General features: G+C 41.1%; 30 protein-coding genes. 19 read left to right on the forward strand and 11 right to left on the reverse strand.

Annotation, left to right across the window (positions count from 1 at the left end; genetic code table 11):
- The 8 genes from tnpA to BO222_RS04700 form a co-directional block, all read right to left on the reverse strand.
- On the reverse strand, nt 1-288 hold a 288-nt coding region (gene tnpA, locus BO222_RS04665), incomplete at its 3' end, for an IS66 family insertion sequence element accessory protein TnpA (protein WP_198931968.1).
- A gap of 83 nt (nt 289-371) precedes the next feature.
- Entirely contained in the window at nt 372-1,142 is a 771-nt protein-coding gene (locus tag BO222_RS04670) for a CpXC domain-containing protein (RefSeq protein ID WP_075818823.1), read from the reverse strand.
- A 460-nt stretch (nt 1,143-1,602) separates the two neighbouring features.
- Nucleotides 1,603-2,643, reverse strand: a complete 1,041-nt coding sequence (locus BO222_RS04675; protein WP_075818825.1) for a ribonucleotide-diphosphate reductase subunit beta — start codon at nt 2,641-2,643, stop codon at nt 1,603-1,605.
- A gap of 13 nt (nt 2,644-2,656) precedes the next feature.
- Nucleotides 2,657-5,179: a ribonucleoside-diphosphate reductase subunit alpha gene (locus tag BO222_RS04680; RefSeq protein ID WP_408606350.1), complete on the reverse strand. Its 2,523-nt coding sequence runs from the start codon at nt 5,177-5,179 to the stop codon at nt 2,657-2,659.
- Nucleotides 5,180-5,729: 550 nt separating this feature from the next.
- Nucleotides 5,730-7,178 carry a glutamate synthase subunit beta gene (locus BO222_RS04685; RefSeq protein WP_075818827.1) on the reverse strand — a complete coding sequence of 483 codons (1,449 nt, stop codon included), beginning with the start codon at nt 7,176-7,178 and terminating at the stop codon, nt 5,730-5,732.
- Nucleotides 7,179-7,197: 19 nt separating this feature from the next.
- Nucleotides 7,198-11,688 carry a glutamate synthase large subunit gene (gltB, locus tag BO222_RS04690; protein WP_075818829.1) on the reverse strand — a complete coding sequence of 1,497 codons (4,491 nt, stop codon included), beginning with the start codon at nt 11,686-11,688 and terminating at the stop codon, nt 7,198-7,200.
- 189 nt (nt 11,689-11,877) lie between these two features.
- On the reverse strand, nt 11,878-13,467 hold the full coding sequence (gene asnB / locus BO222_RS04695) for an asparagine synthase B (RefSeq protein WP_075818831.1): 1,590 nt from the start codon (nt 13,465-13,467) through the stop codon (nt 11,878-11,880).
- A 139-nt stretch (nt 13,468-13,606) separates the two neighbouring features.
- Nucleotides 13,607-15,703 (reverse strand): glutamine synthetase III family protein, encoded by a 2,097-nt coding sequence (locus tag BO222_RS04700; RefSeq protein ID WP_075818833.1) that lies wholly within the window; start codon nt 15,701-15,703, stop codon nt 13,607-13,609.
- Between the two features lie 437 nt (nt 15,704-16,140).
- Here BO222_RS04700 and BO222_RS04705 point away from each other — a divergent pair, with 437 nt between their 5' ends.
- From BO222_RS04705 to BO222_RS04725, 5 genes are all read left to right on the forward strand, one after another.
- A complete protein-coding gene (locus BO222_RS04705) occupies nt 16,141-17,328 on the forward strand; it encodes a glutamine synthetase family protein (protein ID WP_083647674.1) in 1,188 nt (395 codons plus the stop codon).
- 6 nt (nt 17,329-17,334) lie between these two features.
- Nucleotides 17,335-17,904: an ANTAR domain-containing protein gene (locus tag BO222_RS04710; protein WP_075818835.1), complete on the forward strand. Its 570-nt coding sequence runs from the start codon at nt 17,335-17,337 to the stop codon at nt 17,902-17,904.
- Nucleotides 17,905-18,142: 238 nt separating this feature from the next.
- Nucleotides 18,143-18,634, forward strand: a complete 492-nt coding sequence (ybaK, locus tag BO222_RS04715; RefSeq protein ID WP_075818837.1) for a Cys-tRNA(Pro) deacylase — start codon at nt 18,143-18,145, stop codon at nt 18,632-18,634.
- 187 nt (nt 18,635-18,821) lie between these two features.
- A complete protein-coding gene (locus tag BO222_RS04720; protein WP_075818839.1) occupies nt 18,822-20,132 on the forward strand; it encodes an alpha-amylase family glycosyl hydrolase in 1,311 nt (436 codons plus the stop codon).
- A 568-nt stretch (nt 20,133-20,700) separates the two neighbouring features.
- Nucleotides 20,701-22,461 carry a Na/Pi cotransporter family protein gene (locus tag BO222_RS04725; RefSeq protein WP_075818841.1) on the forward strand — a complete coding sequence of 587 codons (1,761 nt, stop codon included), beginning with the start codon at nt 20,701-20,703 and terminating at the stop codon, nt 22,459-22,461.
- 220 nt (nt 22,462-22,681) lie between these two features.
- Here BO222_RS04725 and BO222_RS04730 read toward each other — a convergent pair whose 3' ends face one another.
- Nucleotides 22,682-23,113, reverse strand: a complete 432-nt coding sequence (locus tag BO222_RS04730) for a hypothetical protein (protein ID WP_083647675.1) — start codon at nt 23,111-23,113, stop codon at nt 22,682-22,684.
- Nucleotides 23,114-23,533: 420 nt separating this feature from the next.
- Complete coding sequence (locus BO222_RS04735) at nt 23,534-25,186, reverse strand: CTP synthase (RefSeq protein ID WP_075818842.1); 1,653 nt, start codon at nt 25,184-25,186, stop codon at nt 23,534-23,536.
- Nucleotides 25,187-25,354: 168 nt separating this feature from the next.
- Here BO222_RS04735 and BO222_RS04740 point away from each other — a divergent pair, with 168 nt between their 5' ends.
- The 14 genes from BO222_RS04740 (at nt 25,355) to msrA (ending at nt 41,214) form a co-directional block, all read left to right on the forward strand.
- Nucleotides 25,355-26,563, forward strand: coding sequence for an AI-2E family transporter (locus BO222_RS04740; RefSeq protein ID WP_075818844.1), 1,209 nt, complete (start codon nt 25,355-25,357; stop codon nt 26,561-26,563).
- 365 nt (nt 26,564-26,928) lie between these two features.
- On the forward strand, nt 26,929-27,909 hold the full coding sequence (locus tag BO222_RS04745; RefSeq protein WP_158024556.1) for a helix-turn-helix transcriptional regulator: 981 nt from the start codon (nt 26,929-26,931) through the stop codon (nt 27,907-27,909).
- A 226-nt stretch (nt 27,910-28,135) separates the two neighbouring features.
- Nucleotides 28,136-29,893: a DUF2779 domain-containing protein gene (locus BO222_RS04750; RefSeq protein WP_075818848.1), complete on the forward strand. Its 1,758-nt coding sequence runs from the start codon at nt 28,136-28,138 to the stop codon at nt 29,891-29,893.
- An 80-nt stretch (nt 29,894-29,973) separates the two neighbouring features.
- Nucleotides 29,974-30,948: a zinc dependent phospholipase C family protein gene (locus BO222_RS04755; RefSeq protein WP_075818850.1), complete on the forward strand. Its 975-nt coding sequence runs from the start codon at nt 29,974-29,976 to the stop codon at nt 30,946-30,948.
- A gap of 427 nt (nt 30,949-31,375) precedes the next feature.
- A complete protein-coding gene (locus BO222_RS04760; protein ID WP_075818852.1) occupies nt 31,376-32,218 on the forward strand; it encodes a sulfide/dihydroorotate dehydrogenase-like FAD/NAD-binding protein in 843 nt (280 codons plus the stop codon).
- On the forward strand, nt 32,218-33,603 hold the full coding sequence (gene gltA / locus BO222_RS04765; RefSeq protein WP_075818854.1) for an NADPH-dependent glutamate synthase: 1,386 nt from the start codon (nt 32,218-32,220) through the stop codon (nt 33,601-33,603). Before BO222_RS04760 ends, gltA begins: the two co-directional genes overlap by 1 nt.
- 673 nt (nt 33,604-34,276) lie before the next feature.
- Nucleotides 34,277-34,840, forward strand: a complete 564-nt coding sequence (efp, locus tag BO222_RS04770) for an elongation factor P (RefSeq protein ID WP_075818855.1) — start codon at nt 34,277-34,279, stop codon at nt 34,838-34,840.
- A 169-nt stretch (nt 34,841-35,009) separates the two neighbouring features.
- Nucleotides 35,010-35,999 carry a hypothetical protein gene (locus BO222_RS04775; protein ID WP_075818857.1) on the forward strand — a complete coding sequence of 330 codons (990 nt, stop codon included), beginning with the start codon at nt 35,010-35,012 and terminating at the stop codon, nt 35,997-35,999.
- A gap of 398 nt (nt 36,000-36,397) precedes the next feature.
- Complete coding sequence (gene cmk / locus BO222_RS04780; RefSeq protein ID WP_075818859.1) at nt 36,398-37,075, forward strand: (d)CMP kinase; 678 nt, start codon at nt 36,398-36,400, stop codon at nt 37,073-37,075.
- A complete protein-coding gene (gene der / locus BO222_RS04785; RefSeq protein WP_075818861.1) occupies nt 37,072-38,376 on the forward strand; it encodes a ribosome biogenesis GTPase Der in 1,305 nt (434 codons plus the stop codon). The genes cmk and der overlap by 4 nt, the downstream gene beginning before the upstream one ends.
- 3 nt (nt 38,377-38,379) lie before the next feature.
- Nucleotides 38,380-39,375: an NAD(P)H-dependent glycerol-3-phosphate dehydrogenase gene (locus BO222_RS04790; protein ID WP_075818863.1), complete on the forward strand. Its 996-nt coding sequence runs from the start codon at nt 38,380-38,382 to the stop codon at nt 39,373-39,375.
- 3 nt (nt 39,376-39,378) lie between these two features.
- On the forward strand, nt 39,379-39,705 hold the full coding sequence (locus BO222_RS04795) for an HU family DNA-binding protein (RefSeq protein WP_075818865.1): 327 nt from the start codon (nt 39,379-39,381) through the stop codon (nt 39,703-39,705).
- Nucleotides 39,692-40,405, forward strand: coding sequence for a hypothetical protein (locus BO222_RS04800; RefSeq protein ID WP_143356940.1), 714 nt, complete (start codon nt 39,692-39,694; stop codon nt 40,403-40,405). The genes BO222_RS04795 and BO222_RS04800 overlap by 14 nt, the downstream gene beginning before the upstream one ends.
- 254 nt (nt 40,406-40,659) lie before the next feature.
- Complete coding sequence (gene msrA / locus BO222_RS04805; RefSeq protein WP_075818869.1) at nt 40,660-41,214, forward strand: peptide-methionine (S)-S-oxide reductase MsrA; 555 nt, start codon at nt 40,660-40,662, stop codon at nt 41,212-41,214.
- A 502-nt stretch (nt 41,215-41,716) separates the two neighbouring features.
- Here the strand turns inward: msrA and BO222_RS04810 are convergent.
- Nucleotides 41,717-41,971 (reverse strand): transposase (locus BO222_RS04810; protein WP_075817320.1); only part of this gene is annotated, 255 nt, incomplete at its 5' end.

A 41,971-nucleotide genomic window follows, 5' to 3' on the forward strand; every position in this document is an offset into this window, starting at 1 on the left:
ACGGATCGTTCGGTCGCTGTCAGTGATTTCAATCACCGGCTTTGGACTCTCGTCTGATCCTTCCAAATCCAGGAAGACCGTCCTGTCAATTTCTACGAATTCAAGAGCCGCTGAAGCAGGCGATACGGCGGCAGCTTTTCTGCGCCAGTACTGGAAGGTGGATAAAGCCAGGCCGTTTTGGACGCAGAAGCCAGCCTGAGTCAGACCTGACACCTGATATTGATCAACCAGGTTCATCCACTGTTCCTGATTCAGTTCACGGGATTTGGAAAACAGATAATTATGCATAAAATCCTCCAGTTCTAGTCGAATACAGAATATCGACTGGAACCGGAGGATCTAAGCCCATGCAAATTTCAAAAGGTTACCAATTAAGCTCCATATGGATAGCCGTCTGGTGAAATACAGAGTTCATCGAGATTATCCGTCTCGAGATCAGACGATTTCGAAGGATCCATCAACAGAAACTGTACTTTAGGAAAAGTCTCAACGGCCCATTGAGAATCGACATGTAAAAGGTGTTCCGAACAGAGTGCTGGATCCATCTGTTCTAAAGTTTTTACTGCATTTTTGAGCAGATCATAATCCTCGGTTGAAAAACCAAATATGCCTTTTGCTTCATTAATATCAAGCAAAAAAACCGGTCGATCCTTTTGAAGCTGAAAACGGATGGATGAAACGTTCTGATTGCGTTCGATCGAAAAGAACTGAACAATATAAATCTTCATCAGTTCAATCAGACGATCATCCAGGGAACAATCAAGAATTCTGGATTTTTCATAAAAATCTTCTCGGCGTTTCAGGATTCGATAAAATGTTTTTTTAAAACGAATTTTACGTTCAGATATTTTCTTTTGCAGGGTCTTGTTCAATGAAGAACGTTTCTGATCATCAGGTTCAAAGTAGAGAATCGTATGATTGAGTTTATCTTCATAGGTTAGAGATTGTGAAAGGGGAATCTGTGATCCGCAATGCGGGCAGCGCGAATGAAGAAGATGACCGCAAATGGCTTCATATTTCAGATCTGGCTGCTTATCACAATCGATATAAGTAAGAATCGGCTGATTCAGTACATTCAGGCAGAAGGGGCATTTCTCCTGATACTGATCAATGGCTTGTTTTGTATTGGATCGAATAATCATAATTGTGCCTCCTGTCCTAAGCTTTCATAATGAAAAAAATAAAATTTTGCTGGATGATCAATTGTCAATCCTATTTTAACATTCAAGAAAGCGTTAACATCAAAAACATATGAATTTAACTGATTATTTTACTCTGGTTTCTGTTTTTAAATTCATGAGTGAATATGATCCTGAATTTGCATTGGACATGTTTGAATTCATACCTTCTTTTGGAACTGATGTTTCTTAAAATAGCATTACCAAAAGAAAAAAGGATTGCATCCGCTGACAAATACCACGGTTTCCATATCATGGACTCAGGTGTCATTTACTCAGTCTGGATGCAATCCTTTTTGATCAGTATGCAGGACAGGATTGATTATTTATTTTATTTTTTTAGATGCAAATGCCGGTAGCATGAACATCAAGTTCTTAGATAACAGCAGCAGGAGCAGCACTGGTCTTGCATGCTCAGATTCATTTATAGATCATCAACAATCGCGCCAGCTTTGGAGTAAGCTGTAGACTTGGCTTCGAAGAAATCTGTTTTGATGTCATTAGCACGGCTGTAATTATCCACCCATTTCATGGATTCTGGAATTTCATCGTGGCCTTCGAAGACTGGCTCGAAATTTAATCCTTTGCATCGAAGATTCGCCAGATATTTAATGTAATCCTCAACCATTTCAGGATTCAGACCCGCAATACGGTCCCCAAGAACGTAGGCGGCCCAGTCCATCTCTTCTTCAGCACCGTGTTTGATCATTTCTCTGTATTCTCTGACATCTTCAGCAGTGAAAAGTTCAGGCTGTTCCTTCTGAAGTTCAAGGAGAATGTTTCTGAATAACCACAAATGCGTATTTTCATCGCGGTTAATATAACGAATTTCCTGAACACTTCCTGGAATCTTACCCATTCGTCCCATGTTATAGAAAAACATGAATCCGGAATAGAAGTATATTCCTTCAAGAATATAGTTGGCAATCAAAGTCTTGACCAGATGTTTTGGATCCTTATGAGCTAGAAAATCATTATAGAGATTGCCGATAAACTCGTTTCGGCGCAGCAGATGCTCGTCATTTTTCCATTGATACAGGATCTCGTTTCGTTTTTGAGGCGGACAGATCGTATCTAACATGTAGGAGTAGGACTGTGAATGAACAGCTTCCTGAAATGCCTGAATGGTCAGACAAAGATTGACTTCGTTGGCAGTGATATAAGCTCCAATATTTGGAAGGTTTGCGGTCTGAAGAGAATCGAGAAAGACAAGAAAAGACAGGATCTTGTCAAAAGCGGTTCTTTCGATATCAGAAAAATTGCGGTAATCCTTAATATCTTGAGCCAGATTAATTTCTTCAGGAATCCAGAAGTTGTTCATTGCCTGACGATACCAGCGGCTCGTCCAGTCATATTTCACATTATTGAAGTCATTCAGATTGGTGGTATTGCCGTTGATCATCGATCGTTTGGACAGATCGATATCTCCATTGGCATTAAATAAGGCTTTTTGTTTCAGTTCCATGATTAGCTTCTTTCTAGGCACTGCACGATTCGCATTCTTCTACTTCGAGAGATTGAGAACGTACGTAATAAATCGTTTTGACGCCTTTTTCCCATGCCCGGATATACAAATCCAGGATCTTTCGGAATGTAAATTCTGGGGTGATATACAGGTTAACTGATTGAGCCTGATCAATGTGCCGCTGTCTGATTCCGGCGGCATCCACAACCCAGTTCTGATTAATAAAATGAGCGTTTTTGTAATACCAGAAGGTTTCATCGGATAAGTCAGGGGCCACTCGTGTGAGCATCGAACCTTTCTTTTCCTCAAGGTAGAATTTTTTGAGGATTGGATCGACAGCTGCTGTTGTTCCAGCCAGGATGGAAGTACTCGAAGTTGGTGCGATAGCCATCAGATATCCATTTCTTAAACCATTTTCATGAATTTCACTGGCCAGCTTCTTCCATTTCTCAGAGGTATAATCTCGTTTAACAAAATACTCCCCGGTATCATAATCGCTGCCTTTAAAATGAGCATAGGAGCCTTTTTCCCTGGCAAGTTCACAGCTGGCCTGTAAGGCATGATAATTGATACGCTCATAGAGGTCATCCATATAAGTCAGGTGTCTTTCATTTTCAAAAGGAATATGCTGCTTGGCCAAAAGATGCTGATAGCCGCTGGTGCCTAATCCAACTGGACGCATGGATTGCGAAGTGAGTTTGGCTGTCGGCAGCGGATAGTAGTTCAGATCAATGACATTATCAAGAGCCCTCATGACCGTCGTAATGACTTGCTTGAGTTTGTCATCATCATTGACATCGATATGACCCAGTGAAAGGCTGGCCAAATTGCAGACCACAAAATCACCCGGATGGGTTATAGTTGAGATGATCGTTTCGCCATCACATTGAATAATTGTTGGTTCATCCTGATGCATCGCTGACATGTTCTGCGCAATCTCAGTACACAAGTTGGACGCGTAAATCATACCCTGATGAGAATTTGGATTGGCTTCATTGACGACATCCCGATTGAAGATAAATGGAGTTCCTGTTTCAACCATGGATTTAATCATCATTCGAATCATATCCTTAACCGAAAGGGTTCGCTTTTCGATTTTTGGATCACTGACACAGTCAAAATATTTTCTTTCCCATTCATCCCCATAGCTGTCTTCCAGGCACCAGCCCTTGACTCTTAGAATCTGATGCGGATCCATTAAATGCCATTCGGAATCCAAATCGGTTTTGGCCAGACGCCAGAAAAGATCAGGTACACAAAGAGCAGGGAAGATATCATGGGCTTTCATTCTTTCATCCCCGTTATTGGTTCTCAGCTGCATGAATTCAGGAATATCACGATGCCAGATATCCAGATAAACTGCAGCGGCTCCAGAACGAACTCCCAACTGGTCAACGGCAATGGCAGTATCGTTGATCAGACGGATCCAGCGGATAACCCCACCGGCAGCCCCTTCAAAGCCGCGGATATCACTGCCACTGGCTCTGACCTTGCCTAAATAAAGACCCATACCTCCACCGTGTTTGGAAACGCGGGCAAAGTTATCAAGAGATTTGTAAATTCCGCTTAATGAATCTTCTACGGTATCAATGAAACAGCTCGACATCTGATGAAACGGTTTTCTGGCATTGGCCATGGTTGGGGTGGCCATGGTTACCTGAAGGGTACTGAGCATGTCATAAAAGCGAATCGCCCATTCCACATAATTTTGCTCAGGCATGGCTAAATGCATGGCAATTCCCATAAACATTTCCTGAACACTTTCAAGTGGTTTTCCGTCATGAGAGACAATCAGGTATCGGTTTTTCAGCAAGTCTAGACCAGGATGCTTAAACAGTCTGGTTCTTTCAGGTTTCATGGCTGCATTCAGGATTTCAAGATCTTCTTTTGTATATTTTTTAAGAAGATCAGGAAGGAGCAGATTCTGGCTGGTTAAGTATTCTAATTTTTCAGGCCAGGAATGAATATTTAAATCCACCATGTTTGCTGAAATTTCTTTTTCGAGCTCGTAGTTAAGTATACGGGCAGCGATTTCTTCCCATTTCGGAGCTTTACGGCTGACCAGTTCGCTGGCTGCTCTTTCAAGCATGGAAAGACGGATTTTCTGGGACTGATCCTCCCGGATCAGTTCAGCGGCTTTAATCTGCAGTCTTTCAAGAGAGTATTCAGGTTCAGAAAAATCCTTCTGAATTTCCCGAAGAACGGGTTGTATCTGTGGATCGATGACCAGATCGACGATTTTATTGAGGGTTTCACGTAAACGATAATGCGATTGGCGATAAAGGATATAGGCTTTAGCCGTTTTAAAATATCCATTTTCCATTAACACCTGTTCTGCAACATCCTGTATCTGTTCGACATCACATTCTTCATTGAGCCGGTTAACGATATCCTGAGTGATTTCCAAAAGCTTTGGATCTGATATCAATTCATCGGTTGAAGCAAATGCCTTATAAAGCGCTGCATTGATCTTAGTGGGATCGAATGCTTCAAAAGCTCCGCTTCGTTTACGGATATTCAAAATTCTTGTATTCATAAAAGCTTCCTTTTCTATCAAAAAGTTTTCGATAAATAGTTTGAAAAACGAAGTACGTTAAATGTAGAAACCGAATTCTCAACAGCCATTTATACTTCGTGTTTATTTTAGAGTATGAAGAGATGAAAGGCAGGAATAGAGATTTGACCTGTGATCAATCCTTGCCAGTTCTGTCAGAATTCAGTATTTGTTCTCCAGAAAGAGTCTTTACCAGGAGGACAATCTGACAGCCACGATATCATATTATTTAAGATTTTCAGTACCGTGTGATCATTATGGTAAATTCGTTCTCACTGTATCTTTTCAATCTTTTTCCATCTTTTCTTGAAAGTCAGCCAAAATGAAAGAAAAGGTTCAGATAAAATGAGATTTCTCTCATCCATCTGAACCTTTTAAGTCTAATTTAATAATGCACTAATAAATGGTGAACTAATGAACCAATAATAGTCCACTCCATTATATCTGTTATTCTGCGCCTTTAATACCAGTTATGATCTGGTTTATTTTCTACAGATTTGAACCGATATATCAGTTTATCCATCAAAACTATCTATTCGATGTTCGAATATCCCATCAGATACCGATCCACTTCCTTGGCACATTGCTTTCCCTGTTCTAAGGCCCATACCACTAACGACTGGCCTCGTTTGCAGTCACCGCAGGCAAAGATTTTTGGATTCTGTGTCTGATAGCTTGCTTCTTTCGTAATGATTGTATTTCTAGGTGTCGTTTCAAGATGAAAGGACTCCTTTAAGGAATCTTCAATTCCGATAAAACCGGCTGCAATCAGCAATAAGTCACACTTCAGGATCTTTTCGGTTCCTTCGATCGGTTTAAAATCAGGACCTAAGGAAACAATTTCAATCTCATGCAGGCGGCCGTTCTTTTCGATCAGACGTTTAACCGTTGTGGAAAAAATTCTTGGATCCTTTCCAAATACAGCAGCGGCTTCCTGTTGTCCATAATCGAATTTGGCGACTTTTGGCCATTCAGGCCAAGGGTTATCCGCCGTTCTTTCAATTGGAGGCATTGGAGTCATTTCTAACTGAATGACTGACTTGCAATGCTGCCGAAGGGCTGTCCCAACGCAGTCATTTCCAGTATCTCCGCCTCCGACGATAACCACATTTTTATTCTTAGCAGATATCAGAGGCTTCTTATTGCTGACTACTGATCGGGTTGCATCCGTAAGGTAATCTACCGCAAACATGACACCCGACAGGTCCATGCCTTCAAGATTCAGAGATCTGGGTTTTCTGCTGCCTGCCGCCAATACGACCACGTCAAAATCCTGGAACAATTCTTCCTTGCTGATGTCCTTGCCAGCCTCCACATGACAGGCAAATTGAATTCCTTCATCTTTCATCAATGAAATTCGACGATCAACCACTTTTTTATCGAGTTTCATATTTGGAATTCCGTACATCAGAAGTCCTCCAGGTCGATCTGCTTTTTCAAAGACCGTAACCTGATGACCTCTTTGGTTGAGATATTGTGCGACGGATAAACCCGCCGGTCCGCTTCCAATGATCGCAGCTTTTTTACCTGAACGGATTGCAGGAGGCTGCGGTTTCATCCAGCCTCTCGCAAATCCAGTTTCGATAATATAGTTTTCATTGTCATGAATCGTGGTTGCGTTTGAATCGATGCCATTAATACAGGCCTTTTCACAAAGAGCAGGGCAAACTCTGCTTGTAAATTCAGGGAAAGGATTGGTCTTAAGCAGACGTTTTAAAGCATATTCATCGTTACCGGCAACCAGTTCTTCATTCCATTCTGGAATCAGATTATGAAGCGGACAGCCGGTGACCATTCCTTTGAGCTCTAAAGCCGACTGGCAGAATGGAACGCCGCAGTGCATACAGCGGGCAGCCTGTTCCATTCGTTTTTCGTAAGGCAGGGGGACATGAAACTCGTCAAAACTTTCAAGTCTTTTTTCAGGAGAAACGCATGGATTCTCCTGGCGTTCATAAATCAGGAATCCGTTATTTTTAGCCATTTTCCATTTCTCCTTTTCTCTATTCCGGATGGGCCATTCTGAAAGCTTTCAGACTGGCTTCAGCAGGGGTAAATCCTTTGTCTTCAAGATCCTTCATATCCTGACGTATTTTCTTGAAGTCATTTGGAATAATCTTTTTGAAATGGATCAGGTAATCATCAAAATGATCGAGAATTTCTCTGGCAAGTTCAGAATGAGTTTCCCTGTAATGTTCTTCGAGAATTTCATGGAGTTTTTCAATATCCTGTTTGGCTTCTAAAGCTTCCATGGATACAAGTTCCTGGTTGATCGAACGATAAAGAGAATGCTCTACATCTAAAACATAGGCAATTCCACCGCTCATACCAGCCGCGAAGTTTTTCCCGGTTTTACCCAGTATAACGGCATACCCGCCAGTCATATATTCAAGACCATGATCGCCGCAGCCTTCAACCACTGCAGTCGCTCCGGAATTGCGGACACAGAAACGTTCTCCGGCTTTTCCATTGATAAAGGCTTTTCCATCGGTAGCACCATATAAAGCTACGTTTCCAATCACGACGTTATCAGCAGCTTTAAATGGAGACCGTGGATCTGGAGCAATTACCAGTTTTCCTCCCGAAAGTCCTTTTCCAAAGTAATCATTGGCATCACCGGTGCATTTGAGCGTCAATCCTTTTGGCAAAAAGGCCCCAAAAGACTGACCAGCCCCACCAATACAGTTCACGACATATGTATCTTCTTTAAGGCTGTTCTTAAAGCGACGAGTAATTTCACTGCCCAGAATGGTTCCTAAAGTACGATCAGTTGAAGAGATCTTAATGGTTGTTTCATATGGTTTTTTACTGTTGAGATAAGGCATGAATTCGGGCAGCAGCTTAGCCACATCCTGGGTTTCTTCAAGTTTGAAATCGTAAGATTCGGCATCATCATGGCAGATGGGCTGGATGTTCTTTAGCAGTTCTTCAAGATGCAAAGAGCCTGCTCTGGAATTTACTTCAACGTTTTCACGAATTTTTAACCGATCGGCGTGTCCAATCATTTCATCGAGCGTTCTATACCCTAAACGAGCCATGATTTCACGCAGTTCTTCAGCGATAAAGAGCATGAAGTTCATTACATTTTCTGCTTTACCCTTAAAGCGCCCGCGAAGTTCTTCGTTTTGAGTAGCAACACCGAATGGGCAGGTATCCAGGTTGCAGACTCTCATCATCCGGCAGCCCATTGTTACTAATGGAGCGGTCGCAAATCCAAATTCTTCAGCTCCTAACAAGGCAGCAATCGCTACATCTCGCCCGCTCATCAACTTACCGTCCGTTTCGACAATGACACGTTTTCGAAGTCCATTCTCGCTTAGTGCCTTGTGAGTCTGAATCAGACCAAGTTCCCATGGAAGACCGGCATTATGAATGGAAGACTGACCGGCAGCTCCGGTTCCTCCATCGTATCCTGAAATCAGAATGACCTTGGCTCCTGCCTTGGCTACGCCGCAGGCAACAGTTCCAACACCGTTTTCTGAGCAGAGTTTTACTGAAATTCTGGCATCACGGTTTGCGTTCTTGCAATCGTAAATCAGCTGGGCTAAATCTTCAATCGAATAGATATCGTGATGAGGAGGTGGAGAAATCAGAGTCACTCCTGGAGTTGAACATCTGGTTTTGGCAATCCAGGGATAAACCTTGTTGCCCGGAAGATGTCCGCCTTCACCCGGCTTGGCTCCCTGAGCCATTTTGATCTGAATCTCATCGGCGCTCACCAGATATTCGCTGGTTACACCAAAACGGCCGGATGCTACCTGTTTGATTGCTGAATTCCTGATGGTTCCAAAACGTTCAGGTCTTTCTCCGCCTTCACCGGAATTGGATTTACCGCCCAGACGGTTCATCGCTTCTGCCATGGTTTCATGCGCTTCCTGAGAGATGGAACCATAGGACATGGCGCCCGTTTTAAAGCGTTTGACAATTTCGGAAGCTGGTTCCACTTCTTCTAATGGAATCGAATTCTGACTTTCATCAAAATCAAACAATGCTCTTAAGGTATGAGGTCTGTTTTCATCATTGACTCTTTGGGTATATTCCTTAAAGAGTTCATAGTTTCCTTCGGCAGTCGCTTTTTGCAGAAGAACAATTGTTTTTGGATCATACAGATGGTCTTCCTTGCCTGCGCCGCTTCTGAGTTTGTGATAACCAATCGAATCAAGGGTTGTATTGACTGGAAGTCCAAGTGGATCAAAAGCCCGGTCATGATGGTAAATCAAATCTTCTTCAATGTCTTTTAAACCAATGCCTCCGATCTGAGACTGAGTATTGGTGAAGTAAGCATCAATGACATCGCGGTCGATTCCAATGGCTTCAAAGATCTGAGCTCCCTGATAGGACTGTAATGTAGAGATCCCCATCTTGGCAGCAATCTTTACGATTCCAGAAAGAATGGCTTCATTATAATCACGGATGGCAATGGATGGTTCCTTATCAAGCATGTCCTTGTCAATCAGTTCTTCAATACATTCATGAGCCAGGTAAGGATAAATGGCAGTGGCTCCAAATCCTAACAGGGCTGCAAATTCATGAACGGTTTTAGGTTCACCACTTTCAAGGATGATTGACATGGAAGTCTTTTTCTTGGTCTTTACCAGATGCTGTTCTAATGCCGAAACCGCAAGCAGGCTTGGAATAGCCATGTGCGATTCATCGACACCTACATCGGAGAGGATCAGGATGTTCTTTCCATTGCGGTAAGCTCTGTCCGCTTCTAAAAAGAGCTGATCCAGAGCATCTTTTAATGGCATACCCCGGTAGAACAGCAGAGAAATAACCTGAGAATGGAATCCATCGCGGTCCAGGTTCTTGATCTTATCGAGATCTCTGGCTTCAAGAATCGGATTATTGACTTCTAAAACGGTGCAGTTTCCAGCCTTTTCTTCCAGCAGATTTCCAGAACTTCCAATATAAACCGTCGTATCAGTGACAACCTTTTCACGTAAGGAGTCGATTGGAGGGTTCGTTACCTGAGCAAACAGCTGCTTAAAGTAATGAAACAGGGAAGGGTGAAGTTTCGACAAAGCGGCTAATGGAATATCCGTGCCCATCGAAGCGGTTGGTTCCTTACCAGTTTTTGCCATAGCCAGCAACTGGTCATTAACGTCTTCAAAGGTATATCCAAATACGCGATAAAGGCGGTCCCGATCTTCCTGAGAATGCATTCTGACTTTTTTATCCGGTGCGGGAAGGTTCTTTAAGTCGAGAAGCTTTAAAGACAGCCATTCTCCATATGGTTTAGATTTTGCAAAGTTTTCCTTTAATTCTTCATCAGGAATCAGTCTTCCTTCAATCGTATCAATCAAAAGCATTTTTCCTGGTTCAAGTCTGGATTTTATGACGATATCGGATGGATCAAGATCCAGAACTCCAACTTCAGAGGACAGAATGAATTGTCCGTCTTTTGTAATGTAATAACGGCTTGGACGCAAACCATTTCGGTCTAATACCGCTCCGCATTTTTCACCATCGGAAAAAAGAATGGCTGCCGGACCATCCCAGGGTTCCATCATCGTTGCATAGTAATGATAGAAGTCCTGACGGGATTGATCCATTGGAACATGTTTCCATGGTTCAGGAATGGTGATCATCACCGCTTTGGCTAGGTCCATTCCATTCATCATCAAAAATTCCAGAGAGTTATCGAGCATGGCTGAATCAGAACCAGCGTTATTAATTACAGGAAGAATTTTCTGATATTCATCTTCGATGAAATCTGAAGTCATGCTTTCTTCACGGGCCAGCATTCGGTTGGCATTTCCGCGGATTGTATTGATTTCTCCATTATGAGCAATCAGGCGGTTTGGATGAGCCCGCTGCCAGCTAGGAGTTGTATTGGTTGAAAAACGGGAATGGACAATCGCAATCGCAGATTTATAATCCGTATCCTGAAGATCTGCATAGAATTTACGCAGCTGATCTACCAGGAACATTCCCTTATAGACAATCGTTCGGCTTGAAAGAGAAGCCACATAGGTATCCGGACAGCTTTTTTCAAATTCCCGGCGGATCACATAGAGAATTCGATCAAAATCAATTCCGTTTTTTACTCCCTTAGGTTTCTGAACAAAGCCCTGCCAAATGGAAGGCATACAGTCCTGAGCCACTTTTCCCAGAATGGATGGGGAAGTTGGAACTTTTCTCCAGCCTAAAAAGGAGCATCCTTCTTTTTCAGTTATCGTTTCAAACAATTTCTTTGCCTGATTTCTTTCAAGCTCATTTTCAGGAAAAAAGAACATACCCACACCGTAGGTTCCTTTTTCCTGAATGGATATGCCGGCTTCTTTTGCCGCTTTCTGGAAGAAATCATCAGAAACGGCTAAAAGAATTCCAACGCCATCACCGACCTGGCCAGTCGCGTCTTTTCCGGCACGGTGTTCGAGTTTTTCCACAATATGCAAAGCTTTGTCTACCACGTCAAAGCTGGGGGTTCCATCGATTTGTACAACCGCTCCGATCCCGCAGGCATCGTGTTCATTCATGTAATCAAACATTTCAGAAAAACTCCTTTCAAATCGTATCCAAAGAGATCCGCAAGAGATCCTGGATTGTCTTTATCAGTACACTGAATAATGAATAGAAAAATTACTTAAGAAAAAACATTCATATATAAGATTCGTTATGACCAGAAAATTCTGATCATAACGAAGTTTTTTAATTTTTATCGGTTCTACCGGATTCGATCAGATTCCGCTTTCTCCATAGTTGGAGAGATAACGAGCAGATGGATCATTGACATCACAGCCCTGCCACTCCTTGTTTGGCATCCAGAAATCGACAACCATTCTGGACTGTCCAGGATAATACTTTTCAAAGAGATCACGATAGAGCAAGCTTTCCTTAGTAAAAGGAGCGGCATGATCATATAAGGCTTTTCTGGCTTCGAATTCTTCATCCGAATATGTCCGCTCAGCCAGAGCTTTTAAATCATCAGCCATCGAATGCCCGACGGCATCTGAGAACGCTGCTTTTTCGCGCATCAGAATTTCATAAGGCAGAATCTGATCTTTTTCAAAAGCATGACGCAGCAGATATTTGCCTTTGTTATAGGTGTTGAGCTTAAGTTCTGGATCGATGCTCATGACATATTTCACAAAAGCGATATCACCAAAGGGAACTCTTGCTTCCATTGAATGAGTCGAAATGCAGCGGTCGGCTCTCAGTACGTCATACATATAAAGCTCTTTAATTCGCTTGGCACTTTCCCTTTGGAATTCCTGTGCACTTGGCGCATAATCCGTATATTTATAACCAAAGAGCTCATCTGAAATTTCACCAGTCAGTAGAACTCGGACATCTGAGATTTCACGGATTTTTTTGCAGATTAGATACATACCCATGCTTGCCCGAATTGTGGTGATGTCATAGGTAGCCAGTTCAGCAATCACTTCTTCAAGGGTGTCAAGAACTTCCTTTTCAGTCATGATCAATTCATGATGATTGCTGCCAATAAAATTGGCCACCTGTTTTGCGTACTTCAGATCGATGGCATCTTCTTCCATACCGATGGCAAAAGTTTCAATCGGCTGATCGGATCGACTGGCGGCAATTGCACAGACCAGAGAACTGTCCAGGCCGCCAGAAAGCAGAAAGCCGACTGGAGCATCCGAATCAAGCCGCTTATCAATCGCATCGATCAGCAGATCATGAATTTTACTGCAGACTCCTTCTACATCCTTCTGCGCAGCCGGTTCATCTACAACGGAAAGGTCAAGATAGCAGATAAACTGTCCATCCTGGTAATAATGACCAGGTGGGAAAGGCATGATTGAATCACAGAGTTTCACCAGGTTCTTAGCTTCTGAAGCAAAGCAGATACTTCCATCTTCTTTCAAATAACCATAAAACAAAGGTCGAATTCCCATTGGGTCTCTGGCTGCGACAAATGATTTCTTGGAATCGTCATACAGGATCAGGGCATATTCAGCATCAAGTTTTTCAAACATGTCTGTTCCATATTCTTCATACATTGGAAGAAGAATTTCACAGTCACTGTCTGACATGAAAACATAGCCTTTTTCTTCAAGATCTGCTTTCAGCTTTCGAAATCCATAGATCTCGCCATTACAGACCAGAGCATTCTCATTTAAGGTAAATGGCTGCATTCCAGCTTCATTAAGACCCATGATCGCCAGACGCTGAAATCCTAAGACTCCAGCCTGAGTCTCAAGAAATCTTTCCTGGTCTGGTCCACGGCTTTTTGTACAGGACATGGCTTCCTTGGCCATATCCAATGTTGCTGATCGACTCTGAATTCCTAATACTGTACACATAAAGATTCCTCCGGTTTGTAGTTAAATTAACATCCATTTTGTCAATTTGGGGAATAAAAATGGAATGTTACCGTAAAATTGGGTATAAGAAAGCGGCAGCGTACACTGCCGCAGATCTTTCAACTACAGTGCTGATGAATTACTGAATACCAAAGAGCAGTTTCCCGTAAGTTGGGAATGGCCATTCTTTTGCATCGGTAATGTCTTCTAAGAAGTCACATGGTTCTCTTAAGGCTTCCATATCAGCCAGAATGTGGTCACGAACGAAGAAGGCTTTTTCTTCAAAATCACTCATGGAGTTCAGTACAGCCACATCGGTTTCGAGCTTTTCAAGAGTATAGTAAGCTTTTTTCGTCAGCTCGCTGGCATCTTCCAAAGTTCTGGTTTCATAAACGGCTGGCAGGTCTGGCATCGCTTCTTTTTTCGAAAGGATGATGTCGGCCAGTTTGCCTTCAAAACCGGCAACTGCAGGCAGAATTTCCTTTTTAGCCATATTGACCATAGTTTTTGCTTCAATATTGATCAGGTTGACGTATTCTTCCATCAGAATTTCGTAACGGGAGAGAACTTCTTCACGGCTGAATACTCCTAGACGTTCAAACAAGGCAATATTTTCTTCATTCTTAAAATATGGCAATGCATCTGGAGTGGTTTTCAGATTGAGCAGGCCTCTATTCTGAGCTTCTTTTACCCATTCATCGGAATATCCGTTTCCGTTGAAGATGATTCTGGAATGATCCTGGAAGATGCTCTGAATCAATACGTGTAAGGCAGAATCAAAATCAGGAGCGGCTTCAAGGGCATCTGCAATCTCTCTTAAGGAATCCGCAATAACTGAGTTCAGGATCACGTTGATTCCAGCAATAGACTGCGCTGAGCCTGGCATACGGAATTCAAATTTGTTTCCAGTAAAGGCAAATGGGGAAGTCCGGTTGCGGTCTGTCGTATCGATTGGAAGATTTGGCAGTACATCGGTTCCGATGTTCATGAAGATTTTTTCATGGTTGCCGTAATCTTTATCATCACGAATCGCTTCGATGACTTCTTCAAGCTCATCACCCATGAAGATGGAAATGATTGCAGGAGGTGCTTCGTTAGCGCCTAAACGATGATCGTTTCCAGCAGTTGCCACAGATAGTCTTAACAGATCCTGATGTTCATCAACTGCCTTAACAATTGCAGCCAGGAACAAAAGGAACTGAATATTTTCATAAGGAGTATCTCCTGGTTCAAGCAGGTTATCGCCGCTATCCGTAGAAATGGACCAGTTGTTATGTTTTCCGCTTCCATTGATTCCATCAAAAGGCTTTTCATGAAGCAAAGCCACCATGCCATGCTTTTTGGCGATTCTCTGAATGAGTTCCATAGCCAGCTGGTTCTGATCAGTGGCGAGGTTTGTTGTTGTAAAGATTGGAGCCATTTCATGCTGAGCTGGCGCTACTTCGTTATGTTCTGTTTTGGAAGTAACTCCGAGTTTCCATAGTTCTTCATCGAGTTCGGTCATGAACTTCTGAACTCGGCTCTTAATGGTTCCAAAATAATGGTCTTCCATTTCCTGACCTTTTGGAGCCATGCTGCCAAATAAAGTCCGTCCGGTATAAACCAGATCTTTGCGGTCCCAGAAGTATTTTTCATCAACGAGGAAGTATTCCTGTTCTGGTCCGACTGTTGTTTTAACGGAACGAGTCTGGTTGTCTCCAAACAGCCGCAGGATTCTTAAAGCCTGAGTATTGATTGCGTCCATGGAGCGAAGCAATGGAGTTTTTTTATCCAGAGCATGTCCTGTATAGGAAGCAAATGCTGTCGGAATGCAAAGAACACCTTCCTTAATAAACGCATTGCTGGTAGGATCCCATGCTGTATACCCTCTGGCTTCAAAGGTTGCCCGCAGTCCGCCGCTTGGGAAGGAAGAAGCGTCAGGTTCTCCTTTGATCAATTCCTTTCCGGAAAATTCCATCAGGACTTTTCCATTGCCGGCTGGTGTGATAAATGAATCATGCTTTTCAGCGGTAACGCCGGTCATTGGCTGAAACCAGTGAGTAAAGTGAGTAACACCTTTTTCAAGAGCCCATACTTTCATAGCGTGAGCTACAGCATCAGCGATCTTTCGGTTTAAGGGGAGACCGTCATCGATCGTTTTTCGAAGTTCTTTATAGACATCTTTTGGTAGAGTCTGCCGCATGGTGGAGTCATCGAAGACGTTTTCACCGAAGATTTCCGTAACCTGTTTTTCCATATCGTTCTCCTGTGTATTCAATAAAAAAGGCAAAGACACTGAAATCAAAGCATTTCAGTCATCTCGTTTATTCGAGATGCTGTATGCCTGTTTTCTGGCGTCCTTGCCATTTCATGGTTGTAGATTACTCGATTGATTTTGCTCTGTCAACAGGAACGAAACAATTTTTCGAAAATTTTCAGAAAAATAGACTTTTTCAGTTTCATACCATATTTTAGAAATGTTATAACATCTAACCTGTTAATTGTTGAAAAAGCATGTTAATTGAGTGAAGCAATATCGATCATTAATGGGATATGCATATAAATTGTACTGACATTTCAAAAAAAGCAGCAAAACATATCACTTTTGAAAAGTCTTTTACAGCGATTTCCATTTTATGAATAGCTGACCTTAATTTTCATTTATACTGAGCCATAAGAAAGTTGAGGACGATTATGTATTTTAAAGATGAGGTTCTCACGTTTATTGAAGAAGAAAACGTTCAATTCATCAAACTGCTTTTTTTTGACGTGTTTGGCCGGCAGAAAAATGTATCCATTCTTCCAAGCAGAATGTCTCGCACTTTCGAAAAGGGAGTAACGATCGATGCGACTGCAGTTACAGGTTTTAATAACCCGGATCATTCTGATCTTGTATTAAAGCCTGACCCATCCACGATGACCGTTCTGCCATGGCGATCGATTGATGGCTGCGTCATCTATATGATCTGTGATCTTTATTATCCAGATGGAAGAAGATTTGATTACGATATTCGCTATATCCTGCAAAAGGCAGTAAAAAAGGCGCAGAAGGTCGGGCTGACCATTGAAATGGCCGCAAAGTTTGAATTCTACCTGTTAAAGCTGGATGAACTGGGAGAAAAGACGAATATTCCAATGGATCAGGCAGGATATATGGATGCCGCTCCACTTGATCGGGCTGAAAATATCCGCAGAGACATCTGTCTGACTTTAAATGAGATGGGAATTGAACCCCATAAATCCTACCATCAGTACGGAAAAGGCCAGAATGAAGTGGATTTTCATTTCAATACGGCCCTCAATGCGGCTGATGAAGCAGCGATCTTTAAATGGGTTGTTCGTTCTACCGCTCACTTAAATGGCTTATGGGCTGATTTTTCCCCGCGCCCTTTCAAAAATCAGCCTGGCAGCGGACTGCATATTCAAATGCGCTTCTTTGATACTGAAGATGAACGGATCAAAGAGCAGTTCATGGCTGGAATTCTGAAGTATATCCGACAGATGACTCTGTTTCTGAATCCAAATAAGCAATCCTATGACCGTTTTGGCAAGGATCAGGCTCCTTTATTTATCGACTGGTCCGATCAGACAAGATTTACCTTGCTGAGAATCCCAGCATTATCTCCGGATATTATGGAAGTCCGCTCACCGGATTGCACCTGCAGTGTGTATCTGGCTTTTGCATTACTGATTGAAGCGGGTCTGAAGGGAATTGAAGATCAGCTGGAACTGATTGAACCAGGTGCCTGCAAAAGACAGGATTCAATGGATATTCTTCCAACGAGTCTTGAAGAAGCAAAAGCATTAGCCATTGAATCAGATTTCATTGCAAATGTATTACCAGACCATATTATCAATACATATATAAAGAAAGATCAGTGATTTTTCATGAGAAAAAAGAAAGTGATTTGGCTCTCTTCAAATTCTGAGACGAAAGGTCAGTATTTCCCATCATCAAAATATGATTTGAGCCTTGAAAAATCTTCTTCAAAACTGAAGCAAAAATTAAATGATGAAAAATTTGATCTGATTATGATTTCAGGTCCATTAAGTGGAGAAAGCTGTATCCAGATTGCCAACGAAGTTGCTGCAGTTTTCCAGATTCCAGTTTTATTAGCTGTTCCAGGTGAGCTGTATGATCAGGCTTCCTATCAATGTCAGGAACATCGAGTCTTTGTGATCCTCTCTCCGCTTCAGAAGCTCATGACTATGCAGGCCATAGCTCTGATTGAAAAATTCTCGGATCAGATTCGCCTTCTTGAAAAACAGATTCAAAAGGAGCAGCAGAAATTCAAGGATGAAAAAATGATCAATCTGTGCAAGCTCAAATTGATCGAAACATATCATTGGAGTGAAGAAAAAGCCCATTCCTTTATCGGTAAAAAGGCGATGGATCATTCCTGCACCAAAGTTTACGTAGCAAAAGTTCTGCTTAACCGGCTTCAGGCGAATACCTGAAGCTTTTTTACTTTAAAACGATCCCTTACGCTTTCGATTGATTCTTATGGCCTTACCAGATTGAAACTCAAATAACTGGATCGGTTATTTTTTTTAGATCATCGAAAGCCCCATCTTATGAATTATGTCCTTAAAGAAATCAGGTCGAAATAGAGAGCCTGACAGGACGAAAAGAGGACATTCGATTAAGATGTAGTAGATATAAAATACACAGGATACAGGAAGAAGGTTTTATTGAATGTCGAAGAAATCGAAACATGATAAAGGAAGTACAAAAACCAATGCGATGCGTATTCTTGAAGATCTGAATATTGAATATATCCCTCATGAACTCAATACAAAGATCACTAATGGAAGTGAGCTGGCCAGAACTTTTGGTATAGACCCGGCAAAAACATTTAAGACTCTGGTAACCATTGCCAATACTAAAGAATATCTGGTCTTTTTGGTGCCTGTCGATGAAAAACTGTCATTGAAAAAAGCGGCCAGTGCCGCTGGCGTCAAAAATGTCGAGATGATTTTACAGAAGGATCTGTTTAACAGGACTGGTTATGTACATGGCGGATGTTCTCCAATTGGAATGAAAAAAAGTTTTCGAACTTTTATTGATCAATCCGCTGAAAACTTCGATACGATTCTTTTTTCAGCTGGCAAAATTGGGGAACAGATCGAAACAGACCCAAAAAATCTTGAAAAGCTGTCCATTACTTTCTCTGATCTGACAGCTTAAACTGCCAAAACTGGAATTCTGAATTGAGTCAGTCTTTCAATCATGTCTGATGAATCTTTACTGAAAATTCGTGGATAAAAATTGACTGAAATCATTATCGATAATTAGAAACGATAAATAGAAATAAGAGAAAACAGGAACAAGAGAGTGAAAGTCACAAGAGTAGAAAAATAGAAAGCAGGACAATATGAACTGGTTTGATGAAAAAGTGTTTTATCAGATTTATCCATTAGGAGCTGCAGGAGCTCCCTTTGAAAATGATCATCAGCTGACTCACCGGTTGAATCAATTTGAAGCATGGATTAAACCGCTAAAGGAAAGAGGAATTGGAGCCATCTTATTCAACCCTCTATTTGAATCCATTACGCATGGCTATGATACAACGGATTACAGAAAAGTCGACAGCCGTTTAGGAGATAACGAAGACCTAAAAAAGCTGGTTGAAAAGATACATGATAATGATATGAAAGTGGTTTATGATGCTGTTTTCAATCATGTCGGCAGAGAATTTCCTCCTTTTCAGGACGTTTTAAAAAACAGAGAGAATTCAAAATACAAAGACTGGTTCTTCATTGATTTTAATGGAAACAATGGATTTGATGATCATCTGTATTATGAAAACTGGGAAGGCAATGAACCGCTCGTCAGACTCAATCTGAAAAATCCGGAAGTCATTCAGTACCATCTTGACAGCGTTGATTTCTGGATGGATGAACTGGGTGCAGATGGATTACGCTTAGATGTGGCTTATTGCCTCGATCATGATTTTATGAAAGCTCTGCATCAGCATGTCAAAGCAAAAAACCCTGAATTCTTTCTTCTTGGCGAAATGGTCCATGGAGATTACAACACCATTGCAAATCCAGAAATGCTTGATTCAGCAACGAACTACGAATGTCAGAAGGGAATTTATTCAAGTCTGAACTCCAAAAACTTCTATGAGATTTTATATTCCTTCAATCGTCAGTTTGGCAAGGAAAACTGGTGTTTATACACAGGTAAAAATCTGTTGTCCTTTCTGGATAACCATGATGTCAATCGGATTGCAAGCGTGCTGGAAAACAAGGACCTGCTGCCTGCTGCGTATACTATTTTAATGACGATGCCAGGTATTCCCTGTATTTATTATGGAAGTGAATGGGGAATTGAAGGGATGAAAAATCAGAACGATACAGAAATACGTCCTGAAGTCGAAATTCCAGTGACCAACGAACTCTCGGAAATTGTGGCAAAACTGGCCAAAATTCATACCGGGAATTCTGCTTTGCGAAATGGGGATTATACTCAGATTGCCATTAATAATCCATGGTGCATTTATCAAAGAAGCAACGATGAACAGACGATCTGGACCTGCATCAATATCGATAAAAATCCAGTGGATATTCCTGTGAACTATCAGGGTCAGACAAAAAATTTATTCGATGATCAGATTGAAGAAGTCAATGGACAGATTCACCTTGAACCAGGTGATTTTAAAATTCTTGAGCTGAGCGCCTGATTGATGGCTTATTGTAAAAATGAATCTTCCCTCAAAGATAGAACCTTTGGCAATCGAAAAGAGTAGATCTATGAAACTGTGGTTTGAAGCAGTGGTTTATTGAATCAAATTCAAATTATGAAATACAGCTCTAAAATGAAGTTTTAAATAGAGCTCCGGCCGGATCGATTGATAAAGATCCGGTATTTTTTTGTATCTTTATTCTTCATTGAATTCAAAAACAGTTTATTGCAAACAGCTGATTTCGGTTCAATGAGGATACAGTAAGTTTTCAGCATCGGTAGAATTTTATGGCAGAAAACAAGAAACCAATCTGCCGGCTTTTCCTGTATTGCTCTGAAACTTATTCATAAAGTGGAACATACAATACGATGAGAAGATAATCAATCACGAATTCGGATGTTATTAAAACATTGCAAATCATGTGATTCTTCTGTTAGACAGGATATAAATATGTGCAGATTATCCGTCCATTTTGTTTTTAGTCTTGTTATTCAGAATGGGTTTTGGAACAATAAGAACTAACAGATTTGTTTTGCTGGAATATTTCAGAGAAAGGAAAATTTGAATGGATTCAAATACTGAAATGGTTCTGAAAATTCTCAGCGGGGTCGCATTGTTCCTTTTTGGAATGAGCAGTATGTCGGATGGCTTAAAAAAAGTCGCTGGAAATAAGATGGAGCTCATTCTATATAAATTGACCAATTCCCCCGTGAAGGGATTTTTACTTGGAACCGCAGTCACCTGCGTGATTCAATCAAGTTCTGCTGCCACTGTTATGGTTGTTGGATTTGTAAATTCTGGAATGATGAAAGTTTCGCAGGCGATTGGTGTCATACTCGGAGCCAATATCGGTACTTCGATTACCGGATGGATTGTCTGTATGTCCTATATCGAAGGAGCCGGCTGGGCAAGTTACTTTTCAAGTACTACCATCACTGCGGTGATGGCGATCATTGGTGTTCTGCTGACCATGTTTGGTAAAAAAGATACTTTTAAGCATACCGGGAATATCCTTTTAGGGTTTGCGGTTTTGATGACTGGGATGTCAATGATGTCAGGAGCTGTCGCTCCGTTAAAGAGTGATCCGATTTTCATCGATACGATGAAGAATCTGACCAATCCCTTTTTATCCATGCTTTTTGGTATTCTCTTTGCAGGTATTCTGCAGTCTTCTTCAGCTGCTATCGGAGTTCTGCAGGCTTTATCAACCACTGGAGCGTTGAGTTTTGCATCTGTATACCCATTAGTTATGGGTATTGGAGTAGGCGCATCGTTTCCAGTTTTGTTATCAGCAATCGGAGCCAATAAAAACGGGAAACGAACTTCGTTTATTTATCTGCTGATTTCGATCATCTGCCTGCTTTTGGGATGCCTTGTCTTCTATCCGCTAGCAGCGGCAGGTCTGATTCCATTTGCCGGAATGACGATGGATCCGTTCTCCACAGCCTTGACGAACACTGGTTTCAGGCTCGTTTTTAATACGCTTTTACTGCCGTTTATTCCTTTGATCAAGAAACTAGCTTATATCATTATTCCATCAGATGCTGCAGAACTCGAAGATACAGGTGATTTTGAAAAACTTGAAGCGCGTCTGTTAAATAATCCGGATATTGCCTATGCTACATCCATGGAAGTGATGGACGGTATGGCAAAAAAGGCAAAGAAAAATGTTCTACGTGCTATCCGTCTTCTGGAAGAATATTCTCCGGAAGGATACAAAAAAGTGGCTGAACTTGAAAGCACCCTGAATAAATACGAAGATAAGCTGGGAAAATATCTGGTTCGCCTGTCGAGTTCTGAAATTTCAATGGAACAATCCAGAAATATCTCAAAATCTCTGCAGTCCATCGCTGATTTTGAAGCGATGGGGGATTATGCTCTTCAGATTGCAGATGTAGCCAAATCCATGAACGAAAAGAAACAGACTTTCTCATTGGCTGCAATCGATGAACTGACTGTCATTGCTGCAGCGATGGAAGAGGCAACGGAACTGGCAGTTAAAGCCTTCCTGAACAATGATGCAGCAGATGCCAAACGGGTCTTCCCATTGCGGGAGCTGATTTCCTTATCTTCCAACGACATAAAAAAACGCCATATCAAACGTCTGAAGGAAGGCAAATGCTCCATGGAAATGGGATTTGTCCAGGCTGATATTCTTGCGGATATGACCCGAATTGTGGATCATTGCGCAAATATATCACTCGATATCGTCAAATTCTCCAATCAGGACTTTGATGTGCATCGGTTTCTTCGAAAATATACTGAAGAAAACCGCAGTGAGTATTCCGATATTCTTCGTGATTATGAAGTAAAATATTCCATCTGATCAAAATTATTGAGTTAAATCATACAAATAAAAAATCCCCGGACGAAGACCGGTACGCTGCTGTCGAACACCGCTTCATTCGGGGATTTTATTTTTTTCTGTTATTATGCAATGAACTATGTTTTCCATGGATTGACATATAAAAAAAAGCCCGAAAATATCGGGCTATCTGCTCATTCATGATTGAAAATGAGAATAAAGTTTGCTGTGTTGATTTAAACTACTTCGCGTTTGCTTCGTCAACAGCCTGCATGATGTCTTTCAGGTTGATTGTGCATCCGGATTTAACATCTTCGGATTCAGCATAGCCATCAGCATCAAGTTTAACACTGTCTACACCATGTTCAAGAATGTAGTTTTCCAGGAATTCAACCTGTTCGTTCCATTCTTTACCAATTTTAGAATCAGACTTCATGTTGTAATCAGCGCCAAGATCCTTCTTGGAATCGCCTTCTTCAGTTACAACATCAATGGAAACACCAGTCAGTTTTCCATCTTCTTTTGTAAGAACGGCAGTAGTTTCTGCACCGTCAGTTGTAACTGTTGCTTCAGTCTGAGTTCCAGCAGTGCTGTTTGCAGCATCATCGGAAGAGCTGGAGCAAGCAGCCAGCATCATTGCAGCCATAGCAGCTGCAGCAAGTTTCTTATTCATGTGTATTGCCTCCTGATTTTACAATTATTCCGCTTAGATTTTACCATTTTTTATGACAGATGGACTTTTGGTACCCTGAAACACAAATCAGATCAGAACTCTGATTCTCGCAGATGATTTGATAAGAACAATTGAAAGATCTGTCTAAAAACGCTTTGATCCGCAGGTCCTGTACTATGATATTTGATGAACCAGTAATCTTCAAGCGGTTTTTTTAATAACGTTTTAAAGATTATTGAAAACGGTTACTTCGCTTGTGAAAAAATAAATAAACGACACAATTCCCATTTATTAAACAAATCATTCGGAAATTGTCTTGGTTTTTCGATTTTTAAAGGTAAAAAAAAAGACGTCGAAGACGCCTTTTAATCAGAAAATTAAGGTGAATTGTATATTTTTAATCTTATTCCGATAATCGAATCAGCTCAGAGCATTTTCAAAAACTGAAATTGCTTCTTCCTCTTCTTTTTGTTTATGGTTTTTCGAATCCAAAGAGGCGTTGATTAAACCGGTAAATAATGGATGAGGATGATTTGGTCTTGATTTGAATTCAGGATGATATTGAACCCCCACATAGAATGGATGATCAGAATATTCAATGGCTTCTACGAGGGCGTTATCCGGACTGGTTCCTGAAATCATCATCCCATTTTCTTCGAAACGGGGACGATACTTATTGGAGAATTCATAGCGGTGACGATGTCTTTCTTCAATACGATCTTTTTGATACAGCATGTGAAGAAGACTGCGGTCATGAACATAACATGGATAAGAGCCTAAACGCATAGTCCCGCCCTTTTTAATTTCATTGGATTGATTTTCCATGAAATCGATGACTGTATGCTGGGAATTTTCATCAAATTCAAAGGAGTTAGCATCCTCTAATCCTAATACATCTCTGGCAAAGGAAATGGCAGCGATCTGCATTCCCAGACAAATGCCTAGATAGGGGATTCCTTTATCTCTGGCATAACCTGCAACAGAAATCATTCCTTCAATTCCTCGTCCTCCAAAACCGCCAGGAACAATGATTCCATCGACATCCGCAAAGATTTCATCTGGATTTTCCAGGTGTTCTGAATCCACCCATTTGATATTCAATCTGGCATGGTTGGCAAAACTGCCATGATGCAGAGCTTCAGCCACGGAAAGATAGGCATCATGCAAGGCCACATATTTACCGACCAGAGCAATTGTGACTTCTTTGGTTGGATTATGGATTTCATCGACCATGGCTCTCCATTCATCAAGGTCAGCTGGTCGATTTTCCAGGGACAGCTTTTCGCAGATGTTCTTGGCGATATTCTGATCTTCGAGCATTAATGGTACTTCGTAGAGTGATTCAAGGGTCTGGTTTTGAAAAACCGATTCCTTATCTACATTGCAGAACAGAGAAATCTTATCCAGAACGGACTGCGGAATATCTTTTTCACATCTTGCGATAATGATATCCGGATGAATACCAAAACTCTGAAGCTCTTTAACCGAATGCTGAGTCGGTTTGGATTTGAACTCCTGAGATCCATCGATGTAGGGAATATAGGTAACATGAGCAAACAGACAGTTGTTTCGGCCGACTTCATAAGCGACCTGCCTGATACTTTCAAGGAATGGCTGCGATTCAATATCGCCGATGGTTCCGCCAATTTCTGTAATGACTACATCGGCATTGGCATAGTTTCCGGCTTCCAGAATAAAGTTTTTGATTTCATCTGTGATGTGAGGGATCACCTGGACAGTTTGTCCTAAGTATTTACCTTCACGTTCTTTATTGAGAACATTCCAATATACCCGGCCAGTAGTCAGGTTTGAATAGGTGTGCAGATTTTCATCAATAAAACGTTCATAATGACCTAAATCAAGATCGGCTTCAAGACCATCGTCTGTAACAAATACTTCTCCATGCTGGTAAGGGGACATAGTTCCTGGATCCACATTGATATATGGATCAAGTTTCTGAGCGGTTACTTTATAACCGCGGGCTTTAAGAAGACGGCCGATGCTGGCTGCAGAAATTCCTTTTCCTAAACCAGAGACCACACCGCCTGTAACAAAAATGTACTTTGTGGACATAATCTACCTCGTCAATGGACAAATTTTAATCAGATCTAAATATAGTGTAAAGATCCAATAAAGAAGATTTATAATTTTGCAAAATTGAAAACGGATTTCGTACAGTTTCTTATTTGTGAACCATGACCTGTTCGATAAAAACAGGTAAAATTGTTTCGAGGACAAAATATGTTAAAATTACCGCCAAAATATCGAGACCGCGAAATTCTTTATCGACGACTGATATTATTTACACTGTCGTTGGGACTTCTGGTGATTTACGCTGGAGAAATTTTTGAATTTATCGCTAAAGCCATCTGGATCTGCCTGCCATTTATTATCGGAGGAATATTGGCCTTCGTTTTAAATACATTCTGTTCAGTCATTACCAGACTGATGCATCGTTTTTTTCATACTCCAGTCAATGCAAAAAACATGATTTATTATCGAATCCTGACGATTCTGATCATTCTGTTGTTTTTGTTAGTGGTCTTCTCATTCATTATTCCACAGCTGATCAGTTCCATCGACCGGCTGATGAGAGATTTGCCCATTGTTTATGATAAGTTTTATAACGAAATGTTAAATCGCAGTAAGGATATTCCAGCGATCCATGATTGGATTCTGGAACATGAAAAGCTGCTATCGGATGCTCCAGCTCTAATTCGGGAACTGGCCGGATTTATCAGCGCGGGAAGCGCAGGAAACGCTTTAGGATCAATCAGCGATATTATTTCAAATACATTTTCATGGTTATGGACTCTGCTGCTATCGATCGTATTTGCGATAATCACATTCTTTAATACAAGTCAGTTCATAGAAATCTGTCAGTTAATTGCCAGAGCGTGGATTCCCGAACGTTTTCTTCGCTCTACTCATGGTTTTATCAGTATGGTCAGCAGAATATTTGCGCAGTATATCGGAGGATCTGTTCTGGAATGCATCATTCTTGCCGCATTAGTGAGCACTTTCTCATTAATCTTCAACATTCCTTACGCCGTCCTTATCGGCGTCTCTTGCGGAATCTGTGCGCTCGTCCCTATGTTTGGCGCAACTGCAGGAGCCATCTTATGTACATTATTTTTATTGATGGAATCAGCGGGAAAAGCGGTCACATTTTTGATTATGTTTCTTTGCATTCAACAGGTGGAGGGAAATTTCATCTATCCCAATGTCGTTGGAAAGAGTGTTGGACTGCCTCCAATGTTTGTCGTCGTTTCCATTACGATTGGAGCCAGTCTTGCGGGAATTCTGGGAATGATCATCTCAATTCCAATTGCATCGGTCATCTATGAACTGATCAAAGCTCAGGCCCAGAAAAGAATGGATGCCAAAAATTCAAAATGGGACCCGACCGTCAGCAATCTTCAAACGGACAAGGATACTACTGAAAAATAGATTAAAGATTCTATGACTAATTCATTGATGGATGTCCATATTGATCTTACTTAAAAGAACTTCATTAATCATTGGGAACATTTGAACTTTTATTGCTCCTTTGTCCGATTGCTTGGCAGTAATTGGTTTGAAGGAGCATTTTCTTATATCTATTAATGTTAAGACTCGATTTTTGGTCAGTCGATTATTGAATTCCTGTTTCAGATTTTTCAAGGAACAGTACTTGCAGAATTTAGCAGAGAATAATTGACATTGTTAACTGACATTCTTAACGAAGATTAGATTTATTGATTTATACTGAAGACAATGAGTTTCAAAGAATTATGGGAATTGTTGTCATATTGAATTTTGACAGAAGAGGTGTTATGAATCGAGCCGCATTATGCATAAAAATGCTTAAAATACTCAAATCAAGAGACATTGTTTCAACCGCTGAACTCGCAGAGTTGTTGAAAACCAATCCGCGAAATATCAGAGAATTTCGAAAAGAGCTTGAAGCTGCAGGCTATCACATTGAAGAGAAAAGAGGAAGATATGGGGGATACTATCTCGATGATAGAGATTTAATCCAGATTCCCAAACTGACCAAGGAACAGCTTCAGGTACTCGCTCATGCGAGGCAGTTTATCAAAGCACATGCTGAATTTGCCGAAGGTGACCAGTTCGAAGAGATTATGGATGATGTTGCCGCTGCAGGCAGTTCCTACTCCAATCGGGAAATGCCTGAAATTGGGTATTCATTTTCTGTAGATCGACATTCTGGTTTAACCGATCACGAAAGAGAAATGCTCAGTCAGGTTCTGGCCAGCATGAAAAGTTCTTATTCTGTTGAGCTTTCGTATATGAAAAGAGGAGTCAATGAACCAGCGAGTATTCTAGTCGATCCCTATCACGTGGTAAACATCGAAGACAACTGGTATATGATTGGCTGGTCTCATTCAGCCAAGGCTTTTCGTAATTTCCGCTTTTCAGACGAGCGAATGCTTGATATCAAATTGACTCAAAGGCGATTTACAAAGGATCCAAACTTTAACTTCAAAAACTTTATCGGTATAGATTCCGCTTTTAAAGGGAAACTTAATCTCTATGAAGTTGAAGTGAATCCGGATCACGCCCGTTTATTTCGGGAAGATTTTAAAGGGCGTGAGCTGAGCCAGAAGGAAAACCGAAATGGGAAATGTGTATTTTCTTTTACCGCCGATAATCAGTATCAGGTATATCAGCTTCTTTTTCGTTTCGGTGATGCTGTCGAGCTCATCCTGCCTGTAGAATTCCGCGATGAGTACATAAAGAGGATCGCTTCGATCGCTAAAGTTTACGGTATTTCTCTGGATCCTGATGATTAAATCGAATTCCAGAGGAAGATCCTGATGAATCTTCATATCCTTATGAAGTCGAATCAGAAGAATATGAAGACCATTCGCTTTATTATAGTTTTGATTACAGTTTCGAATTTTTTTTGAATGGAATTTAATCCGCACTGTATTATGGCAGGCGCTTATCATTATTAAAGATTAAAATTTGTAAGTTGATTCAGGTAGAATATCTGCTGTTTTTAAGGAGTGTTTAATTATGATTCATGCTTCCGATCTGATCAATGTCTGGCACTGTCCAAGACTGGGATGCAATATTCATCAGCATAAAAAAGGGCAGCATGAGCCCTTTGCGAATCTGATCGCTCCTTTTTTTGATTTAGCAAAAGAGAAAGTTAAGGTCGAAAACATTCCGCAGGGTCGGCTTAACGATCCAATGGAAAGAACTGTTGAACTTCTTAAACAAAAAAAGGGCGGCATTCGGCTTCGTTTTGAACGAGACGGCATTCGAACAAAGGTCCCTTTCTTATTTCCGATCTACGAAGAAGAAGAGTCAACATTTCAGGAATCCAAAAAGAAGACATCAAAAAAACGAAAAAAAAGATATGAAGATTTTGATTATGAAGCAATCTATCCGATTCTTTCAGCCAATCCAACCGAAATTCTAATTGAAATGATGGCGTTGGATCAATGGATTCTTGAAGGAATGGGAATTCATGTAAAGAAACATAAAATCGTATATCTCAATCGTGAATACGTCCGCAATGGAGATTTGAATCCTGATGAGCTGTTTATTGAGGGCAGACATCTGCTTAGAAAATCAGGAACTCCATATGAAAAAACGATCGATGATCAGATTGCAGAGTATCTCTCTGAAAATGATCTCGAAAAGAAGATCAGGCAAGCTAAACAGGTTTTAAATGAAGAAGATGCCGTTCCTGTTCGAAACCGGCATTGTCTAGCTCCGAGAAGATGTGCGTATTATAACGATTGTTTTAACGAAGACAGTCTCGATGATAGTTCAATTCTGTTCTTAAGCTCTGCTTCTAAACGAGCACAAATGTTCGAAGAGGGAAAGGATACATTGGCTAAAGCGGATCCATATCAGATCGAAGGCAGTCCTTTACAGTTTTCTCAGGTTATGGCCGATCGAAACGGCGGAGTTTTCCTGGATGCAAGAGCGGCTGAAAACTGGATTGCCTCATTGGCCTGGCCAAGAATCTATCTCGATTTCGAGTGGGATACTTTTGCGTTTCCGCCTTATGATCGAATGATTCCATATGATGTTCTCTGTTTTGAATTTTCAATGCATGTAGAAAATGAAGATGGAACAATCCGTCATACCGGCTTTTTTAAGCATGGAGACGGGCGAAAAGAATTTATCGAAACATTGCTAAAAAATATTCCTGAACACGGAAGTGTCATTGTATATAACATGGAAGGAGCCGAAAAACTCAGGCTCATCCAATTAGCAAGACAGTTTCCGGAATATGAAGAACAGCTGAATGAAATCTGCAGCCGTATGCTGGATCTTTCTGTTCTTTTTGAAAAGGGAATCTACTATGACATTCGCCAACGCGGTCATTATTCCTTAAAAACGATGATGAATCTCTTTTCAGATCAGGATGGTTACTCAAAACTTCCCGTTAAGAATGGACTGGATGCAATTGAAGCATATAGAAGGCTTTGCGCAAGTCATGATGAGGCGGAAAGAAACTCGCTGGCAAAACGGATCGATACGTATTGTGCAATGGATACCGAGGCGGAAATGATCATTTTACATGGCTTGCAGGATAAGCTTGCTGATCTAAAAAACACAAAACCAGCAAAAAAGAAGAAAGCAAAAGAACAGGCTCTAAAACAGACAGAATCGACAAAAATTCACAGAAGAAAACGAAAATCAAAAAAACGTGTTAAGCCAGCTTCGCCAAAAGATAATGACCAGGAAACGGCTGTTTTAAACAGTGATCCTGAAGATCCGTCCAGAACCAAACCAAAAACCAGGAATGAAGAATAAGCGAAAAAACCTGATCACCCATTCCATAGCTAAGTTTAAAGAGAAACAGTGATTGGATTTTTCGGGAAGGGAAACCAGAAATGCCAAATATCATTACTCACACTTTATTTGCTGATGAAGTTTTAGAGATCCTTAAAATTGATTCTCTCGATGAAAGAAAACAGATTTTTGAAATCGGGTCGAATGGACCGGATATTCTGTTTTTTCACCATATGAATCCGAAAGATTTCTATAAGAAATCCAGGCTTCCAAAACTGGGAAGCCGCCTTCATTCCGGCAATGTCAATGATTTTTATTCAAGTGCCATCAACAGCATCTGGAATGAAAAAGATCCTGAAATCAAAGAAGATATGATTGCTTATACAGCTGGTCATTTATGCCACTGGGCTCTGGATTCATCTGCTCATCCTCTGATCTATAACCGGACAGGAAACTGTAAGGGGATGTCAGTCAACGCTCATCATCGGTATGAATCCATTTTGGATTCCCTGATGCTTAAGCTGAAGAAAAACGAAACGATTGAATCCTTTGATATTACAAAGAAAGTCACAGATTCTCCGTTATGGATGAAACGAGCCATCGCAAGAGTCTATATTCCAGCACTCAATTCCATTTTTGATGACAATCTGCCAGCCCATGTAATTGCTGAGACTCTTGATGACTGGAACTTCATGCAAAAACTGTTCAGAGATCCTCATAATAAAAAAATTCCTGCAGCTCAGATGGTTGACAAACTGATCGGAAGACCAAATCAGCTGGCGGGTTATGCGGTGCCAAATATCCCGGAAGATAATTACGATATTATGAATCTGAAACATGAATTATGGAGAAATCCTCAAACTGGTCAAAAATCTTATGAATCCTTTCTTGATCTCTATGATTCTGCAATGAAAAAAGCACTGACAGCTATTCCTCTGTTTTTAAAAGCCTGTGCAAAACCAAAAGATGAACTCGCTAAAAAGGATCTTCTGGATTTTGTCGACAATCGAAATTATTGTATGGGAACTTCTGAAAACAAAGATCTGAAGTATTTCGATCTGATCGATCTTTCCTGAAACAACAATTAAACCAGTCAGCATTAAATCGATCGGAATGTGATGCCCAATCCATTCCGGTCTTTTTTTTCAGGATGCAGCTGAATTGATTCCAATTTGTAAAGGATTCTCATCCACATACCGGCACCTTCAACGTTTCAAATCGATGATCTGCTTTGATTGTATCTGACAGAATTTGATGAGCTATGCACGGTCATTTTAATCTGAATACGGCAGATCATAAGTGGTTCATTTGGGATCTTTTATCGCTTTATTATCTTTTTTGTACCATTTATTTACCATAATTGAATGAAATACGGCAAATAGTTGGTTTTTTTAGTGATTTTTCTTCTGTTCGAGTTTGGAAAAGAAGAATGGTGCTGATACTATTATAAAAGTTCAAAAAAGAATGAATGATTAAGTATAAGAAAGGGAGACCGATCCTCAAATGTTTGAGATAACAGAAAAAAGAATTCTGAATCCGACTGTTGAAGAAATCACTGTCTATGCGCCAAATGCAGCAGCCAAGGCGAAAGCCGGTCAGTTTATTATTCTTCGTACGGATGAAGATGGAGAAAGAATTCCGTTTACCATTGCTTCCGCTGATCCAGAAAAGGGAACCGTCAGCGTGATTTACCAGATTGTCGGTGCCGGAACCCGCAAGCTTTCCGCTTTAAAACAGGGTGATTCGCTCCATGACTTTGCCGGACCTTTAGGCAAACCCTCTGAAATTGAAGGTGAAAATGTAGTGATCATCGGCGGAGGAGTTGGTTGCGCCATTGCCTGGCCAACAGCCAAGGCATTTAAGCAAGCTGGAAAAAATGTAACCAGTATCGTTGGTTTCAGAAACAAAGATCTGGTTATTCTTGAAGATGAATTCAAAGATACTTCCGATGCGTTCTATCTGATGAGTGATGATGGAAGTGCTGGTCAAAAAGGTCTGGTTACTGCCAAATTGGAAGAACTGATCCAGAACGGACAGAAAATCGATCGGGTGATTGCGATTGGACCGCTGATCATGATGAAGTTCGTTTGCGAACTGACAAAGAAATACAATATTCCAACCATCGTTTCCATGAATCCAATCATGATTGATGGAACCGGTATGTGTGGTGGATGCCGTCTGGTAGTCGATGGAAAAATGCAGTTTGCCTGCGTTGATGGACCAGACTTTGATGGTCATAAAGTCGACTTTGATGCAGCCATGAAGAGAAATCGTCAATACCTGGATTTTGAAAAACATAAATATGAAGAAGCCTGCAATCTTCTGAACAAGGAGGTGGATGCCTGATGCCAAATATGAGAATGGATAAAAATCCAATGCCTGTTCAGGATCCGGAAGTCCGAATCCATAATGTCGATGAAGTTGCGACTGGATATACTGCTGAAATGGCAATCGATGAAGCCAAACGCTGTCTCTCCTGCAAACACAAACCCTGTGTAGCTGGCTGTCCAGTCAATATCCATATCCCTGAATTTATTGCCAGGGTAGCTGAAGGTGATTTTGAAGGAGCCTATGAAATCATCTCTTTAACCAGCTCATTACCTGCTATCTGTGGACGGGTATGTCCTCAGGAAAGTCAATGCGAAGCCAGATGTGTTCGCGGAATCAAGGGAGAACCGGTATCCATCGGACGTCTTGAGCGTTTTGTCGCTGACTATATGAGAGAAAAAGGAGAAACGCCTGCTGTAAAAGCAGAGCCAAATGGTCATAAAGTTGCGGTCGTTGGAGCAGGGCCGGCTGGATTAACCGCAGCAGGGGATTTGGCTAAACTTGGTTATGAAGTCACCGTATTTGAAGCTTTGCATACTCCAGGCGGTGTTCTGATGTATGGAATTCCCGAATTCCGTTTACCTAAAGCAATCGTCGCTCATGAAATCGATAAGTTAAAGGATCTTGGCGTCGAATTCGTAACCAACTTTGTCGTTGGCCGTGCTTCAACCATTGATGAAATGATGGATGATGGGTATGAAGCTGTCTTTGTCGGCAGTGGAGCCGGGCTACCTAACTTTATGAATCTTCCAGGTGAAGCGCTCAACGGAGTTTATTCTGCCAATGAATTTTTGACCCGTTATAACCTGATGAAGGCTTATGATGAAAATTCCAGTACTCCGATTCAACATCCCACAAAAACAGTTGTAGTCGGCGGAGGAAATGTAGCCATGGATGCTGCCCGCTGCGCCAGAAGACTAGGATCCGAAGTTCATGTCGTATACCGTCGTTCTTTAGAAGAACTTCCTGCCCGTAAGGAAGAAGTTGAACACGCAATGGAAGAAGGCATCATTTTTGATCTGCTGAATAATCCGGTAGCTGTTCTTGGAGACGAAAATGGTCACATCAAAGCTGTAGAATGCATTAAAATGGAGTTGGGAGAACCTGATGAATCCGGACGCAGAAGACCAGTTCCTGTGGAAGGAAGCAACTTCATTATTGATGCGGATTGCATGATTATGGCGATCGGTACTTCACCTAACCCATTAATTCGCCAGACTACGCCAGGCCTTGATGTCAATCGCCGCGGCTGTCTGATCGTTGATGAAAACGAAATGACAACCAAGGATGGGGTTTATGCTGGAGGAGATGCAGTGACTGGTGCGGCTACTGTGATTTCAGCAATGGGAGCAGGAAAAAAAGCCGCTGCCGCTATGCATGAATATTTAAGTTCAAAGGAATAAGTCTATTCATTCACTCGATTTGAATGAAATGACGTTTTTCATTGAACCAGGAGAAATAAAATAATTATTTCTACCTATTTACTTGAGTATTAAAATTTGCTGTTCAGCCTCCTTTTTTCAGGAGGCTTTTTCAGTATCAAAAGAGAATTCACAGACTAGGTTCTGAATATTTCAGAAATAACTCAACAAATCTTATCCAAATAAGATAAATATTTTTCGTTTTCCATTATGATTCATATTTAAAAATAAAAATCTGATGAAAATATGATATTTAAATGGTAGAGTTTACTGGAAAAAGCGTTTACAAGCAAAGTTTGCAAGACTAAACTGTAGATGATCACAGGAAGACGGCTCACTTCCTGTTCTTATGCAAAGATCCTTCCTGATCATGTATAAGATTTGATTCATATCGATTCCTTTCGATACGGCTGACGTATCAAGAAAACGGCGCAAGCCGTTTTTTTATATTCAGTTGTTGGAGCCGATTCAATGAATATCTTTCATTTATTACCTTTGAAGCCATTGTTAAAAACAAACTGAATTATGAGCCTGAAAGCTCTAATCTATCAGCTCAATCTCATAAGCGGCTTACGGTCGTTGACAAGAGAAAAAATAATTTTAAAATTTAAACGGTAAAACATGTCAAATTCATGTTAATAACAAAGGAGTCCATATGATCAGCTCAAATGATTTAAAACCAGGTCAGACCATTCAGCAGGATGGTGAAATTTACGTCGTTCTCGATATTTCTCAGAACAAAACTGCCCGTTCTGCCATGGTTGTAAAAGCCAAAGTCAGAAATCTTCGTTCAGGAAGCAACGTGGAACTTTCCTGGGGCGGTGGAGACAAAGTTGAACCTGCAATGATCGATAAGCGTGAAATGCAGTACCTGTACGATACAGATGATGCCATGGTATTCATGGATAATGAAACCTATGAACAGGTTGAAATCCCTACTGGCCGTCTGGAATGGGAACGTAAATTTGTTAAAGCCAACGACAACGTAAACATCACAAGCTTTGATGGCGAAATTATTGGTGTTTCCTTACCTGATAAAGCCGTTCTTGAAGTAATTGAATGCGAACCAGCTGTTAAGGGAGATACCACTTCTTCAGCAATGAAGACCGCGAAACTTGAAACCGGCTTAGAATTAAAAGTTCCTCTGTTCATTTCAGAAGGCGAAAGAATTGTTGTAAACACTGCTGATGGAAAATATTCCGGACGCAGCAAGGACTAGTTCATAATCTTAAATTCAAAACCGCGAAAGCGGTTTTTTTCTTTATGGATCAACAAATCAAAATCAGATATGCTCATTCGCTTTTATATAAAGCATGAAATTATGTCTTCACAAGGTAAGATGCGGTTTTTCTTTGTTATAATGAAAGACGATTTTAAAGGGGGAAATTATGGCAAAATTGTCAAGGACTGCCCGTTTTCAGGAACTGCGTGATCAGCTGGATCAGGAAACCACTGTCGCTCAGACCACTCCAGGCGAGCAGATTAAGCTTACCAGAAGCAATCGAATTCAGAACAAAGCACTTCACGCCAATGATGTTCAACCCAGTGTGAACGAATCGCCAAAACCGATTCAGACTTCCACGGTTATGGATGAACTTCTTGGAGAAGTGAAACAGTATAATATCGATAACGGTGATCGCGCAGCACAGGATACGCAGATCAATATTTTAAAAACCTTAGATACCAATTCACAATCCATGAACAGCCGTCGAAATGCACACATGGAAACCATGGAACCCAATGAAGATGCCGGCGGAACAACAATGAATGTAATGAAGCAGAACGTCGATGCTCTGTTTGGTCAGGAAAGCAGAACCGAACCAGTCACCACACGTCCTGCCAGAAAAACAGCACTCGATGAGAAGGATCTTTTCAATACCGATATTCTTCCAATGTCAACGGTGGCTCCAGCCAGAAAAGAGAAGGAAGAAATCATTCTTGAAGAAACTCCAGAAGAAGATGACAACGAAAAGACTAAAGCGGTTGAGATTAATCTGACTGACCTTATCGTTGACGAGCCCGTTGATCATGATCAGTTGGAAATGTTTGATCTTGGAGCCGATGATTTTGATCGTACCATTCGCCAGTCTCAGGAACAGCCGGCTAAATATGCCAGCAGACGGGAAATGAAGAAGGCTCGTAAAAAAGCCCGGGTCAATGAAGAAAAGTCGATGCAGACAACAGAAAAGATGTCTGATGCCTATTCTTCAGTCACAGAAAGAATTCATTACGATGATATCGACAGCTACGATGAAGAACCATCTCCAAAGAGCAAAGCCAGCAAAGCTGGAAATATTATCCTGAGTATTCTGATCGTTTTACTGATTATCGCGATTGCCGCAACACTTTACATGATTTATTCGACAGGAATCTTCTAGAACTCTGATCTGGAAGAAATATTTATTCAGATGCTGATCAAATCCAATTTCTGATCTGAACCTTCATTCAGACTTTGTATTGCAAAGAAGAAAGAATAGAATATTCGACTCGTTTTTTCTTGTTTTCTGCCAGCAGGGATCCTGAAAAGAGACAAAGCCAATTAAAAAATGGTTACCCTAATCGTACTAACTTTAATCAGCGGGTTAAGATAACCATTATAAAAAAACTAAATCAGACAAAAACAGCCCAAATTTACTGATGGGCCAGCTGCATTGTCAGAGGTCTGTGAAGTACAGACCATTGACTTTAGGTAATGAGCAGTTAACCAAAGGACCAGCATCATTTATGTCTTTAATCGAAAGCCGGGAAATCCGGCTGTTATTGGAAGTAGAACGAAATGAAGAAATTCAACATAGCCCTTGATGGGCCAAGCGGAGCAGGAAAAAGCAGCATTGCTGATCAGCTTGCTGAGATTTATCAGATGAAGCATCTGGATACCGGAGCGATGTATCGCGCGATTTCCTGGCTTTTAAATCAGGAGAAAATTGATCCTGAAAACGATCTGGCTATTGAGAATGCCTTAAAAAGTGCCGTTCTGGATCTACCTGAAGATGGAAGAGTGATCATCAACGGTATTGATGTCAGTGAAATCATTCGAACTCCAGAAGTTTCCATGCTCGCTTCTCTTTATGCATCCAAAGCACCCGTTCGCCAGAAGATGGTTGAACTCCAGCAAAAGATCGCCTCAAGACAGGGGTTTATTGTCGATGGCCGTGATATCTGTGATGTTGTATTGCCTGATGCTCTGGTAAAGATTTATCTGGATGCATCAGCCGATGCCAGAGCTAAACGCCGTTATCTTCAGGATCTTGAAAACGGTAAATCCGTCGAGTATGAAGAGGTGCTTCGACAGATTGAACAGCGTGATTATCAGGATCGGCACCGTGCGATTTCTCCGCTGAAAATAAGCGATCAGGCTGTCGTCATTGACAGCAGCCAATTAAACATCGAACAGACCGTAGCAAAGGCCTGTGAGGTCGTAAACGAGAGACTCAAGAAAGAAGGTCTTTTATGATTCGAGGAACTGTAGCTTTAGTCGGCCATCCAAATGTCGGCAAATCCACTTTATTTAACCGTCTGATCGGTCAGCGCAAGAGTATAGTTGACGATCAGCCAGGCGTAACCAGAGATCGTATTTATGGTCTTGGAGAATGGCTGACCCAGGAATTCTGGCTGATTGATACTGGTGGAATTCAGCTTGAAGATCAGGACTTTGCCAGTGAAATCAATGCTCAGGTCGAAATTGCTTTAGAAGAAGCAGATGTTGTCATCATGTTATGTGATGCACAGGATGGAATGACACAGGATGATATATTCATTGCCCGCAAGCTGCAGAAATCCAATAAGCCCATTCTTCTTGCCGTCAATAAAGCAGACAACGAAAAAATTCGACTGGGAATTTATGATTTCTATCAGTTAGGACTTGGAGATCCGATGCCTGTATCCAGTACACATGGTTTGGGGGTTGCCGATCTGCTTGACGAAGTCATCAAACTGCTCCCGGATAAAGAAATGCGGCCTTATGAGGGCTTGACCACATTCTGTGTGATCGGTCGGCCAAATGTCGGAAAAAGTTCTCTTGTTAACGCGATTTTAAAAGAAGATCGCGCGATTGTATCCAACATTGAAGGAACAACAAGAGACGCCATTGATACTCCGTTCACCTATGATGGACGCGAATACGTGATCATCGATACCGCCGGTATGCGAAAACGGGGCAAAATCTACGAAAACATTGAAAAGTATTCGATTCTTCGTGCCGTCAGCGCCATTGACCGGGCGGATGTGGTTTTATTTCTCATCGATGGAGAAAAAGGAATTCGTGCCCAGGATAAACATGTCGCCGGACTTGCCCACGATGCGGGCAAAGGGGTCATTATTGTCTATAACAAATGGGATGCCGTAAAGAAGGACGAGCATACCATGAATGAAGTTACGAAAAAAATCCGTGAGGAATTTAAATATCTTGATTATGCTCCAATCGCCTTCGTCTCTGCCTTAACTCGAGCAAAAGTGCAGAATCTGATTCCACTTATTGATGAAGTTCATGAAAGTTGTACACTGCGCATTCCAACGAATGTCTTAAATGATGTCATTCTTGATGCGCAGATGATGAATCCGCCAAAAGCTCAAAGCGGCCGTCAGCTGAGAATCTACTATGGATCTCAGGTGGCTGTTAATCCGCCAACGATCGTCTTATTCGTCAATGATCCGGAACTTTTGCATTTCACATATGCTCGATATATCGAAAACCGTCTCAGAGACGCTTTTGGCTTCATTGGAACACCAATAAAAATAACAGCAAGGAAGCGATAACTTATGAAAACTGTCGTTATCGGCAGCGGAAGCTGGGGAACTGCGCTTGCGCAGGTTCTCGCAGATAATCATCAGGATGTCATTTTGTATGGAGTTGAACCAGCTCAGGTCAATGACATCAATAACAACCACAAGAATTCACAGTTTTTTCCAAATACAGATTTAAACCCTGAACTCAAGGCTACAACTGACATGAATGTTGTCAAAAACGCAGACATGGTTGTCCTTGCCGTTCCATCTGCTTTTATATCTGATGTCGCAAAACAGGTCAGTGATTTGGCAGACAAAAAGCTGATCGTAGTCAATGTGGCAAAAGGGTTCGATCCAAAAACCAATGAAAGAATGTCAGAGGCGATTCGTCACGCCATGGATCCCGCCAAACTTTCAAGCGTCGTTTCGCTGATTGGCCCATCTCACGCTGAAGAAGTTGTTGAAAGACAGCTCACCAGCATTGATGCAATCAGCCAGAATGAAAAAGATGCCCAGATGGTTCAGTCTCTGTTCTCGAACCCTTATCTGCGCATTTACACAGGTACGGATGAAGTCGGAAGTGAACTTGGAGCAGCTGTTAAAAACGTAATGGCTATAGCCAGTGGGATTATTTCCGGTCTTGGATATAAAGACAATACCAGAGCCGCTTTAATCACTCGCGGATTACAGGAAATGATCCGCTTTGGAACTGCATTTGGCGGTGATCCAAAGACGTTCATCGGATTAACCGGAGTTGGTGATCTGATCGTTACTTGCTCTTCACTCAATTCAAGAAACTTTCAGGCCGGTTATGAAATTGGCAAGGCCAATGAGGTAGAACACTTCCTGAAAAATAACAAGAAAACTGTTGAAGGAATTCGTACCGCAAAAATCGTTCACGAACTGGCTAAAGAAAAGAATCTTGATATGCCAATTTGTGAAGAAGTTTATCAGATTCTTTATGAAGGCAAAGAACCATCCATGTGTGCCAGCGATCTGATGCTCAGAGATCTGAAGAGGGAGTTTTAATCTATGCCAAAGTACGTAAACAAGGATACCCTTGCCGATACTTTAGTATCCACTCTTCATCTGAAAAATAAACGTCAGGCTCACGAAGCCGTTAATGCTCTGATCGAAGAAATGAGTTCTGCTCTTGAAAGCGGCGGAGTCATTGACATCGCTTATTTTGGAAAATTTTATATTTTTGACCGAAAGAGCCGAATGGGCATCAATCCGGTAACCAAAGAAAAAATGGAAATCCAGGCTACGCGGCTTCCTAAATTTAAGCCCTCGCAGACTCTGAAAAAAAGGTGTAATCAGTCTCTCGAGGAAGATCCGGCACAAAGTGACGAGGAATAAGGACGTGAACTCCCCTCAGGAAAAAGAACAGAATCCAGGTTCAGAAAAGCAGATTTATAAACGAACCATCAGTTATTCTAATCGTTTACAAAAACCAAAAAAGAAGCTTGAATCCATTCAGAAAATTTGCCTGTATGCGTTTTTTGCATGCCTGATTATTGTAGGGGTATTAGTTGTACTTGCAATCTTTCCACTACGTTCAACAGATCCTGATTCAAACTCCTTTAAAAAGGCTGAAGCCTTTCTGCAGGAACTCAAAGATGGAAACACTTCAAATATTCCTGAAAGAGCCAATTCAGTGTTAGTTCAGAGAATTAAAGATCAATCGACTACCAATATGCCCAAAGAGTTTGCTCAGAGCTACAATCAGGCTTTGGTTCATAGCTGGGAAATCACAGATATTTATCCGGAAAACAATGAAATTATTGTTGCGGTGGAAATAAGCAGTCTTGACCCACAGTCTTTCTCTGTTTCAGACTTATCGTATGGCCTTCGGGATGTGCTTAATGAGACACTCAAAGAGCATCCGGAATACCAGCAGAGTGATGTTGATCTGGAGATGATGAGTACTGAGCTGAGAATGGAAGCGTATGATTATCTGATGAATAAGCTCGATGAAGCCAATCAGATCACACTGCCAGTTGAAATTGTTCTGGATTCTTCAGAACAGCATATTATCGACGTCCGCGATATGGACTGAACAATTCAAATCTCGGATGATCAAATTTAGAAAAAACTTATGAACTGCAGAGAAAAACGCCGGTTTTTACCGGCGTTTTTAATATAGGTATAAGAAATCTCTGGCAAATATCTTTGCATGGCAGTCTATTTATTTTCAAATTGGTCTGATTGTGGTTAATATTGAAATACCCATGTTCCTTTTTTGAGCGAATTGAAAGCAGGGAACATAATCTAAGATTTATTTTCTGTCATTTATAAAAGAGGTATCTGTTTATGTTGAAATCCATCGTTTTAGCCGGAGGGTGCTTTTGGGGAGTTCAGAAGTTTTTTGATCAGTTTCCAGGAATTCGAAGTGTTGTTGGGTATGCCAATGGAAATTATGAACATCCAACTTATGAGCAGGTCTGCCGTGGAAGCGGACATACTGAAGCTGTTGAACTCTTCTATGAAGATCCAATCAAGGCTGTACAGATTCTTGCTGCCTACTTTGTGATCATTGATCCGACTTCCCTGAATAAACAGGGAAATGATGTCGGGATTAACTATCGAACTGGAATTTATTCCAATGACGAACAGATTCTGGAATTGGCCAGATTGATGCTTTCTGATATCGAAGCTAAAATTAAAAAACAAGTGGTCGTCGAAACGGGAAGTCTGGATCACTTTTATGAAGCTGAAGATTATCATCAAAACTACCTTCAGAAAAATCCCGGAGGATACTGTCATCTGCCACTATCCATCCTTCGCGGACATTCCTTACCCAGTATGGATCAGATTTTAAGAGCCTACCCATCTCTTGCAAAGCTGCCGAAAGCCAGACTTTTATAGTCGGATTTTCTCTTTGGATTCTTCATTCGTCTGGTTGAATGTCCAAATCACTCAAAATCAATTTTTTCTGCAGTCTTACATGAAGCAGGCAAACCAAACTATACTTGTATAAATCAAATCATAATAAGTTTTAAAAGATCTGATGGCCAAAACGGCTAATCAGATCTTTTTTCTTCAGAGCTGATGGTCAGTCAAAACTAGATTTCAATAATGAAATAATATCCAGATTGTGAAACTAACCAAATTGGAGTTTTCCTGGCTTTTCGAGTACGATGTGTTTCAATTTTTTTTCGCCAGAAAAAAGGCTTTCCTCTATAATTTTTCTGTCTGGAAAGAAGGGGCTGTTAAATTTCGACTGATTTTTCATCAGCGAGATTTACAGCCCCTTTTTCTATGCTTTTTATCTGATTCAATCCTGTTTTATGATGTGTTTTTCCGCTCAAGTCAATTTTTGAACGCACTGAAAAGAGCCAAAACTCAAAAAGACTGTTTATAATCTTTTTCAGATTTCGCTTTTCTGCTCCTTTAATTTTCCATAACGTTCGAGTTCTGGGCAACTCATCCGATTTCTGTTGTTTAATTTTCTGATATTGTGTCCCATGGCCACAATAAGCACCTCAAATTTTACGTTTTCCAGTCCCCGGCGTCTCAATCGGCTGTATCTGTAGTTTTCTTTAAGATCTCCGAAGGTTCCTTCCGCCTGAATGCTCCGGCTGACCATAATCTCATGTCCTGCATCTGAAGACATGTTCTCCCG

The sequence above is a fragment of the Ileibacterium valens genome (assembly GCF_001945525.1).
GTDB lineage: Bacteria > Bacillota_I > Bacilli_A > Erysipelotrichales > Erysipelotrichaceae > Ileibacterium > Ileibacterium valens.

Excerpts from the sequence above, each read along its gene's own strand:
- BO222_RS04675 (WP_075818825.1), bottom strand. The coding sequence starts at position 2,643 with ATGGAACTGAAACAAAAAGCCTTATTTAATGCCAATGGAGATATCGAT.
- BO222_RS04725 (WP_075818841.1), top strand. The coding sequence starts at position 20,701 with ATGGATTCAAATACTGAAATGGTTCTGAAAATTCTCAGCGGGGTCGCA.
- BO222_RS04670 (WP_075818823.1), bottom strand. The coding sequence starts at position 1,142 with ATGATTATTCGATCCAATACAAAACAAGCCATTGATCAGTATCAGGAG.
- BO222_RS04740 (WP_075818844.1), top strand. The coding sequence starts at position 25,355 with ATGTTAAAATTACCGCCAAAATATCGAGACCGCGAAATTCTTTATCGA.
- gltA (WP_075818854.1), top strand. The coding sequence starts at position 32,218 with ATGCCAAATATGAGAATGGATAAAAATCCAATGCCTGTTCAGGATCCG.
- BO222_RS04735 (WP_075818842.1), bottom strand. The coding sequence starts at position 25,186 with ATGTCCACAAAGTACATTTTTGTTACAGGCGGTGTGGTCTCTGGTTTA.
- BO222_RS04745 (WP_158024556.1), top strand. The coding sequence starts at position 26,929 with ATGAATCGAGCCGCATTATGCATAAAAATGCTTAAAATACTCAAATCA.
- msrA (WP_075818869.1), top strand. The coding sequence starts at position 40,660 with ATGTTGAAATCCATCGTTTTAGCCGGAGGGTGCTTTTGGGGAGTTCAG.
- BO222_RS04685 (WP_075818827.1), bottom strand. The coding sequence starts at position 7,178 with ATGGCTAAAAATAACGGATTCCTGATTTATGAACGCCAGGAGAATCCA.
- cmk (WP_075818859.1), top strand. The coding sequence starts at position 36,398 with ATGAAGAAATTCAACATAGCCCTTGATGGGCCAAGCGGAGCAGGAAAA.
- BO222_RS04750 (WP_075818848.1), top strand. The coding sequence starts at position 28,136 with ATGATTCATGCTTCCGATCTGATCAATGTCTGGCACTGTCCAAGACTG.
- BO222_RS04710 (WP_075818835.1), top strand. The coding sequence starts at position 17,335 with ATGAGAAAAAAGAAAGTGATTTGGCTCTCTTCAAATTCTGAGACGAAA.
- BO222_RS04680 (WP_408606350.1), bottom strand. The coding sequence starts at position 5,179 with ATGAATACAAGAATTTTGAATATCCGTAAACGAAGCGGAGCTTTTGAA.
- BO222_RS04700 (WP_075818833.1), bottom strand. The coding sequence starts at position 15,703 with ATGGAAAAACAGGTTACGGAAATCTTCGGTGAAAACGTCTTCGATGAC.
- der (WP_075818861.1), top strand. The coding sequence starts at position 37,072 with ATGATTCGAGGAACTGTAGCTTTAGTCGGCCATCCAAATGTCGGCAAA.
- ybaK (WP_075818837.1), top strand. The coding sequence starts at position 18,143 with ATGTCGAAGAAATCGAAACATGATAAAGGAAGTACAAAAACCAATGCG.
- BO222_RS04705 (WP_083647674.1), top strand. The coding sequence starts at position 16,141 with ATGTATTTTAAAGATGAGGTTCTCACGTTTATTGAAGAAGAAAACGTT.
- BO222_RS04730 (WP_083647675.1), bottom strand. The coding sequence starts at position 23,113 with ATGAATAAGAAACTTGCTGCAGCTGCTATGGCTGCAATGATGCTGGCT.
- BO222_RS04755 (WP_075818850.1), top strand. The coding sequence starts at position 29,974 with ATGCCAAATATCATTACTCACACTTTATTTGCTGATGAAGTTTTAGAG.
- BO222_RS04790 (WP_075818863.1), top strand. The coding sequence starts at position 38,380 with ATGAAAACTGTCGTTATCGGCAGCGGAAGCTGGGGAACTGCGCTTGCG.
- BO222_RS04760 (WP_075818852.1), top strand. The coding sequence starts at position 31,376 with ATGTTTGAGATAACAGAAAAAAGAATTCTGAATCCGACTGTTGAAGAA.
- efp (WP_075818855.1), top strand. The coding sequence starts at position 34,277 with ATGATCAGCTCAAATGATTTAAAACCAGGTCAGACCATTCAGCAGGAT.
- gltB (WP_075818829.1), bottom strand. The coding sequence starts at position 11,688 with ATGTTTGATTACATGAATGAACACGATGCCTGCGGGATCGGAGCGGTT.
- asnB (WP_075818831.1), bottom strand. The coding sequence starts at position 13,467 with ATGTGTACAGTATTAGGAATTCAGAGTCGATCAGCAACATTGGATATG.
- BO222_RS04795 (WP_075818865.1), top strand. The coding sequence starts at position 39,379 with ATGCCAAAGTACGTAAACAAGGATACCCTTGCCGATACTTTAGTATCC.
- BO222_RS04720 (WP_075818839.1), top strand. The coding sequence starts at position 18,822 with ATGAACTGGTTTGATGAAAAAGTGTTTTATCAGATTTATCCATTAGGA.
- BO222_RS04775 (WP_075818857.1), top strand. The coding sequence starts at position 35,010 with ATGGCAAAATTGTCAAGGACTGCCCGTTTTCAGGAACTGCGTGATCAG.